This window comes from Citrobacter sp. Cf136 (genome assembly GCF_030333815.1).
Lineage (GTDB): Bacteria > Pseudomonadota > Gammaproteobacteria > Enterobacterales > Enterobacteriaceae > Citrobacter > Citrobacter freundii.
In genome coordinates, this window is the sequence record NZ_JAOWFE010000041.1 from 225,008 (window position 1) to 281,417 (window position 56,410).

56 protein-coding genes and 1 other annotated feature (2 of these 57 cut by a window edge) are annotated in these 56,410 nt (G+C 51.9%); of the genes, 38 read left to right on the top strand and 18 right to left on the bottom strand.

From position 1 onward, the window contains the following. A protein-coding gene (yidA, locus tag OGV98_RS22800; RefSeq protein ID WP_003023871.1) for a sugar-phosphatase crosses the window boundary here: on the top strand, positions 1-574 show its 3' portion. Its footprint begins 239 nt before the window's first position; 574 of the gene's 813 nt are visible here — the last part of the coding sequence; its start codon lies beyond the left edge, outside the window; the stop codon is at positions 572-574. Positions 575-596: 22 nt separating this feature from the next. Here the strand turns inward: yidA and cbrA are convergent, their stop codons facing one another. Then, entirely contained in the window at positions 597-1,697 is a 1,101-nt protein-coding gene (gene cbrA / locus OGV98_RS22805; protein WP_202580901.1) for a colicin M resistance lipid reductase CbrA, read from the bottom strand. A 99-nt stretch (positions 1,698-1,796) separates the two neighbouring features. Here cbrA and OGV98_RS22810 point away from each other — a divergent pair, with 99 nt between their 5' ends. Next, positions 1,797-3,023, top strand: a complete 1,227-nt coding sequence (locus OGV98_RS22810) for a YidR family protein (RefSeq protein WP_202580902.1) — start codon at positions 1,797-1,799, stop codon at positions 3,021-3,023. A 1-nt stretch (position 3,024) separates the two neighbouring features. Here OGV98_RS22810 and OGV98_RS22815 read toward each other — a convergent pair whose 3' ends face one another. Further along, entirely contained in the window at positions 3,025-3,357 is a 333-nt protein-coding gene (locus OGV98_RS22815; RefSeq protein ID WP_003840607.1) for a YceK/YidQ family lipoprotein, read from the bottom strand. A gap of 238 nt (positions 3,358-3,595) precedes the next feature. After that, positions 3,596-3,668 (top strand) — a sequence feature (ROSE (Repression Of Heat Shock gene Expression) occurs in the 5'-region of heat shock genes and acts as an RNA thermometer to modulate expression.). On the opposite strand from OGV98_RS22815, the gene ibpA reads away from it, so the two are divergent. The 3 genes from ibpA (at position 3,662) to OGV98_RS22830 (ending at position 6,382) form a co-directional block, all read left to right on the top strand. Further along, positions 3,662-4,075, top strand: coding sequence for a small heat shock chaperone IbpA (ibpA, locus tag OGV98_RS22820; RefSeq protein WP_003023882.1), 414 nt, complete (start codon positions 3,662-3,664; stop codon positions 4,073-4,075). (Overlaps the previous feature by 7 nt.) A 92-nt stretch (positions 4,076-4,167) precedes the next feature. Next, a complete protein-coding gene (gene ibpB, locus OGV98_RS22825) occupies positions 4,168-4,596 on the top strand; it encodes a small heat shock chaperone IbpB (protein ID WP_003840609.1) in 429 nt (142 codons plus the stop codon). Between the two features lie 124 nt (positions 4,597-4,720). After that, complete coding sequence (locus OGV98_RS22830) at positions 4,721-6,382, top strand: putative transporter (RefSeq protein ID WP_003844438.1); 1,662 nt, start codon at positions 4,721-4,723, stop codon at positions 6,380-6,382. A 2-nt stretch (positions 6,383-6,384) separates the two neighbouring features. Here the strand turns inward: OGV98_RS22830 and OGV98_RS22835 are convergent, their stop codons facing one another. Further along, a complete protein-coding gene (locus tag OGV98_RS22835; protein WP_049000657.1) occupies positions 6,385-7,101 on the bottom strand; it encodes a GntR family transcriptional regulator in 717 nt (238 codons plus the stop codon). 224 nt (positions 7,102-7,325) lie between these two features. Between OGV98_RS22835 and OGV98_RS22840 the strand changes: the two genes are divergently transcribed. Both OGV98_RS22840 and OGV98_RS22845 read left to right on the top strand, forming a co-directional pair. Then, a complete protein-coding gene (locus OGV98_RS22840; RefSeq protein ID WP_210943649.1) occupies positions 7,326-8,945 on the top strand; it encodes an alpha-glucoside-specific PTS transporter subunit IIBC in 1,620 nt (539 codons plus the stop codon). After that, positions 8,942-10,264, top strand: coding sequence for a 6-phospho-alpha-glucosidase (locus OGV98_RS22845; protein WP_003840616.1), 1,323 nt, complete (start codon positions 8,942-8,944; stop codon positions 10,262-10,264). The genes OGV98_RS22840 and OGV98_RS22845 overlap by 4 nt, the downstream gene beginning before the upstream one ends. Here the strand turns inward: OGV98_RS22845 and OGV98_RS22850 are convergent. Further along, positions 10,261-11,154 (bottom strand): AraC family transcriptional regulator, encoded by an 894-nt coding sequence (locus tag OGV98_RS22850; RefSeq protein WP_032941110.1) that lies wholly within the window; start codon positions 11,152-11,154, stop codon positions 10,261-10,263. The genes OGV98_RS22845 and OGV98_RS22850 overlap by 4 nt on opposite strands. A gap of 168 nt (positions 11,155-11,322) precedes the next feature. On the opposite strand from OGV98_RS22850, the gene OGV98_RS22855 reads away from it, so the two are divergent. The 5 genes from OGV98_RS22855 to OGV98_RS22875 all read left to right on the top strand — a co-directional run bounded on the left by OGV98_RS22855 (position 11,323) and on the right by OGV98_RS22875 (position 16,435). Beyond that, positions 11,323-13,038 (top strand): solute:sodium symporter family transporter, encoded by a 1,716-nt coding sequence (locus tag OGV98_RS22855; protein ID WP_032937290.1) that lies wholly within the window; start codon positions 11,323-11,325, stop codon positions 13,036-13,038. Beyond that, positions 13,035-14,528 carry a sulfatase-like hydrolase/transferase gene (locus OGV98_RS22860; protein WP_210943650.1) on the top strand — a complete coding sequence of 498 codons (1,494 nt, stop codon included), beginning with the start codon at positions 13,035-13,037 and terminating at the stop codon, positions 14,526-14,528. Before OGV98_RS22855 ends, OGV98_RS22860 begins: the two co-directional genes overlap by 4 nt. Before the next feature lie 98 nt (positions 14,529-14,626). Next, positions 14,627-14,974 carry a YidH family protein gene (locus tag OGV98_RS22865; protein WP_003840625.1) on the top strand — a complete coding sequence of 116 codons (348 nt, stop codon included), beginning with the start codon at positions 14,627-14,629 and terminating at the stop codon, positions 14,972-14,974. Beyond that, on the top strand, positions 14,964-15,326 hold the full coding sequence (locus OGV98_RS22870; RefSeq protein ID WP_003840628.1) for a DUF202 domain-containing protein: 363 nt from the start codon (positions 14,964-14,966) through the stop codon (positions 15,324-15,326). The genes OGV98_RS22865 and OGV98_RS22870 overlap by 11 nt, the downstream gene beginning before the upstream one ends. 14 nt (positions 15,327-15,340) lie before the next feature. Beyond that, the gene (locus tag OGV98_RS22875; RefSeq protein ID WP_312036993.1) at positions 15,341-16,435 is read left to right on the top strand and encodes an anaerobic sulfatase maturase; all 1,095 of its coding nucleotides are present in this window, start codon (positions 15,341-15,343) and stop codon (positions 16,433-16,435) included. A 2-nt stretch (positions 16,436-16,437) separates the two neighbouring features. Here OGV98_RS22875 and dsdA read toward each other — a convergent pair whose 3' ends face one another. Beyond that, positions 16,438-17,760, bottom strand: a complete 1,323-nt coding sequence (gene dsdA, locus OGV98_RS22880) for a D-serine ammonia-lyase (RefSeq protein ID WP_106902619.1) — start codon at positions 17,758-17,760, stop codon at positions 16,438-16,440. 17 nt (positions 17,761-17,777) lie between these two features. Beyond that, on the bottom strand, positions 17,778-19,115 hold the full coding sequence (gene dsdX / locus OGV98_RS22885; RefSeq protein WP_202580905.1) for a D-serine transporter DsdX: 1,338 nt from the start codon (positions 19,113-19,115) through the stop codon (positions 17,778-17,780). A 229-nt stretch (positions 19,116-19,344) separates the two neighbouring features. Here dsdX and dsdC point away from each other — a divergent pair, with 229 nt between their 5' ends. Continuing rightward, on the top strand, positions 19,345-20,271 hold the full coding sequence (dsdC, locus tag OGV98_RS22890) for a DNA-binding transcriptional regulator DsdC (protein WP_286552231.1): 927 nt from the start codon (positions 19,345-19,347) through the stop codon (positions 20,269-20,271). Between the two features lie 78 nt (positions 20,272-20,349). Next, positions 20,350-21,432 (top strand): cellulase family glycosylhydrolase, encoded by a 1,083-nt coding sequence (locus OGV98_RS22895; RefSeq protein ID WP_202580906.1) that lies wholly within the window; start codon positions 20,350-20,352, stop codon positions 21,430-21,432. Here OGV98_RS22895 and emrD read toward each other — a convergent pair. From emrD to tisB, 3 genes are all read right to left on the bottom strand, one after another. Beyond that, positions 21,359-22,543, bottom strand: coding sequence for a multidrug efflux MFS transporter EmrD (gene emrD, locus OGV98_RS22900; protein ID WP_202580907.1), 1,185 nt, complete (start codon positions 22,541-22,543; stop codon positions 21,359-21,361). The two genes, OGV98_RS22895 and emrD, sit on opposite strands and share 74 nt — an antisense overlap. Positions 22,544-22,736: 193 nt before the next feature. Further along, positions 22,737-23,570 carry an EamA family transporter gene (locus OGV98_RS22905; RefSeq protein ID WP_032937131.1) on the bottom strand — a complete coding sequence of 278 codons (834 nt, stop codon included), beginning with the start codon at positions 23,568-23,570 and terminating at the stop codon, positions 22,737-22,739. Positions 23,571-23,693: 123 nt separating this feature from the next. Continuing rightward, on the bottom strand, positions 23,694-23,783 hold the full coding sequence (gene tisB, locus OGV98_RS22910; protein ID WP_003840643.1) for a type I toxin-antitoxin system toxin TisB: 90 nt from the start codon (positions 23,781-23,783) through the stop codon (positions 23,694-23,696). Between the two features lie 521 nt (positions 23,784-24,304). On the opposite strand from tisB, the gene ivbL reads away from it, so the two are divergent. The 11 genes from ivbL to nepI all read left to right on the top strand — a co-directional run bounded on the left by ivbL (position 24,305) and on the right by nepI (position 34,251). After that, entirely contained in the window at positions 24,305-24,403 is a 99-nt protein-coding gene (gene ivbL, locus OGV98_RS22915; protein WP_003827118.1) for an ilvB operon leader peptide IvbL, read from the top strand. A gap of 107 nt (positions 24,404-24,510) precedes the next feature. Then, positions 24,511-26,199 (top strand): acetolactate synthase large subunit, encoded by a 1,689-nt coding sequence (ilvB, locus tag OGV98_RS22920; RefSeq protein ID WP_279279129.1) that lies wholly within the window; start codon positions 24,511-24,513, stop codon positions 26,197-26,199. A gap of 3 nt (positions 26,200-26,202) precedes the next feature. Further along, a complete protein-coding gene (ilvN, locus tag OGV98_RS22925; protein ID WP_003023914.1) occupies positions 26,203-26,493 on the top strand; it encodes an acetolactate synthase small subunit in 291 nt (96 codons plus the stop codon). 154 nt (positions 26,494-26,647) lie between these two features. After that, the gene (gene uhpA / locus OGV98_RS22930) at positions 26,648-27,241 is read left to right on the top strand and encodes a response regulator transcription factor UhpA (protein WP_286552197.1); all 594 of its coding nucleotides are present in this window, start codon (positions 26,648-26,650) and stop codon (positions 27,239-27,241) included. Next, positions 27,238-28,740 carry a signal transduction histidine-protein kinase/phosphatase UhpB gene (gene uhpB / locus OGV98_RS22935; RefSeq protein WP_057101855.1) on the top strand — a complete coding sequence of 501 codons (1,503 nt, stop codon included), beginning with the start codon at positions 27,238-27,240 and terminating at the stop codon, positions 28,738-28,740. The genes uhpA and uhpB overlap by 4 nt, the downstream gene beginning before the upstream one ends. Before the next feature lie 9 nt (positions 28,741-28,749). Continuing rightward, positions 28,750-30,078: an MFS transporter gene (locus OGV98_RS22940; protein WP_003023927.1), complete on the top strand. Its 1,329-nt coding sequence runs from the start codon at positions 28,750-28,752 to the stop codon at positions 30,076-30,078. Positions 30,079-30,220: 142 nt separating this feature from the next. Further along, on the top strand, positions 30,221-31,612 hold the full coding sequence (gene uhpT, locus OGV98_RS22945) for a hexose-6-phosphate:phosphate antiporter UhpT (RefSeq protein ID WP_003023929.1): 1,392 nt from the start codon (positions 30,221-30,223) through the stop codon (positions 31,610-31,612). A 125-nt stretch (positions 31,613-31,737) separates the two neighbouring features. After that, positions 31,738-32,190 (top strand): DUF1198 family protein, encoded by a 453-nt coding sequence (locus tag OGV98_RS22950; RefSeq protein ID WP_003023933.1) that lies wholly within the window; start codon positions 31,738-31,740, stop codon positions 32,188-32,190. Positions 32,191-32,290: 100 nt separating this feature from the next. Next, the gene (locus OGV98_RS22955) at positions 32,291-32,653 is read left to right on the top strand and encodes a type II toxin-antitoxin system RelE/ParE family toxin (RefSeq protein WP_049000674.1); all 363 of its coding nucleotides are present in this window, start codon (positions 32,291-32,293) and stop codon (positions 32,651-32,653) included. Then, complete coding sequence (locus OGV98_RS22960) at positions 32,640-32,939, top strand: helix-turn-helix domain-containing protein (RefSeq protein ID WP_049000676.1); 300 nt, start codon at positions 32,640-32,642, stop codon at positions 32,937-32,939. Before OGV98_RS22955 ends, OGV98_RS22960 begins: the two co-directional genes overlap by 14 nt. A gap of 118 nt (positions 32,940-33,057) precedes the next feature. Then, complete coding sequence (gene nepI / locus OGV98_RS22965; protein ID WP_003840662.1) at positions 33,058-34,251, top strand: purine ribonucleoside efflux pump NepI; 1,194 nt, start codon at positions 33,058-33,060, stop codon at positions 34,249-34,251. Between the two features lie 49 nt (positions 34,252-34,300). Here the strand turns inward: nepI and gmuD are convergent, their stop codons facing one another. Beyond that, positions 34,301-35,683, bottom strand: a complete 1,383-nt coding sequence (gmuD, locus tag OGV98_RS22970) for a 6-phospho-beta-glucosidase GmuD (RefSeq protein WP_139935879.1) — start codon at positions 35,681-35,683, stop codon at positions 34,301-34,303. A 94-nt stretch (positions 35,684-35,777) separates the two neighbouring features. Further along, complete coding sequence (locus OGV98_RS22975) at positions 35,778-36,071, bottom strand: YicS family protein (RefSeq protein ID WP_003840665.1); 294 nt, start codon at positions 36,069-36,071, stop codon at positions 35,778-35,780. A 130-nt stretch (positions 36,072-36,201) separates the two neighbouring features. On the opposite strand from OGV98_RS22975, the gene OGV98_RS22980 reads away from it, so the two are divergent. From OGV98_RS22980 to nlpA, 10 genes are all read left to right on the top strand, one after another. After that, positions 36,202-36,618: a GNAT family N-acetyltransferase gene (locus tag OGV98_RS22980; protein ID WP_003023951.1), complete on the top strand. Its 417-nt coding sequence runs from the start codon at positions 36,202-36,204 to the stop codon at positions 36,616-36,618. Positions 36,619-36,708: 90 nt separating this feature from the next. Continuing rightward, positions 36,709-39,507, top strand: coding sequence for a transcriptional regulator DagR (dagR, locus tag OGV98_RS22985; protein WP_003840669.1), 2,799 nt, complete (start codon positions 36,709-36,711; stop codon positions 39,505-39,507). A 120-nt stretch (positions 39,508-39,627) separates the two neighbouring features. Continuing rightward, a complete protein-coding gene (locus tag OGV98_RS22990; protein ID WP_003840671.1) occupies positions 39,628-40,053 on the top strand; it encodes a PTS sugar transporter subunit IIA in 426 nt (141 codons plus the stop codon). Positions 40,054-40,065: 12 nt separating this feature from the next. Further along, a complete protein-coding gene (locus OGV98_RS22995; RefSeq protein WP_003023959.1) occupies positions 40,066-40,551 on the top strand; it encodes a PTS sugar transporter subunit IIB in 486 nt (161 codons plus the stop codon). Between the two features lie 25 nt (positions 40,552-40,576). Next, complete coding sequence (locus OGV98_RS23000) at positions 40,577-41,326, top strand: PTS mannose/fructose/sorbose/N-acetylgalactosamine transporter subunit IIC (RefSeq protein WP_003023960.1); 750 nt, start codon at positions 40,577-40,579, stop codon at positions 41,324-41,326. Then, complete coding sequence (locus OGV98_RS23005; protein ID WP_005121522.1) at positions 41,323-42,183, top strand: PTS system mannose/fructose/sorbose family transporter subunit IID; 861 nt, start codon at positions 41,323-41,325, stop codon at positions 42,181-42,183. Before OGV98_RS23000 ends, OGV98_RS23005 begins: the two co-directional genes overlap by 4 nt. Before the next feature lie 3 nt (positions 42,184-42,186). Then, positions 42,187-43,296, top strand: coding sequence for a D-glucosaminate-6-phosphate ammonia lyase (gene dgaE, locus OGV98_RS23010; RefSeq protein ID WP_202580909.1), 1,110 nt, complete (start codon positions 42,187-42,189; stop codon positions 43,294-43,296). Beyond that, complete coding sequence (dagF, locus tag OGV98_RS23015; RefSeq protein WP_103848862.1) at positions 43,283-44,026, top strand: 2-dehydro-3-deoxy-phosphogluconate aldolase; 744 nt, start codon at positions 43,283-43,285, stop codon at positions 44,024-44,026. Before dgaE ends, dagF begins: the two co-directional genes overlap by 14 nt. Positions 44,027-44,236: 210 nt before the next feature. Continuing rightward, positions 44,237-45,151: an Rpn family recombination-promoting nuclease/putative transposase gene (locus OGV98_RS23020; RefSeq protein WP_196615083.1), complete on the top strand. Its 915-nt coding sequence runs from the start codon at positions 44,237-44,239 to the stop codon at positions 45,149-45,151. Positions 45,152-45,275: 124 nt separating this feature from the next. After that, positions 45,276-46,094, top strand: coding sequence for a lipoprotein NlpA (gene nlpA, locus OGV98_RS23025; RefSeq protein ID WP_044714225.1), 819 nt, complete (start codon positions 45,276-45,278; stop codon positions 46,092-46,094). 28 nt (positions 46,095-46,122) lie between these two features. Here nlpA and OGV98_RS23030 read toward each other — a convergent pair whose 3' ends face one another. The 3 genes from OGV98_RS23030 to OGV98_RS23040 form a co-directional block, all read right to left on the bottom strand. Then, positions 46,123-47,025, bottom strand: coding sequence for a carboxylate/amino acid/amine transporter (locus OGV98_RS23030; RefSeq protein ID WP_003023973.1), 903 nt, complete (start codon positions 47,023-47,025; stop codon positions 46,123-46,125). Between the two features lie 118 nt (positions 47,026-47,143). Then, entirely contained in the window at positions 47,144-47,449 is a 306-nt protein-coding gene (locus tag OGV98_RS23035; protein WP_044714222.1) for a putative quinol monooxygenase, read from the bottom strand. Between the two features lies 1 nt (position 47,450). Continuing rightward, positions 47,451-48,458 (bottom strand): zinc-binding alcohol dehydrogenase family protein, encoded by a 1,008-nt coding sequence (locus tag OGV98_RS23040; RefSeq protein ID WP_032937145.1) that lies wholly within the window; start codon positions 48,456-48,458, stop codon positions 47,451-47,453. Positions 48,459-48,562: 104 nt separating this feature from the next. Between OGV98_RS23040 and OGV98_RS23045 the strand changes: the two genes are divergently transcribed. Together OGV98_RS23045 and OGV98_RS23050 are read left to right on the top strand one after the other, a co-directional pair. Then, positions 48,563-49,477, top strand: a complete 915-nt coding sequence (locus OGV98_RS23045; RefSeq protein WP_061549938.1) for a LysR family transcriptional regulator — start codon at positions 48,563-48,565, stop codon at positions 49,475-49,477. A gap of 349 nt (positions 49,478-49,826) precedes the next feature. After that, positions 49,827-50,663, top strand: a complete 837-nt coding sequence (locus OGV98_RS23050) for a helix-turn-helix domain-containing protein (protein WP_049000698.1) — start codon at positions 49,827-49,829, stop codon at positions 50,661-50,663. Positions 50,664-50,723: 60 nt separating this feature from the next. Here the strand turns inward: OGV98_RS23050 and OGV98_RS23055 are convergent, their stop codons facing one another. The 4 genes from OGV98_RS23055 to OGV98_RS23070 are packed head-to-tail and all read right to left on the bottom strand — an operon-like array spanning position 50,724 to position 55,482. Beyond that, positions 50,724-51,671, bottom strand: coding sequence for a fimbrial protein (locus OGV98_RS23055; RefSeq protein ID WP_049000702.1), 948 nt, complete (start codon positions 51,669-51,671; stop codon positions 50,724-50,726). Then, positions 51,662-54,124: a fimbria/pilus outer membrane usher protein gene (locus tag OGV98_RS23060; RefSeq protein WP_049000704.1), complete on the bottom strand. Its 2,463-nt coding sequence runs from the start codon at positions 54,122-54,124 to the stop codon at positions 51,662-51,664. The genes OGV98_RS23055 and OGV98_RS23060 overlap by 10 nt, the downstream gene beginning before the upstream one ends. A gap of 18 nt (positions 54,125-54,142) precedes the next feature. Further along, positions 54,143-54,850, bottom strand: a complete 708-nt coding sequence (locus OGV98_RS23065) for a fimbrial biogenesis chaperone (protein ID WP_049000705.1) — start codon at positions 54,848-54,850, stop codon at positions 54,143-54,145. A 53-nt stretch (positions 54,851-54,903) separates the two neighbouring features. Continuing rightward, a complete protein-coding gene (locus tag OGV98_RS23070; RefSeq protein WP_196615079.1) occupies positions 54,904-55,482 on the bottom strand; it encodes a fimbrial protein in 579 nt (192 codons plus the stop codon). Between the two features lie 482 nt (positions 55,483-55,964). On the opposite strand from OGV98_RS23070, the gene OGV98_RS23075 reads away from it, so the two are divergent. After that, a protein-coding gene (locus tag OGV98_RS23075; RefSeq protein ID WP_044714207.1) for a LuxR C-terminal-related transcriptional regulator crosses the window boundary here: on the top strand, positions 55,965-56,410 show its 5' portion. It continues 205 nt past the right edge of the window; the window shows 446 of its 651 coding nt (coding positions 1-446); the start codon lies at positions 55,965-55,967; the stop codon falls past the right edge of the window.

The following is a 56,410-nucleotide window of genomic DNA, read 5'->3' on the forward strand; positions in this document are numbered from 1 at the left end:
CAGTACCGTAGCGCAAACTGCGTTAAGCTATGACGATTATCGCTACCTGGAGCAGCTTTCCCGGGAAGTTGGCTCACATTTCCACGCCCTCGATCGCAACACGTTGTATACCGCGAACCGTGATATCAGCTACTACACGGTGCACGAATCGTTTGTCGCGACCATCCCGCTGGTGTTCTGTGAAGCCGAGAAAATGGATCCAGCAACCCAGTTCCTGAAAGTGATGATGATTGATGAACCGGAGATCCTCGATAAAGCCATCTCGCGCATCCCAGCAGAAGTAAAAGAGAAGTACACCGTATTGAAAAGTGCGCCGTATTTCCTCGAAATCCTCGATAAACGCGTCAATAAAGGGACGGGCGTAAAATCGCTGGCCGATGCGTTAGGTATTAAAGCCGAAGAGGTGATGGCGATAGGCGATCAGGAAAACGACATCGCGATGATTGAATACGCAGGCGTGGGCGTTGCCATGGACAACGCTATTCCATCAGTCAAAGAAATCGCCAACTTCGTGACCAAATCCAACCTCGAAGATGGCGTCGCGTATGCCATTGAGAAATTTGCGCTGAATTAAGAAATTATGGGCAAGTGCCTTGTTACATTTGCCCTGTTTCAGCCATGATTTGTGGTGCTGAATGGTCTCCCTGGGGAATATGCGCCACGCCGCTGCGCATTATCCATTTCCGCGAAAATGCTGATGTGAGTGCCCGGCTTTTAAGGATTTTGCCATACAGTTTGAGACGTAACCTGTGGGTGGCTTTACGGTAAGCGTGATTCATATCTGGCGTATCCCGCAGCAGTACCGATTTGAGGATCTCCGCGCTGTCCAGCGCATAGCTAATCCCTTCCAGCGAGCTGGCGCTAATAAAACCGGCCGCTTCGCCAATCAAAAACGCATTGTCTTCACCGCAGACGAAATCCTTCCAGCGTGAGGGGAACAGCACCGTACATTTTTCACTTTTCACCGGTTTGCCGAACTGGAAATGGAACGCTTTCAGCTTCTCCTTCAGCGCGTCAAAGCGTGCCTGTCCGTCCTTCATGGGGTAGGCGCCACCAAAGATAAAATAGCCATCTTTGCTGATACTCCATGAATAACAGTCAGTTGCATCATTATCAAAAATACAGGAATAGAACGGCACAGGATGTTTCTCCGCAAACCATTGTTGAATAGCGACATATTTACGGATTTGGTGCTGGGGATAGAGATGACGGCGCACCAGTGAATTCGCACCGTCTGCCCCCACCAGATAACGCGTGGTGATCTGCTGCTCCCAACCGTCGGCGCGGAAAATAACATGCCATTTATCGCCCTCGCGCCAGATTTTCCGACACAGGCTGTCGTGGTACACCTGCACATCATCAGGGATGAGAGATTTAAGCCATAAATCAAAAGCATGGCGGTTGATATTAATGTAGCTGCGCTGGTAGTTACGCGTCAAAGAAGCGGCAACATCAACCGTTTTAACGCTAAAAATCTGCGGGTTGGCGATGACATCAACGGGTAAGGTTATACCATCGCGGATAAACGAACGCTGGGCGTCCGGGGCCAGCAGACCGCCGCAGGGTTTAGTGAAACCTTCGTTGCCGCACTGGCGTTTTTTATCCAACGCAATCACGCGCATTTTTCCGCTCAACTGCCGCGCCAGCGCTGCGCCTGCCGGACCTAATCCGATAATCGCCACGTCAAAATGTTCCATCTTTCTGTCCGCAAAAATGAAGATGGCGATACGCTAAAGCCTGAAAGTGAAGTGCTTGTGAAGTATGATTGCTTTAATCGTCTTGTATCAGGGCATCCCATGAAGCAAATCACCTTTACGCCGCGTAATCATCAGCTTACCAATATTAACACCTGGACACCGGACAGCCAGTGGCTGGTCTTTGATGTGCGTCCTTCTGGCGCCGCCTTTACCGGTGAAACAATTGAGCGCGTCAATATCCATACTGGCGAACTGGAGGTGATTTACCGGGCTACTCAGGGAGCGCACGTTGGCGTGGTGACCGTTCATCCAAAGTCGGAAAAATATGTATTCATTCATGGGCCTGAAAATCCTGATGAAACATGGCATTACGACTTCCATCATCGTCGTGGGGTGATTGTTACGCAGGCTGGGGTGGAGAATCTGGATGCGATGGATATTACCGCGCCGTACACGCCAGGCGCGCTGCGTGGCGGGAGTCATGTGCATGTCTTTAGCCCAAACGGTGAGTTTGTCAGTTTCACCTATAACGACCATGTTTTGCATGAGCGCTCGGCGGCGCTGGATTTACGCAACGTCGGCGTAGCTGCACCGTATGGGCCGGTGAAGGTCTCCGCGCAGCATCCGCGTGAATACAGTGGCAGCCATTGGTGCGTACTGGTGAGCCAGACGACACCAACGCCAAAACCGGGTAGCGATGAGATTAACCGTGCCTATGAAGAGGGCTGGGTAGGAGAAAACAGGCTGGCGTTTATCGGCGATACGTTGTCAGTGAATGGCGAAAAAGTACCGGAATTGTTTATTGTCGATTTGCCACTGGATGAAAGTGGCTGGAAACAGCCGGGGGACGCGCCTCTGGAGGGGACTGACATGACCATGCCTGCGCCGCCATCCGGTATTTGCCAACGTCGCCTGACGTTTACCCATGAGCGCGCCTTCCCGGGGCTGGTGAATCAACCTCGCCATTGGGTACGCAGTAATCCAAAGGCGTCTGAGATTGCGTTTTTAATGCGTGATGACAGCGGTATTGTGCAGCTATGGCTGATTTCCCCACAGGGGGGTGCACCGCGTCAGCTTACCCAATGCACTACGAATATTCAGTCAGCCTTTAACTGGCACCCATCGGGGAAATGGCTGGGATTTGTACTGGAGAACAGAATTGCTTGTTGTGATGTTCAAACGGGCAAGATTGATTTTTTAACGGAACGTCATGGTAACCCGCCGTCGGCCGATGCGATCGTCTTCTCCCCTGATGGTCGACAGGTTGCGTGGATGGAAGACGTCGAGGGTTTCCGCCAGCTGTGGGTGACTGAAACCGGGCGTTAACTTATGGAGCGGACATTTCTGCCGGGGGAATAACGGCGTTCGTGGCCTGGGTTCTCTCCTCGCTCTTTTCTACGCGGGATCTCACCGAGTTGTCTTTGCGAAAGAGATCCCACGGTAGCAATACCGTATCGAGCACCGCGGTGAAAGGCATATCCAGAATTGCCAGCGACTTGGTTCCCCAGTTCGTATCACTTTCGCTAATCATTGTGGCACTGGCTCGCGTGCCAGGATATGTCCCTTCTTTGCCACCGGTATGCGACATGATGCTAGAACAGCCGCTTACAAACGCTATCCCACTACACATCGTCAGTGTTACCAACATTTTTTTAATCATCATTTATTCATCTGTATTTATCGTGTTTGCATGGTGAGTTAAAGCGATCCGTTGCGAAAATAACATCACCATTTCGTCGCACTGTGGCGGCCATCGCGATTTAACGAGAACAACTGCTCCCCCCAGTGTATGCAATAGACAACAAACTGCAAAAAAAGTCAGATGAATACGCTTGAAAAGTTTGTATTAAGACCCATTTTTAGAGTGTAGACAAATGAAGGGCATGCCTGATGGGTGTCCTGGCTACCTGACCTGTCCATGATGGAAGGTCAATTATTCTCGCTGATTTCAGGAGCTATTAATTATGCGTAACTTTGATTTATCCCCGCTGTACCGTTCTGCTATTGGTTTTGACCGTCTGTTTAACCTGCTGGAAAACAATCAGGGCCAAAGCAATGGCGGCTACCCTCCGTACAACGTTGAGCTGGTAGACGAAAACCATTACCGCATTGCGATAGCCGTTGCTGGTTTTGCTGAAAGCGAATTGGAAATTACTGCCCAGGATAATCTGCTGGTGGTGAAAGGCGCCCATGCGGACGATCAAAAAGAACGTACTTACCTGTATCAGGGTATTGCCGAGCGCAACTTCGAACGTAAGTTCCAGTTAGCGGAGAACATTCATGTTCGCGGCGCAAACCTGGTAAATGGTCTGCTGTATATCGATCTTGAGCGCGTGATTCCTGAAGCGAATAAGCCGCGCCGCATCGAAATCAACTAATTCTATAGGCCGCTTCAGGCGGCCTTGCTAAGTCATCGGCTTGCCGTCAGGGAGCCGAAAGGTACCTACTCGCTTCTTAGAAGGAGATTATTATGCGTAACTACGATTTATCCCCACTGCTGCGTCAATGGATCGGTTTTGACAAACTGGCCAATGCTTTGCAAAACACCGGTGAAAGCCAGAGCTTCCCGCCTTATAACATCGAAAAGAGCGATGATAACCACTACCGCATTACCCTTGCGTTAGCCGGTTTCCGCCAGGAAGATTTGGATATTCAACTGGAAGGTACGCGCCTGACCGTGAAAGGTACGCCGCAGCAGCCGGAAAAAGAGACCAAATGGTTGCACCAGGGGCTGGTCATTCAGCCGTTCAGCCTGAGCTTTACGCTGGCTGAAAATATGGAGGTCTCCGGCGCAAGCTTCACTAACGGCTTGCTGCATATCGATTTGACCCGGAATGAACCTGAAGCCATTGCTCCACAACGTATCGCTATCAGCGAACGTCCCGCATTAAATAGTTAAATAGCTCCATGCCTTTGCCCCGCCAGAAATGACGGGGCTTTTTTGTGCTTTACCACCCATACATTGCGACTGTACTCTGCGAGAATCCATTTACTTAATGATGTTATTCACAGGGAACAAGATAATGAGTGATATAGCATTGACGGTCAGCGTTCTGGCATTAGTGGCAGTTGTCGGATTATGGATCGGCAACATAAAAATACGTGGTGTTGGTTTTGGCATCGGAGGCGTGCTGTTCGGCGGTATTATTGTCGGGCATTTTGTCGATCAGGCAGGGATGACCCTGAGCGGCGACATGCTGCATTTCATTCAGGAATTTGGCCTGATCCTGTTCGTCTACACCATCGGTATCCAGGTCGGACCGGGCTTTTTTGCGTCATTGCGCGTTTCGGGCCTGCGGCTGAATCTGTTTGCCGTGCTGATTGTCATCATGGGTGGCCTGGTCACCGCGATTCTGCATAAACTTTTTGCCATTCCTCTTCCCGTGGTACTGGGTATATTCTCCGGGGCGGTCACCAATACCCCAGCGTTGGGAGCCGGGCAGCAAATTCTGCGTGATCTGGGTACCCCTGGCGATGTGGTTGACCAGATGGGGATGAGCTATGCCATGGCTTATCCTTTCGGCATTTGCGGAATTTTACTCACCATGTGGCTGATGCGCCTTATTTTCCGCGTTAACGTCGATGCTGAAGCCCAGCAGCATGAATCCACGCTAACCAACGGGCACGCACTGATTCAGACGATGAACATCCGTGTGGAAAACCCAAACATCAACAATATGGCAATTCAGGATGTCCCGATTCTGAACAGCGACAAAATCATCTGCTCACGTCTGAAACGTGACGAGACATTGATGGTGCCGTCGCCAGGGACAGTTATCCAGATGGGCGACCTGCTACACCTGGTCGGGCAGCCAGCCGATCTGCACAACGCGCAGGTGGTGATTGGTCAGGAGGTGGACACATCGTTGTCGACGCGCGGGACTGATTTACGCGTTGAGCGCGTGGTGGTGACCAACGAACAAGTGCTGGGTAAACGTATCCGCGATCTGCACTTTAAAGAACGTTACGACGTGGTGATCTCCCGCCTGAACCGTGCGGGGGTTGAACTTGTAGCCAGCAGCGACGCTAGCCTGCAATTCGGGGACATCCTCAATCTGGTTGGGCGCCCTTCGTCGATTGACGCCGTTGCCAATGTTGTTGGTAACGCGCAGCAAAAACTGCAGCAGGTGCAGATGCTGCCGGTATTTATCGGTATCGGACTGGGTGTTCTGCTGGGGTCAATCCCGCTGTTTATCCCGGGTTTCCCGGTGGCGTTAAAGCTGGGGCTGGCCGGTGGGCCGCTGATTATGGCTTTGATTCTTGGACGTATTGGCAGCATCGGTAAGCTGTACTGGTTTATGCCTCCCAGCGCTAACCTGGCGCTGCGAGAGTTGGGTATCGTACTGTTTCTCGCGGTGGTTGGTCTGAAGTCAGGCGGTGATTTTGTTCATACCCTGACGCAGGGCGATGGTCTGAGCTGGGTGGGCTACGGTATTTTCATTACCGCGATTCCGCTCATTACCGTGGGCTTGCTGGCGCGGATATTCGCCAAAATGAACTATCTGACGCTGTGCGGCATGCTGGCCGGCTCAATGACCGATCCTCCTGCGCTGGCGTTTGCTAACAACCTGCATGCCACCAGCGGGGCGGCAGCGCTCTCCTACGCCACCGTTTATCCGCTGGTCATGTTCCTGAGGATTATCACCCCGCAATTGCTGGCGGTGCTCTTCTGGGGAATGGGTTAGCGTCAGGACGGGTCCGGGTGGACACGCCGTAAGTGGTAGTCCACCTGGTATTCGCTGGCGTTTCTGAACATGACTGAATAATTTAGAAATTCCCCGCTATCACTGTATGACAACGAGGTAATGCGTAATAACGGCGTCTGTTCAGGTACGTTCATCTGTGCGGAGAGCTGCTTATCGGCAAGAACGGGGGTCAGACTTTCATAGTTGCCGCTGATTGTTATCCCGCACTCTTTCTCAATGTAATCGAATTTTGACCCTTCCAGATGTGCCAGTGACAGATTACGGAATAATTTTACCGGCATGTAGCTGTCTTCAAGCATCAGCGGTTTGCCATCCACATAGCGAACACGGCGTGAGAAGTGGATACGTTCATTAATCTGGATACGCAGCTGACTGGCAATTGCCGGTGGTGCGGGCATTACTTCAAAAACCAGTACCTCACTGGTGACTTCTTTTCCCTGTCTCTTCAGCACTTCCGCCAGTCCGGTTAGATTGGTGGTTTCATGATGGACATCTTTGCGTGCTACATAAGTTCCACTCCCATGACGGCGTACGACCAATCCCCAGCCAATTAACATATCAATTGCTTTACGGATCGTCATTCGTGACACCGCAAACTCTTCGGCAAGCTTTTTTTCGCCAGGTAGCGGGCTACCGATGTTGTAATCAGAAGAATTCAGGCGAATTCGTAGTCGTTCCGCAATTGATTTGTAGATCACTACCAGACCTCTTTTTTCTTTTAATCACCGCACCATAGACCTTTTGATGTCTAACTTTTACGTGAAAAGTAGACCTCATTGTCGAAATTAAAACCATGAAAGCGATCACGAATCGTAGCGGCATACCATGTCCGGAGGATCGCAACTTTCTATTCTCGTATCAGGCCAGCAATGACGAAAAAAAAGGCCTCTCTCCCTACTGGTTGTTCTATGAGGATGTGAAAATGCTCAGTCAAATACAACGCTTTGGCGGCGCGATGTTCACCCCGGTGCTGCTGTTTCCCTTTGCTGGTATCGTCGTGGGTATCGCTATTATGTTGCGCAATCCGCTCTTTGTGGGCGAAGCGCTTACCGATCCCAACAGTTTGTTCGCCCAAATCGTTCATATCATCGAAGAAGGTGGCTGGACGGTATTTCGTAATATGCCGCTGATTTTCGCCGTTGGCCTGCCTATTGGTCTGGCAAAACAGGCTCAGGGCCGCGCTTGTCTGGCGGTATTGGTCAGTTTCCTGACGTGGAATTACTTCATCAATGCCATGGGTATGACATGGGGACATTTCTTCGGCGTGGATTTTAGCGCAGACCCGACTGCTGGTAGTGGTTTAACGATGATGGCTGGAATTAAAACGCTTGATACCAGCATCATCGGCGCAATTGTCATTTCCGGTATTGTTACTGCTCTACATAACCGTTATTTCGATAAACCCTTGCCAGTATTTCTCGGTATTTTTCAGGGGACATCGTTTGTGGTGATCATTGCCTTCCTGGTGATGATTCCCTGCGCCTGGCTGACGCTGCTGGGTTGGCCAAAGGTGCAAATGGGGATTGAATCTCTGCAAGCTTTTCTGCGTTCTGCAGGTGCGCTGGGGGTATGGGTGTATACCTTCCTGGAGCGTATTTTAATTCCGACCGGGCTGCATCACTTCGTCTATGGGCCATTTATTTTCGGCCCTGCCGCGGTGGAAGGCGGCATCCAGGTCTATTGGGCGCAACATTTGCAGGAATTCAGCCAAAGTACTGAGTCGTTGAAAACGCTGTTCCCTGAAGGTGGGTTTGCCCTGCACGGCAACTCGAAAATCTTTGGTTCATTGGGCATTGCTCTGGCGCTCTACTTCACCGCCTCCCCGGAAAACCGGGTGAAGGTGGCGGGACTATTGATCCCCGCTACGCTAACGGCTGTGCTGGTTGGGATTACCGAACCGCTGGAGTTTACCTTCCTGTTTATCTCTCCCTTATTGTTTGCTGTACATGCCGTGCTGGCGGCTTCCATGGCGACGGTAATGTATCTCTGCGGCGTGGTAGGCAACATGGGCGGCGGTCTGCTTGATCAGTTCTTACCGCAAAACTGGATCCCAATGTTCCACAACCATGCCGGAATGATGTTCACCCAGATAGCGATTGGTCTGGCCTTTACCGTGCTCTATTTCGCCATCTTCCGCGCCCTGATCCTGCGCTTCAACCTGAAAACGCCAGGGCGAGAAGACAGCGAAATCAAACTCTATACCAAAGCTGATTACAAAACTGCTCGTGGGAAAACCACCGCCGCATCGCCGGAGACCAAACTGGGTCAGGCTGCGGGTTTTCTACAGGCGTTAGGCGGCGCAAGCAATATCGAGAGTATTAATAACTGCGCTACTCGCCTGCGTATTGCGCTTCACGACATGGCGAAAACTCAAAGCGATGACGTCTTCAAAGCGTTGGGCGCGCACGGTGTTGTGCGCCGCGGCAACGGTATTCAGGTCATTGTTGGTTTGCACGTTCCTCAGGTACGCGAGCAGCTCGAAACGCTAATGAAATCTTCTTTATCAAACGAACAGATCCCCATGACGGAGGCAGTATCATGAAAAAATTCTCAGTGGTTATCGCAGGTGGCGGTAGTACCTTTACGCCGGGTATCGTGCTGATGTTGCTGGCAAATCAGGACCGTTTCCCGCTTCGTGCGCTGAAATTTTATGACAACGATGGCGCTCGCCAGGAAGTGATTGCTGAGGCATGTAAAATCATCCTCAAAGAACAGGCACCGGAAATTGAGTTTAGTTACACCACCGATCCTAAAGCAGCATTTACCGATGTCGATTTCGTGATGGCGCATATCCGAGTGGGTAAATACCCAATGCGCGAACAAGATGAAAAAATCCCATTACGTCACGGGGTGTTAGGTCAGGAAACTTGCGGGCCGGGTGGGATTGCCTACGGAATGCGTTCTATTGGCGGCGTGCTGGAACTGGTGGATTATATGGAAAAATATTCACCAAACGCCTGGATGCTTAACTATTCCAATCCGGCGGCAATTGTTGCTGAAGCCACGCGTCGGCTGCGTCCAAATGCGAAAATCCTCAATATTTGCGATATGCCTATCGGTATTGAAGGGCGGATGGCACAGATCGTTGGCCTTAAAGACCGCAAACAGATGCGTGTGCGTTACTATGGACTGAACCACTTCGGCTGGTGGACATCGATTGAAGATCTGCAGGGTAACGATCTGATGCCGAAGCTGCGCGAATATGTGGCGCAGTATGGTTATGTTCCTCCGTCAAACGACCCGCACACAGAAGCAAGCTGGAACGATACCTTTGCGAAGGCAAAAGATGTACAGGCGCTGGATCCAGATACCATGCCGAATACATATCTGAAATACTATTTATTCCCGGATTACGTGGTGCAGCACTCTGATCCGCAGCGCACGCGCGCCAATGAGGTGATGGACCACCGTGAAAAACAGGTGTTCGGTTCCTGCCGCGCAATCATTGAGGCGGGCAATTCTGCCGCTGGTGAGCTGGAGATTGACGAACATGCTTCTTACATTGTCGATCTGGCGGCGGCTATTGCCTTTAATACTCAGGAAAGAATGTTGCTGATTGTGCCGAACAACGGGGCCATTCATAACTTTGATGATGAAGCGATGGTCGAGATCCCATGCCTGGTAGGGCATAACGGCCCGGAACCGTTGACGGTGGGTGATATACCTCAGTTCCAGAAAGGGCTGATGAGCCAGCAGGTAGCGGTTGAGAAGTTGGTGGTTGATGCCTGGGAGCACAGTTCTTATCAGCGTTTGTGGCAGGCTATCACCTTGTCGAAAACCGTACCGAGCGCATCTGTGGCAAAAGCGATTCTTGATGATTTGATCGAGGCCAACAAAGCGTACTGGCCAGAATTGCACTAATCCTGTTGACCGGCATCCTTTGGGTGCCGGTCCGCATGTTTCAATACCGCCGACGGTGCATAGCCAAATTTGTGTTTAAAAGCTTTGCTGAAATGAAACGAGTCAAAAAAGTTAAGCATATCTGCCACCTGTCCGACCGTATTTCCCTCCTGTTTTAGCAGTGACAGCGCCAGTTCCAGCCGGGCATCGAGATAGTATTCTTTTGGCGTTTTTCCGGTATAACGTAAAAACAGACGGCGTAGCCAGGCTTCGCTACAGGGAATGGTGGCTGCCATATCCGCTACGCTCCAGCGTTTTTGCAGGCTGGCATGCAGAGTGGCAATCAGTTTTTCAATTTGCATCCGTTGTGGGTCTTTTTTACCTTCAGCGTAAATAAGACAAATCCATTGATAAATTATTTTTGTGAGAAAGGCGACGGCCAGATTATTTATCATTGAGTCTGAGGAAGTAATTAATTGTGAAACTTCAGCCAGCTCCTGATTATAAATATCACCATTATAAATAATGCTTTGTTGGCGTAGCGGAATATCCATTACGCTGGTTGGCGTGAACTCCATCCAGTATTGTTCCCATACCAACCCTTCGCAATGATAAGACTGTATATCGGTTGGTTTTAAAAAGATTATACAGTTTCCGGTGAGAGTAATGTGTTCGCCACCTTTTAGCAGGATTTTTCCACAACCCTGGACGGTATAGACAGCAACCCATGAATTAGCTATCAGTGGCTTTTTCTTATCGCGCGGCCAAATAACCCGGTAATGTTCGTCGGCATAGGTATGCCACAGCGAGATCAATGAAATTCCGCTTGAGATCACATTTTCGTTAATCAACAGGGGAATATTGTACGTAGTTTCGTTTTTTACATGCGAACTTTGCATCTTTCCATTCATTTTAATTTCCCGCCGGAGAATTATGCCCACAACCTGAACTTAACAGAAAAAATCCGTTCAGGGATATGACGTTTTTATTTTAAGAAATCTGACTGCCTGACCCGGTGCGCAATACCTCCTGTTACACCCTACAGCTACCGGGACATAATGAAAAAAAAGGGCTATGAGATGAATACGCTACAAATTTTAAGCTTTGTGGGCTTTACGCTGCTGGTGGCGGTAATCACCTGGTGGAAGTTACGCAAAGCGGATACCGGTTCGCAGCAGGGATATTTTCTGGCGGGACGTTCGTTAAAAGCGCCGGTGATTGCCGCATCGCTGATGCTAACCAATCTCTCCACGGAACAACTGGTAGGACTTACCGGCCAGGCTTACCGCAGCGGAATGTCGGTAATGGCCTGGGAAGTGATTTCAGCGATCCCACTTATTTTTCTGGCGCTGATTTTTTTACCGCGTTATCTGCAACGCGGCATCGCTACCATCCCGGATTTTATTGAAGAGCGCTATGACAAAACCACCCGCATCATCATCGACTGCTGTTTTTTGATCGCCACAGGGATTTGTTTCCTGCCGATCATTTTGTACTCCGGCGCACTCGCCTTTAACAGTATGTTTCATGTCACTGAAACTTTTGGTATTTCCCAGCATACCGCAATTTGGCTGATGGCGGTGGTTCTGGGGATAAGTGGTATTTTGTACGCCGTGGTCGGCGGAATGCGGGCGATTGCCATTGCGGATGTCATCAACGGTATTGGTTTGGTGATTGGCGGTCTGATGGTACCGCTGTTCGGTTTAATGGCAATGGGTAAAGGCAGTCTGAGCGAAGGCATTACGCGTTTAACCCAGGATCACAGCCAGATGCTGAACTCGATTGGCGGAAGTCACGACCCGGTACCTATCGGCGCGGCGCTGACCGGGCTTATTCTGGTGAATACTTTCTACTGGTGTACCAATCAGGGGATTGTTCAACGTACTTTGGCGTCAAAAAGTCTGTCGGAAGGACAAAAAGGAGCATTATTAACGGCAGTGCTGAAGATGCTGGATCCGTTGATTCTGGTATTGCCGGGCGTTATCGCCTTTCACCTTTTCCAGGATCTGCCAAAAGCAGATATGGCTTACCCAGCGCTGGTAAACAAAGTGATGCCGTTGCCGCTGATCGGTTTTTTCAGCGCGGTGCTGTTCGGTGCGATCATCAGCGCATTTTGCGGTTTCCTCAACAGCGCTTCGACGCTGTTCAGTCTCGGCATTTATCGTCGGTTGATTAACGAGCAGGCCAGTCCCGACAAGTTGGTCAGCATTGGCCGCCGCTTTGGGTTTATCGTCGCGGTGATCTCTGTGCTGGTCGCGCCGTGGATTGCTTATGCGCCGCAGGGGCTTTACAGCTGGATGAAGCAGCTCAACGGGATCTACAACGTTCCGCTGGTAACCATCGTGATCATGGGATTTTTCTTTCCGCGCATCCCCGCGCTGGCTGCGAAGGTGGCGATGGGGCTGGGTATCGTCAGCTATATCACCATCAACTATTTGGTGAAATTCGACTTTCACTTCCTCTACGTACTGGCCTGCACTTTCTGCATCAATGTGGCGGTCATGCTGGTTATCGGTGCCATCAAGCCGCGTGCCACGCCGTTTAAATTCCATGACGCCTTCGCGGTAGACATGAAACCGTGGAAAAACGTGAAAATCGCCTCTGTTGGCGTCCTGTTTGCGATGATTGGCGTTTATTCCGGTCTGGCGCAGTTTGGTGGCTACAACTCTCGCTGGCTGACGATCCTCAGCTACGCCATTACGGTGGCAGTCGCAATTTATTTGATTTACAGCAGTTGGCAGACGCGGCGTAACGCGACTGCACAATGTGTCCATGACGCTAAGGATGAAGCATGACCCGGCCCAATTTTCTGTTCATTATGACCGATACCCAGGCGACCAATATGGTCGGCTGCTACAGCGGTAAGCCGCTGAACACCAATAATATTGATAGTCTGGCAGCGGAAGGTATTCGCTTTAACTCTGCCTATACCTGTTCACCGGTCTGTACCCCAGCCCGCGCGGGGCTGTTTACCGGGATTTATGCCAACCAGTCCGGGCCGTGGACCAATAATGTCGCGCCGGGGAAAAATATCTCCACCATGGGGCGCTATTTTAAAGATGCGGGCTATCACACGTGCTACATCGGCAAGTGGCATCTCGACGGACATGACTACTTTGGGACCGGCGAATGTCCGCCCGAGTGGGATGTTGATTACTGGTATGACGGAGCCAATTACCTCGCGGAACTGACTGACGCAGAGATCGGTTTGTGGCGTAACGGGCTCAATAGCGTGGAGGATCTGTTAGCCAACAATATCGATGAAACCTTTACCTGGGCGCACCGCATCAGTAACCGGGCGGTCGATTTCCTCCATCAGCCTGCGCGTGCCGAGGAACCGTTCCTGATGGTTGTTTCCTATGATGAGCCGCACCATCCGTTTACCTGTCCGGTCGAGTATTTGCAGAAATATCAGGATTTTTATTACGATCTCGGTGCGAAAGCCCACGATGCTTTGCATGATAAGCCCGAGCACCATCGTCTATGGTCGCAAGCCATGCCATCCCCGGTTGGCGATGACGGGCACTATCACCATCCGCTCTATTTTGCCTGCAACGACTTTGTTGATGATCAGATAGGTAGGGTGATCAATGCCTTAACGCCGCAACAGCGAGAGAATACCTGGGTCATTTATACCTCCGATCATGGTGAGATGATGGGGGCGCATAAGCTCATCAGTAAAGGGGCCGCGATGTATGACGATATCACACGAATTCCACTGATTATGCGCCCGCCGCAGGGAGAGTCTATGCAGGTAGACACGCCGGTCAGCCATATCGATCTGCTGCCGACGATGATGGCGCTGGCGGGTATTGAGAAGCCGCAAATCCTGCCGGGTGAAAACATTCTTGCCGTTGAAAAGCCGCGCGGTGTGATGGTGGAGTTCAACCGTTATGAGATTGAACATGACAGTTTTGGCGGATTTATTCCGGTACGCTGCTGGGTGACGGACGACTGGAAACTGGTATTAAATCTGTTTACCAGCGATGAGCTTTACGACAGGCGTAACGATCCTGATGAGCTACACAATCTGATTGATTCGCCACAATTGGCCGACGTTCGTTGCCAGATGCACGACGCGCTGCTGGACTACATGGATAAAATCCGCGATCCGTTCCGCACTTATCAATGGAGTTTGCGTCCGTGGCGACCTGATGCCGCACCGCGCTGGATGGGCGCTTTTCGCCCGCGCCCTGAAGACGGCTATTCTCCGGTAGTACGCGATTACGACACCGGTTTACCGACCCGGGGCGTAAAAGTGGAAGAGAAAAAGCAGAAGTTCTGACTACAATGCCAGTTGGCGCAAATATCCTTATTTGCACTTACTTGTAGGCCGGATAAGGCGCGAGCCACCATCCGGCAATGACAACCAGAGGAGTTTGGATGAAGATTTCCCGCCTTGGTGAAGCGCCGGATTACCGCTTCTCGTTGGCAAATGAACGTACTTTTCTGGCGTGGATCCGCACCTCGCTGGGGTTTCTGGCGGCGGGTGTGGGTCTTGACCAACTGGCCCCGGATTTTGCCACGCCGGTAATCCGTGAGTTGCTGGCGCTGTTGTTGTGCCTGTTTGCCGGTGGCCTGGCGATTTATGGTTACCTGCGCTGGCTGCGCAATGAAAAGGCAATGCGTCTGAAAGAGGACTTGCCGTACACCCATAGCCTGTTAATCATCAGCCTGATTTTGATGATCGTCGCGGTGATTGTCATGGGACTGGTACTGTATGCCGGATAGCCGTAAATCGCGACGGATCGCCGATCCAGGGTTACAACCGGAACGTACCTCGCTGGCCTGGTTTCGCACGTTGTTGGGCTATGGCGCGTTAATGGCGCTGGCGCTAAAGCACAACTGGCATCAGACGGGGTTCCTGTTTTGGGTTTCAATTGTAGTGCTGGCGCTGGTGGCAATCGTTCTCTGGCGTTATACCCGTAGCCGCAACCTGATGGATGTCAGTCATAGCGATTTTTCTGAATCTCATGCGGTGCGTGACAAATTTATGATCTCCCTCGCGGTGTTATCCCTCGCAATACTGTTTGCTGTAGCGCATGTCCGCCAACTTATGGCATTTATCGGGAATTTAGCATGACAGGATGTCAGGTCATGGCCAAGCCGGCCAGCTCTCGTTGTAATCTCGATTGTCGCTACTGTTTTTACATTGAGAAACCCACTCAACCCGCAATGGATGACGCTACCTTAGAGACGTTTATTCGCCAACATATCGTTGCGCAGCCGGGGCCAGAAGTGATGTTCGCTTGGCAGGGCGGTGAGCCGACTCTTTGTGGCATAGACTTTTTTCGCCGCGTGGTGGCGTTGCAAAAACAGTACGGAGAAGGGAAGCAAATCCATAACGCTTTCCAGACCAACGGAATTTTGCTCAATGACGAATGGTGTCAGTTTTTACGCGATAACGGCTGGCTGGTTGGGATTTCCCTGGATGGCCCGGCCGAGTTGCATGATGCTTATCGCGTTAACCGCAGCGGAAAACCGACGCACCATAAGGTGGTGGAGGCCATTGCCAGACTTCGTGAGTATCAGGTGGAGTTCAATCTGTTGGTGGTGATTAACCGCCTGAACAGCCAGCAGCCCGGACAAATGTATCGTTACCTTCGCCAGTGCGGCACGCCGTTTTTGCAGTTCATTCCGCTGGTTGAATATGATGAAAAAGGCGAGCTTACCGCCGACTCGGTCCCGCCGCAGGCATGGGGAACCTTTCTGAATTCCGTCTTTGATATCTGGGTCAGAGAAGATATTGGCCGTGTATTCGTCCAGTTATTCGATTCAACCCTCGGGGTATGGTGCGGGCATCCGGCGCAGATGTGTTCGCTAAGCTCCACCTGCGGGCATGCTTTTGCCCTGGAAGCGAATGGCGATTTGTATCAGTGCGATCACTATGTCTACCCTGATTATCGCCTGGGTAATATTCATCACACCTCGCTGAGTGAGCTCAATGCCAGCTCTCGAGCTGCGGAGTTTGGTCAGGCCAAGAGAACCACGCTGAGTGCGGAATGTCAGGCGTGTTCACTGCTGCGTTTTTGCCACGGCGACTGCCCTAAGCACCGTGGCAGAAATGGAAAGAGTGCGATTTGCGGTGGATACAGCGCTTTTTTCAATCATACCGCGCCGCATATGCGAGTTATGCGCGATCTCATTAAGCAGCATCGCTCACCGATGGAGCTGATGGCGATGCTGCGCTGAGATTAGCGCCCTTTCGCCAGGTATTGCGCCATCTCGGTTTCCGGCACCATGCCGCCGCCGGTTGCCCACACCAGATGGGTGGCGTTATTGAGCTGATCCGCGCTGAAGCCATGCATCTGCTGGTAATCCGTGGAGGCGCAAACGTGCTGAGGGCCAGCCATGCCTGCCAGCGCCGACGGCTCAAGACGAATGCCTTCTTCCTGCGCCAGCCAGCCCAGCATATCGTACATTGTCTGATCGTCCAGGGTGTACAGACCGTCGAGCAGACGCTCCATCGCCCGGCCAACAAAGCCCGAGGCGCGACCCACCGCCAGCCCATCCGCCGCCGTCAGGTTGTCGATACCGATGTCCTGTACGGAAATGGTATCGTGCAGCCCGGTGTAAATCCCCAGCAGCATGCACGGTGAATGAGTCGGTTCAGCGAAGAAGCAGTGCACGTTATCGCCGAATGCCAGCTTCAGGCCAAATGCCACGCCGCCAGGGCCGCCACCGACGCCGCAAGGCAGGTAAACAAACAGTGGATGGTCTGAATCCACCGTGCGTCCCTGCTGCGCAAACTGCGCTTTCAGACGCTGACCGGCGACCGCATAGCCTAAAAATAGCGTGCGGGAATTTTCATCATCGATAAAGAAGCAGTTCGGATCGGACTGCGCCGCCTTACGACCTTGTTCAACCGCCACGCCGTAATCTTCTTCGTACTCCACCACCGTCACGCCGTGGCTGCGTAGCCTGGCTTTTTTCCACGCGCGGGCGTCGGCAGACATATGCACCGTGACGTTAAAGCCGATGCGGGCGCTCATGATGCCAATCGACATGCCGAGGTTGCCGGTGGAGCCAACCGCGATGCTGTACTGGCTGAAAAACTGTTTGAACTCCGGCGAAAGCAGAACGCGGTAATCGTCTTTGGTGGTCAGCAGACCGGCTTCCAACGCCAGTTTTTCCGCATGGGTCAGTACTTCATAAATGCCGCCACGCGCTTTAATCGAACCTGAAATCGGCAAATGGCTGTCTTTCTTCAGCAGGACTTCGCCGTTAATGTGCTGCCCGAACTCTTTTTCCAACCGTTTTTGCATGGCAGGGATTGCGGCCAGCTCAGATTCGATAATGCCCCCAGTGGCGGCAGTTTCCGGGAAGGCCAGCGCCAGATACGGTGCGAAGCGCGTCAGACGCGCGTGGGCATCCTCAACATCGTGTGCTGTCAGGCCAACATACGGTAAACCTTCCGCAAGAGAGGTGGTGCCAGGGTTAAACCAGGTTGTCTCTTTCAGAGCCACCAGATCTTCCACTAAAGGATGCTGGGCGATAAGTGTTTGAATGTTTTCCATAGTCAGTCTCTTCGCGCTTAGATAATAAAGGAAAGCAGGAATGTGCAAGCCAGTGCAATAACGGACGCGATAAATGTCGCGGTCGTATAGTATTTGAACGTTTCATTCAGGGTGGCGCCGCAATACTGCTTCACCAGCCAGAACAGGGAATCGGTGACGATCGTGCAGCCAATAGCGCCGGAACCGATGGCAATGGCGATGATCTCCGGGCTTACGTTAGGGTAGAGTGGCAGCATCGGTGCCACGATTGCCGTTGCGCCCATCATCGCCACCGTGGCAGAGCCTACCGCCGCATGCAGAATAAGAGCGACCAGCCACGCCAGTAGAATCGGGTGCATATGCATGTTTGAGAGGATCAGCGCCAGAGTATCCGCCAGCCCGCTGCTCTTGAGAATAGCGTTGAATGCGCCGCCTGCGCCGATAATCAGCAAAATGTTAGCAATCGAGCCAAAACCGTTTTCGGTGTGGGTCAGCAGCGCACCCATGCCAATGTGCTGACGCAGGCCGAGAATGTAATAGGCTACGAAAACGGCGATAAACATCGCGGTGATCGGGTTACCAATAAACTCCAACAGCGTATACAGCGTACTGCCTTTCGCCATGTTCAGCTCAGCGACGGTTTTGACCAGCATCAGGCCAATCGGCAGCAGTACGGTAAACAGCGTCGCGCCCAGCGATGGCAGCGTGCTTTCATCACGCACTTTCAGGTCGGAAAACTCAGCCGGTACTGGTTTAAATGGCAGACGGTTACCGAGGAATTTCAGGTACAGCGGCCCACCGACAAGCGAGGCCATTAAACCCACCAGTAAGCCGTAGACAATTACGGTGCCAATGTCCGCGCCCAGCTTATTCGCCACGAACAGGGCGGCCGGATGCGGAGGTACGACGCAGTGTACCGCCATCAGCGCCGTACACAGAGGAATCGCCAGCTTCAGTAATGAGGTATTGGTTTTTTTAGCAATCGAAAAGGCCAGTGGAATCAACAGCACCACGCCGACCTCAACGAACAGCGTGATCCCGCAAATCAGCCCGACCAGCACCATAATGACATCCGCTGAAATCCAGCGGCAGCGCTGCAGCGTCAGACCGATGCGTTCGGCCGCGCCGGACACTTCCATCATTTTGCCCAGAATGGTCCCAAGGCCGATAACCGCCGCGAGGAAGCCCAGCGTACCGCCGATGCCGCTCTCAATGGCATTGACCATATCCAGCGGCCCCATCCCCATCATCGTACCCACGAAGAAACTGGCTAACAGCAGCGCCAGAAACGGGTGGAATTTGAACTTCACGATGGTCAAAACGATTAACACGATGCTTATCAGCAGCGTGCTCACAACCCAGATTTGAGAGTGCATAGCTCACCTTGCCCTGTGATTAATATAAGGTTATTGGACAAAAATAAGGCACCGTCTGACAAACGATATAAATCTCCTTTCACATGAGCCAGATTGCATCAAGTGAGTGATTTACGTCTAATTACGCTATGTTTATGCGATATGGTTCACCTTGATTCATCTTTATGCTGATTTTTGCAGCGAAGTTTTTTACACTCCGGCGAATGAATCAGGAGGACAGGAGGTGAGTTTGGATCCCCTACGCGAGGTCAGAAACCGGCTGCTCAATGGCTGGCAGTTGTCAAAGCTGTATACTTTTGAAGTGGCGGCCCGGCATCAGTCGTTTGCGCTGGCGGCAGATGAGCTGTCGTTAAGCCCCAGCGCCGTCAGCCATCGCATTAATCAACTGGAAGATGAGCTGGGCATTCAGCTGTTTGTCCGTTCGCACCGTAAAGTGGAACTTACCCACGAGGGTAAGCGGGTGTTCTGGGCGCTGAAATCGTCGCTGGATACGCTGAATCAGGAAATCCTCGATATTAAAAATCAGGAGTTGTCCGGGACGCTCACCGTCTACTCTCGACCTTCTATCGCCCAGTGCTGGCTGGTTCCGGCGCTCGGTGACTTTACCCGTCGCTACCCGTCAATTTCACTGACCATCCTGACCGGCAACGACAACGTCAATCTGCAGCGTGCCGGGGTCGATCTGGCTATCTATTTTGACGATGCGCCCTCCGCGCAGCTTACGCACCACTTCCTGATGGATGAAGAGATCCTACCGGTATGCAGCCCGGACTACACTCGCCGCCATGACCTTACCGGTTCGTTAGTGAATTTGCCGCACTGCACCTTGCTGCACGACAGACAGGCATGGAGTAACGACTCAGGAACCGATGAATGGCACAGCTGGGCGCAGCATTTTACGGCGAATTTGCCGACATCATCGGGGATTGGTTTCGATCGTTCTGATTTAGCGGTAATTGCCGCCATGAACCATATCGGCGTGGCGATGGGCCGAAAGCGTCTGGTGCAAAAACGTCTCGACAGTGGAGAACTGGTCGCGCCTTTTGGCGATATGGCGCTGAAATGCCATCAGCATTACTACATCACCACGCTGCCCGGCAGGCAGTGGCCGAAAATCGAGGCGTTTATTAGCTGGCTTCAGGAGCAGGTAAAATAAGCGGACCGCGAATATTTTTTACGCTTTCTCTCTACACGGAAAGTGAAAAAGCGTGCTAAATACGTGATATCACTCCTGATGATTTGCGTAAGGACGACCGTGTTAAAGCCGATTGTTTCCCTTTTACTGTTGGCCAGCGCCACCGTGTGTGCCGCGCAACCTGCGCTGACGGCGGCGCAGTATGCACAGCAGCTTGGCGTTGGGATGGACGTAGATTGGGCGCGCACCGATCGGGGTATCCGTGAATTCGATCCGCTGGTAGTGCGGGACTACAAGGCGAAAGGGTTGGCCCACGTACGCATTCGCGTAGCGGGCGAGCCTACGGAGGCGCGGCTGATTCATCTGCGCAAGCTGGTGGAAGCCTGTGAGCAGTTTGGCGTGATCCCGATCATTGCCTATCAGGCAGACGAATATAAAAAAGACCCCAGCGCCGGGAACGAAAAAGAGGTGGTTAACTGGTGGGTGGCGGTGGCGCATTACTTTGGTCAACGCTCGCCGTTGCTGGGTTTTGACCTGATCTACGACCCCTCTGATAAACTCAACCATAATCAGGCGTCGCTCAATCGCGTGTATGACAAAACCATTCGAACCATCCATGCCATCGATTCACAGCGAATGATTTTTATCGCGCCGAAACTGCATGCCGCTCCGGAAGATTTGGCCAACCTAAAGCTGCCGCCGCAAAGTCAGAATACGGTGCTGGCCCAATGGCATATTTTTCCGTGGGGACCGCTGAAAAATAACGGCAAATATCCGTGGACCTCAGGGACTGCGGCAGAAAAGGCCGCCATTCGCGCCCGTATCAATACCGCCATTCATTGGCAGCAGAAAACCGGGCATGTCAGTTGGGTAGGGGGCTGGTCGCCGGGAGAAACCATCAGAAACGCGCCTTCTGCCTCGCAAATGGCGTTTGCCCGCTTTATGGCGTGCGAGCTGAAAAAAGCGAAAATTCCCTATGCTATCAATGCGGATACGCAGTTCTATGATGGTGAGGAGGGGGCCTGGCGTCCGGCGCTGGAGCCGTTGCTGACGACGATGATCGCGCCAGAATGCGAAAAGCCCGGCGATATGCCGGGCCATCATACGCTTAAACCGCCTGTCCCTGATGCGATACGCGTGACGCCAGCGGAAGCCAGCAAACAAAAATCAACAGCCCCATAAGGGTCATCAGCAGACCCAGACTGGCTTGCCCGGTTTGCGGCAGCATGGCAGAGAACCATGCCAGCACGCCGGAACCAATGTTCTGTAATCCTCCAACCAGCGCGCCAGCCGTGCCTGCCAGGAACGGGAAAGGCTCCATAGCACCGCTGGTTGCCAGCGGAAACAACATTCCGGCGCCGAAGAAAAATAGTGCGGCAGGAACCAGCAGCGTCCAGACGTTCATCACGTCAAACAGCCCTGGGATCCACATCATTAAACCCGCTACCAGACAGCAGGTCACCGACTGCCACATTAGCGTCGAGAAACGCTTATTCGGGCGACCGGCGAACCATGCGCCGAAAAACGCCGCCGGGATGGGCAGAATAAACAGGATACTGACAACCATGCTGCTTAGACCGAGCCGTGCGCCCAATAATACTCCGGAGCAGGCTTCGAAGACCGCAACGCCCGCCAGACCGCCGATCAACATCAGCACGTAACAGGTGAAAGCGCTATTACCAAACAGGGTTTTGTAGCTGGCGATCAGCCGTGGACGCGGCGCACCTGCAGGGCGCGTTTCCGGCATCCAGCGTGCCATGCTAAACGTCACGCCCGCACACAGAATCAACAGAAAAATATAGCAGGCGCGCCAGTTCCACACTGTATCCAGCACACCGCCAATCAGCGGAGCTAACAGCGGACTGACCAGAATCCCCATATTTAACAGACTATTGGCGTGGCGCAGTTGCGTGCCTTCGTACAGATCGCGCGGTAACGTTCGCGCCATCACACCGCCGACGCCCGTTCCCATCCCCTGGATGGCACTGGCGATAATCAGTACCGTCAGGCTATGCGTGGTAATCGCGACCAGCGTGGCCAGCATAAAAATAGACATCCCGGCGAGGATAACCGGGCGGCGGCCAACGCGGTCTGAAAGGGGACCGTAAATCAGTTGTGATAGACCATAGGTCAACAGATAGGCGGCCATTACGCTTTGCACCGCCCCTTCGCGAACGTTCAGTTCACGCGCCATATCAGCAATCGCGGGGATATAAATGGTTTGCGCCATCTGACCTACCGCCACCAGTAATACCAACATCAACAACAAATTGACGCTTCTATGCCTTTTCATTTCGCTGATTACTTTTAAAAAAGAGAAAAAAGAAGAATAAGGTGCTGCACTTTCCCGTAAATGCGCGTGGAATCTACCACAACAGAAAAAGAAGGCCAGATAGTGGGCTGGAATGTTTATGTGATGGACGGCAGGAAATGTAAACAAAAAGCGGCAACAAATGTTGCCGGATTGCATCGGGTTTACAACGCGATCATGATAAGCGTAGTAAAACTGCGCCTACGGCAATACCTGCAGCCGCGACAAGACGTATTCCGGCAACCTTCTCTTTCAGTAGCAGCCACGCGAGCAGCGCGCCAAACAGGATAGAGGTTTCACGCAGTGCCGCGACTACCGCCAACGGAGCCTGGGTCATGGCCCACAGCGCCAGGCCGTAAGAACCCATTGTGCCAATGCCACCAAGAATACCTTTTTTCCACTGCTGTACCAGATAACGTGACGCTTCCCGGCGTCTGGCGATCATCGCCCAGCCCAGCAGGCAGGAGCCGTTCAGAAAGAAGGTCCACAGCGTGTAGCCCAGCGTGGTTTCTGATAAACGTACGCCGGTGCCATCAACCAGCGTATAACCGGCGATAAAGCAGGCGTTAATGAGCGCCAGGATAATCCCGCGTTGCGAACCGCTGCGTCCGTTAAATGCCATCCCGAGAATAGCCAGACAGATGGTGGCAATCCCCACCCAGGCGAGTAGCGAAAGGCTATCGCCAAGAAACAGGACGCTGATAATCGCGACCAGCAGTGGCGCTGTGCCGCGCATCAGAGGATAGGTCTGGCTCATATCCGAAACCTGATAGGTTTTAGCGACCAGGACGGTATAGACCACCTGTAATGCGGTTGAGACAGCCAAAAACGGCAGGCTGGCGGCAGAGGGTTGCGGCGCAAAGGGTAAACAAATCAGCGCCATAATCGCAGCGGTTCCGCTGACGCTGATCGCCGAGTACAGCTTGTCGTTTCCCGCTTTTACGATGGCATTCCAGCTGGCATGCAGCAGTGCGGCGAACAGCAAAATGCAGAAAACAGAAAGCGTCATGGCGGAATTCTTCCCTGAGGATGTCATAAAAACGTAACATATTGACGCGATACAAGCACCAGGGAGAAGGTGAAAGGGGAGCGGAGTGTTATCCGCCCCCCTTAGGTGCGACTTGAATCTGAATTACTTAATGTATTTCAGAACGGCATCAAGGAGTTGCAGTGCTGCAACAATGAGTTTGAGGATAAGAATAGCGATATCCACGAGGCTCATACGCTCTCCTTTTGGTACAAGGAGCACGGTGCTGACGTACCTCGCCGCTGCCTGTTGCCAGCACCTTTGTTGACATAACACAGTGTGCTCACGCGGGGGTTAAGGCGCTGACGGCACCACCCGTTTCAGCCAGGACTTTGATGCGCCGGTTTACGATGCGGCCCCCGCATAACACATTGCGTACCGAGACATTATAGATAAATACTGTATAAATTAACAGTATTTTATGGACGTTACGCTATTCATGTTCCATACTCAAAAACATCAAAATTCGTGCCGAAATTGCGTGTTCTTCGTAGAACGCGTATACTTTTTTCGTTGACATAACACAGTGTGTTCGGCGGCTACCAACCGCACAACGCTGAAAAAACCTCGCTCCGGCGGGGTTTTTTGTTTTTGCACGACATACAATTAAATGTGATCGTTGAAGCATTTTTGTGCAGATGAAAATTTTTCCATTGTCACGCTGAAAAACCTGTGTTTGTATAAATCCAGTTAATCAACAAACAGACAGGTCCCTAATGAACCCTTCCATGCTGACTGCGACCCTACTAAAAACTGCGCCATCTCGCGCAGCGGTCGTCGTGCGTGTGGTGGTGGTCGTCGGCAATGCGCCGTAGGGTCCGAATCAACACACGATTCCAAAACCCCGCCGGCGCAAACCGGGCGGGGTTTTTCGTTTCAGAGACCTGCCCGGAGCAAAGGCCCAGAATAAAAGGACTGGAGCATGGCAAGTTCGGGCATAACATCCAAGCGTACGCGTTTTACGGGCGCAGAATTCATCGTTCATTTCCTGGAATGTCAGGGGATTCAGGTCGTCACCGGTATTCCAGGCGGCTCGATTCTTCCCGTCTATGACGCCTTAAGCCAAAGCACACAAATCCGTCATATCCTGGCGCGCCACGAGCAGGGCGCGGGGTTTATCGCGCAGGGAATGGCGAGAACCGATGGCAAACCCGCTGTGTGTATGGCCTGTAGCGGACCGGGCGCAACCAACCTGGTAACCGCCATTGCCGATGCGCGTCTGGATTCCATCCCGCTGGTGTGTATCACCGGGCAGGTTCCGGCCTCAATGATCGGCACCGACGCTTTCCAGGAAGTCGACACCTACGGCATCTCTATCCCCATCACTAAGCACAACTATCTGGTCCGCCATATCAGTGAATTACCGCAGGTCATGAGCGATGCGTTCCGCATTGCGCAGTCCGGACGTCCAGGCCCGGTGTGGATAGACATTCCTAAGGATATTCAAACCGCCGTTTTTGAAATTGAAGAGATGCCGGAACCCGCGCAGAAAATGGCGGCACCAGCGTTCAGCCAGGACAGCATTCGCGATGCTGCAGCTATGATTAACGCCGCTAAACGCCCGGTGCTGTATCTCGGCGGCGGCGTAATTAATGCGCCTGAGAGGGTGCGTGAACTGGCCGAAAAAGCAAAACTGCCTACCACCATGACGTTGATGGCGCTCGGCATGCTGCCAAAAGCGCATCCGCTGTCGTTAGGCATGCTGGGCATGCATGGCGCACGCAGCACCAACTTTATTCTGCAAGAAGCGGATTTACTGATTGTTCTGGGCGCACGTTTTGATGACCGGGCGATTGGTAAAACCGAACAGTTCTGCCCGAATGCCAAAATCATCCACGTGGATATTGACCGCGCGGAGCTGGGTAAAATCAAACAGCCGCATGTGGCGATCCAGGCAGATGTCGATGAGGTTCTGGCACAATTGCTCCCGCAGATTGAAGCGCAGCCGCGTGAAGAGTGGCATCAACTGGTGTCTGACCTGCAGCAAGAATTTCCGTGCACGATCCCACAGGAAAAAAATCCGCTCAGCCACTATGGATTGATCAACGCCGTGGCTGCCTGCGTAGACGACAGCGCCATTATCACCACCGACGTAGGCCAGCATCAGATGTGGGCGGCACAGGCTTACCCGCTGAATCGTCCGCGCCAGTGGCTGACCTCCGGCGGTCTGGGAACCATGGGCTTTGGCCTGCCTGCGGCGATTGGTGCGGCCCTGGCTAACCCAGACAAAAAAGTGCTGTGCTTCTCCGGCGATGGCAGCCTGATGATGAATATTCAGGAAATGGCGACCGCCAGCGAAAATCAGCTGGATATTAAAATCATTCTGATGAATAACGAAGCGTTAGGTCTTGTATATCAACAGCAGAGTCTGTTCTATAAGCAGGGTGTTTTTGCCGCGACCTATCCGGGGATGATTAACTTTATGCAGATAGCTGCCGGGTTTGGTCTCGAAACCTGCGATCTGAATAACGAAGCGGACCCACAGGCAGCGTTGCAGGAGATTATTAATCGCCCTGGACCTGCGCTGATCCACGTGCGCATCGATGCCGAAGAAAAAGTGTACCCGATGGTGCCGCCGGGTGCGGCAAACACAGAAATGGTGGGGGAATAAGCCATGCAACAGCAGACTCATGACAACGTAATCCTGGAACTCACCGTACGTAACCATCCGGGCGTAATGACTCACGTTTGCGGCCTGTTCGCCCGTCGTGCGTTCAACGTAGAAGGCATCCTCTGTCTACCGATTCAGGACAGCGATAAGAGCCGCATCTGGCTACTGGTCAACGACGATCAACGTCTTGAGCAGATGATAAGCCAGATCGACAAGCTTGAAGATGTGGTGAAAGTGGCCCGCAATCAGTCCGATCCGTCGATGTTTAACAAAATCACCGTGTTCTTTGAGTGATTCGCTCAAGGCTTGAACAGCAAAGCACTTATCGTTAAGGTAAGCGCTTTTGCCGGTTGGCGGTATTAATGCCTTATCCGGCCTACAACGGCACCTGCCCGTAGGCCTGATAAGCGCAGCGCCATCAGGCATGTCTTAGCGCCAGGATGAACCCATGATTACCGTTGCCCTTATTGACGACCACCTTATCGTCCGCTCCGGCTTTGCCCAACTGCTGGGGCTGGAACCTGATTTGCAGGTGGTGGCTGAGTTTGGCTCAGGCAGTGAGGCGCTGGCGGGATTACCGGGACGCGGCGTGCAGGTCTGTATCTGTGATATCTCGATGCCAGATATCTCCGGTCTTGAACTGTTAAGCCAGTTACCAAAAGGAATGGCGATTATCATGCTCTCCGTCCACGACAGCCCGGCGCTGGTGGAGCAGGCGCTCAACGCGGGCGCGCGTGGTTTCCTTTCTAAACGCTGTAGCCCGGATGAGCTGATCGCAGCGGTGCATACCGTTGCGACCGGCGGCTGTTACCTGACGCCGGACATCGCCGTCAAACTGGCGGCTGGTCGTCAGGATCCGCTCACCAAACGCGAACGTCAGGTAGCGGAAAAACTGGCACAAGGTATGGCGGTCACAGAGATTGCTGCTGAACTGGGTCTGTCGCCGAAAACGGTGCACGTGCATCGCGCCAACCTGATGGAAAAGCTGGGCGTCAGTAACGACGTCGAACTGGCCCGCCGGATGTTTGACGGCTGGCAATGAACACGCTCTGTTCCCGGTTAATCACCGTTGTTGCCTGCTTCTTTATCTTCTCTGCCGCGTGGTTTTGCCTGTGGAGCATCAGCCTGCATCTGGTTGAGCGCCCGGAGCTGGCGGTACTGTTGTTTCCGTTTGGCCTGCGTCTGGGGCTGATGCTGCAATGTCCACGTGACTACTGGCCGGTGCTGTTGGGCGCGGAATGGCTGCTTCTTTTCTGGTTGGCACAGGAAGTGGTGCTGGCCCATTTGCCACTTTTGATGATCGGCAGCTTCCTCACGTTACTCCCGGTGATGCTGATATCGCGATACCGCCACCAGCGTGACTGGCGTACGCTGCTGTTGCAGGGCGCGGCGCTTACGGCGGCGGCATTGCTGCAATCGCTGCCCTGGCTTGGGCAGGGTGAAGAGGCATGGAACGCGTTGCTGCTGACGCTCACCGGCGGATTAACGCTGGCGCCGATCTGCCTGGTGTTCTGGCACTATCTGACCAGCACCACCTGGCTGCCGCTGGGCCCTGCGGTGGTGTCGCAGCCGGTGAACTGGCGCGGGCGGCATCTGGTCTGGTACCTGCTGCTGTTTAGCGTCAGCCTGTGGCTACAGCTCGGTTTACCCGCCGAGCTTTCGCGCTTCACACCGTTTTGCCTCGCGTTGCCGATCATTGCGCTGGCCTGGCACTACGGCTGGCAGGGGGCGCTGATTGCGACGCTGATGAACGCCATCGCGCTGATTGCCAGCCAGACCTGGCACGATCATCCCGTCGACCTGTTGCTCTCGCTGCTGGTGCAAAGCCTGACCGGGCTGCTGCTCGGCGCGGGCATTCAGCGTCTGCGTGAGCTTAACCAGTCGCTGCAAAACGAATTAGCGCGCAACCATCGTCTGGCTGAACGCCTGCTGGAGACCGAAGAGAGCGTGCGTCGGGACGTGGCGCGCGAACTACATGATGATATCGGCCAAACCATCACCGCCATTCGTACCCAGGCGGGTATTGTCCAGCGCCTGGCGCCGGAAAACGCAGGGGTGAAGCGTAGCGGGGCACACATCGAACAACTTTCTCTCGGCGTGTACGATTCGGTGCGTCGCCTGTTAGGCCGCCTGCGACCACGCCAGTTGGACGATCTCACGCTGGAACAGGCCATCCGCTCATTGATGCGCGAAATGGAACTGGAAAGCCGCGGCATCGTCAGCCATCTGGACTGGCGAATTGACGAATCTGCACTCAGCGAAAGCCAGCGGGTGACGTTGTTTCGCGTCTGTCAGGAAGGACTGAACAACATCGTTAAGCACGCCGACGCCAGCGCGGTGACGCTTCAGGGCTGGCAACAGGATGAACGGCTGATGCTGGTGATTGAGGACGACGGCAGCGGTCTGCCGCCGGGGTCGAGTCAGCATGGATTTGGCCTCACCGGGATGCGTGAACGGATTAGCGCCCTCGGAGGATCGCTGTCGATTTCCTGTACGCACGGCACGCGGGTCAGTGTGTCACTGCCTCAACGTTATGTGTAAGGAGCGGCCATGTTTGCGTTTTTAAAAGCCCCGGCCAATGCGCCGCTCATCACCGACAAGCAGGAAGTGGATGCCCGCTATCGCTATTGGCGGCGGCATATCCTGACCACTATCTGGCTCGGCTACGCGCTGTTCTATTTCACACGCAAAAGCTTCAATGCCGCCGTACCGGATATCCTCACCAGCGGCGTGCTGACCCGCAGCGATATTGGGCTACTGGCGACGCTGTTTTACATCACCTACGGCCTGTCGAAGTTTGTTTCCGGTATCGTCAGCGACCGCTCCAACGCCCGCTATTTTATGGGCATCGGGCTGATCGCCACCGGCGTGGTGAACATTTTGTTTGGATTCTCTACCTCACTGTGGGCCTTTGCGGTGCTGTGGGCGCTGAACGCCTTTTTCCAGGGCTGGGGGTCGCCGGTCTGCGCGCGTTTATTGACCGCGTGGTATTCGCGTACCGAGCGCGGCGGCTGGTGGGCGCTGTGGAATACCGCGCACAACGTCGGCGGGGCGCTGATCCCTATCGTGATGGCGGCGACAGCACTGCACTACGGCTGGCGTGCCGGGATGATGATCGCTGGGCTGCTGGCGATTGTGGTTGGGGTTTTCCTCTGCTGGCGGCTGCGCGACAGACCGCAGGCGATTGGTCTGCCGCCGATTGGCGACTGGCGGCATGATGAGCTAGAAATTGCTCAGCAGCAGGAAGGTGCAGGGCTGAGCCGCAAAGAGATCCTCACCCGTTATGTACTGCTGAATCCTTATATCTGGCTGCTGTCACTGTGTTATGTGCTGGTGTACGTGGTCCGTGCAGCGATTAATGACTGGGGCAATCTGTACATGTCTGAGACGCTCGGCGTGGATCTGGTGACTGCCAATACCGCCGTGACCATGTTCGAACTGGGTGGATTTGTCGGTGCGCTGGTGGCGGGGTGGGGCTCGGACAAGCTGTTTAACGGCAACCGCGGTCCAATGAACCTGATTTTTGCCGCCGGAATTTTGCTCTCCGTTGGTTCGCTGTGGCTGATGCCGTTCGCCAGCTACGTGATGCAGGCAGCGTGCTTCTTCACGACCGGATTCTTCGTCTTCGGCCCGCAGATGCTGATCGGCATGGCGGCAGCGGAGTGTTCGCACAAAGAGGCGGCAGGTGCAGCAACCGGTTTTGTTGGTCTGTTTGCCTATCTGGGGGCATCGCTCTCCGGCTGGCCGCTGGCGAAGGTGATGGAGGTCTGGCACTGGACCGGGTTTTTTGTGGTGATCGCCATTGCGGCGGGGATTTCCGCGCTGCTGCTCCTGCCGTTTTTAAACGCCCAGGCTCCGCGCGATCTCAACGAAGCGTGATGCACCTCACCTTTTTGCCCTGAGTGGGGCAAAACTAAGAAATTTTCCCGGTTTCACCTGGACGCTGTCTCAGGCACGTCTCCCGGCTGATTTTTACAATGCCTGCTATTCGCAGGTATAAAAATTAGCTCGGGAGTGTCAAATGCTGGCCTTTCTCAACCAGGTGCGCAAGCCGACCCTGGATCTGCCGCTCGATGTGCGGCGCAAAATGTGGTTCAAACCGTTCATGCAGTCCTATCTGGTGGTCTTTATCGGCTACCTGACCATGTACCTGATCCGCAAAAACTTCAACATCGCGCAGAACGACATGATCTCCACCTACGGGCTGAGCATGACGCAATTGGGGATGATTGGTCTGGGCTTCTCCATCACCTACGGCGTGGGAAAAACGCTGGTTTCCTACTACGCGGACGGCAAAAACACCAAGCAGTTCCTGCCGTTTATGCTGATCCTCTCTGCCATCTGTATGCTCGGCTTCAGCGCCAGCATGGGCGCGGGTTCAACCAGCCTGTTCCTGATGATTGCCTTCTATGCGCTGAGTGGTTTCTTCCAGAGCACCGGCGGCTCGTGTAGCTATTCCACCATCACCAAATGGACGCCGCGTCGCAAGCGGGGCTCTTACCTCGGTATGTGGAACATCTCCCACAACCTCGGCGGTGCGGGTGCGGCAGGCGTGGCGCTGTTTGGCGCTAACTATCTGTTCGACGGTCACGTCATCGGGATGTTTATCTTCCCGTCGATTATCGCGCTGATTGTTGGTTTTATCGGCCTGCGCTACGGCAGTGACTCCCCGGAATCTTATGGTCTTGGTAAAGCTGAAGAGTTGTTTGGCGAGGAGATCAGCGAAGAAGACAAAGAGACCGAAGAAAACGAGATGACGAAATGGCAGATCTTTGTTGAGTACGTGCTGAAAAACAAAGTGATCTGGTTGTTATGTTTCTCGAACATCTTCCTGTACGTAGTGCGTATCGGTATTGACCAGTGGTCCACCGTCTACGCTTTCCAGGAGCTAAAGCTCTCCAAAGAAGTGGCGATTCAGGGCTTTACCCTGTTTGAAGTGGGCGCGCTGGTCGGCACGCTGCTGTGGGGCTGGCTCTCTGACCTGGCGAATGGCCGCCGTGCGCTGGTGGCCTGCGTGGCGCTGGCGTTGATTATCGCCACCCTGGGCGTTTATCAGCACGCCAGCAACCAGTACGTTTATTTGGCTTCGCTGTTTGCGCTGGGCTTCCTGGTGTTTGGTCCGCAGCTGTTAATCGGCGTTGCGGCAGTCGGATTTGTACCGAAAAAAGCGATCGGTGCAGCCGATGGGATTAAAGGGACTTTTGCTTATCTGATTGGTGATAGCTTCGCCAAGCTTGGTCTGGGGATGATTGCCGACGGCACGCCGATTTTCGGCCTCACCGGCTGGGCAGGAACCTTCGCCGCGCTGGACACCGCCGCCATCGGTTGTATCTGTCTGATGGCCATCGTGGCCGTGTTTGAAGAACGTAAAATTCGCCGCGAGAAAAAGATTCAACAATTGAAAGTCGCTTAAGTTAAGTGTGCATTGGTAACTTTTGCCCGCCTTAATGGCGGGCTTTTTTATGCCGTGGCGTTCATCCATCGACAGCGATAAATTTGCCGCTATGATGGGCATCCTGTCTGGTAATGGATGTGCGCATGATTTGGATAATGTTGGCCACCCTGGTGGTTGTTTTTGTGGTGGGATTTCGGGTGCTGACGTCCGGTTCACGGCGGGCAATTCGCCGTCTGAGCGAGCGACTGAACATTGATGTCGTGCCAGTAGAATCGATGATCGATCAGATGGGAAAAGTACAGGGTGAGGCTTTTTTACAGTACCTCCACCGCCCTGATGAATCACATCTGCAAAATGCGGCCCAGGTGCTGTTGATCTGGCAAATCGTGATTGTCGACGGCAGTGAGCCGAATCTGCTGCAGTGGCACCGTTGGCTGCAAAAAGCTCGGCTGGCAGCGCCGATTACCGACGCGCAGGTGCGTCTGGCGCTCGGTTTTTTGCGCGAAATGGAGCCGGACATGCAGGAGCTTAATGCGTTTCAAATGCGCTATAACGCCTTTTTCCAGCCCGAAGATGGTGTGCATTGGTTGCATTGAGAATCAGGTCTGATGGCGAATAAATTATGCAAATAACGATTGATTCAATAGCTAATAAGCTATAATTTCTCTATAGCTTATTAGCTATGAGGGATCGTTGATGTGGGAAGTGGAAACAACGGATGCTTTCGATAAATGGTTTGACGTACAGACCGAAGCGCTCAAGGAAGATATGCTCGCAGCAATGATGATTTTATCCGAGTATGGTCCTCAGTTAGGTAGGCCGTTTGCTGATACGGTAAATGCTTCTGCTTTTTCAAATATGAAAGGGTTGCGAGTACAGCATCAGGGTAGTCCGATTCGGGCGTTCTTCGCGTTTGATCCTTCTCGCCATGGCATCGTGCTATGCGCTGGAGATAAAACAGGGTTAAACGAAAAGAAATTCTATAAAGAGATGATCAGGCTTGCGGATGCTGAGTACCGAAATCACCTAATAAGTAAGGAAAATTATGGCTACCCTTAAAGAATTGATGGCGAAACAAAGCGCGGAAAGCCAGGAGCGTATTACCGAAAAAGTAGAAATACTACGTCAGGCGGTTGCGTTAAATATGTTAAGGGAAGAACTGAATCTCTCTCAGGCTGAACTTGCCTCGGCAATGGGTGTTAAGCAGCCAACAATCGCAAAAATGGAGCAGGCAGATAACGATCCTCGTCTGTCGACGCTCAAGCGTTATGTCACGGCACTGGGTGGTGAACTTAGCATTGATGTTAAGCTACCTACAGGTAAAAGAGTCGCGTTCTATCTTTAAAAATCCGAGTAACCGATATTCTTTGTTAAATGAAACTAGTTGCTGAAACGTTAAATACGTCACAAATTTAATGTTACACTGCGTAACTTTTCTACAATAACCCCACGCAGGTAACAAAATGAGTGAAGCTGTTGAACAAAAATCCCGCGCTGAGGCAAATTCCCGACCTAACTGGTCGGCGGTATTTGCCGTGGCGTTCTGCGTTGCCTGCCTGATAACCGTTGAGTTTCTGCCCGTTAGCCTGTTAACGCCGATGGCGCAGGATCTGGGGATTTCTGAAGGTGTGGCGGGGCAATCGGTGACCGTGACGGCATTTGTCGCCATGTTCGCCAGCCTGTTTGTGACGCAAATTATTCAGGCGACCGATCGTCGCTATGTGGTGATCCTGTTTTCGGTGCTGCTGACGCTTTCCTGTCTGCTGGTTTCCTTTGCCAATTCTTTTTCGCTGCTGCTCGTTGGCCGCGCCTGCCTCGGTCTGGCACTTGGCGGTTTCTGGGCGATGTCGGCGTCGCTGACCATGCGTCTGGTTCCTGCACGTACGGTGCCGAAGGCGCTGTCGGTTATTTTTGGCGCAGTCTCCATCGCGCTGGTGATTGCCGCGCCGTTGGGGAGCTTTTTAGGCGGCATTATCGGCTGGCGTAATGTGTTTAATGCGGCGGCGGTGATGGGCGTGCTGTGCACAATTTGGGTGGTGAGAGCGTTGCCTTCGCTGCCTGGCGAGCCTTCGCATCAGAAACAAAACATGTTCAGCCTGTTGCAGAGACCGGGGGTGATGGCCGGGATGATTGCCATCTTCATGTCCTTTGCCGGGCAGTTCGCCTTCTTTACCTATATTCGCCCGATCTATATGAATCTGGCGGGCTTTGACGTTGATGGCCTGACGCTGGTGCTGCTGAGCTTCGGTATTGCCAGCTTTGTTGGTACGTCGCTTTCGTCGATGATTTTGAAGCGTTCGGTCAAACTGGCGTTAGCCGGTGCGCCACTGGTGCTGGCGCTCAGTGCACTGGTCCTGATTCTGTGGGGCAGTGACAAAGTGGTGGCGGCGGGGATTGCGATTATCTGGGGACTGTTGTTTGCGCTGGTACCGGTCGGCTGGTCGACGTGGATCACGCGCTCGCTTGCCGATCAGGCAGAAAAAGCCGGATCGGTGCAGGTCGCAGTGATCCAGCTTGCCAATACCTGTGGGGCTGCGGTGGGAGGCTATGCGCTCGATACTCTCGGACTGCTGTCGCCCCTGATGCTTTCCGGCAGCCTGATGCTGCTGACAGCGCTTCTGGTGGCAGCAAAAGTTCGCATAAAGGGTATGCAATAAACTAAAGCTCGGTATGCCGGATCGCTATCCGGCATCCTGGTTATTTTTTTTAATTAAAACCATTGTTTTCGGCAGTATGGGCAAACCATTCGCCGCTCTTTTTCACCGTACGTTTTTGCGTTTCTAAATCTAACTGGACAAAACCGTAGCGGTTTTTATATCCGTTGAGCCAGGACCAGTTATCAATAAAAGTCCACATATGGTAGCCAAGACAATTACAACCTTCGCTGATGCCTTTATGTAGCCATTTAAGATGCTCAGAAACAAATTCAATGCGGTAGCTGTCGTTGATCTGGTCATGCTCAACGAAACGCTGCTCATTTTCCACACCCATACCGTTTTCAGAAATAAAGCAGCGCGGGTTGCCGTAATTATCACGAAGATTAGTAATAATATCGTAAATACCAGGCTCATAAATTTCCCAGCCACGGTAAGGGTTCATTTTACGCCCCGGCATTTCGTAATAATCAAACAGCCACTCCGGCATAAACGGCGCGTTTGGATTGACCGCAGTATCACGACATTTCACGCGACGCGGCTGATAATAATTGATACCGAGCAGGTCGATTTTCCCCTCGGCGATGAGCTGACTGTCGCCTGGCTGACAGGTTGGTAGCTGATCGTACTCTTTCAGCAATTCGACCAGATCCGCCGGATATTCCCCTTTTAGTACCGGGTCAAGGAAGCAGCGGTTAAACAGCAGATCCGCATGGTGCGCGGCTTTCACATCCGCCGGGTGCTGAGAGCGTGGATAAGAGGGCGTCAGATTTAGGATCACACCGATCTCACCGCCGTAGTTTCCGGCGCGATACGCCCGTACCGCCGTGGAATGCGCCAGTACAGTGTGATACGCCACGGTGGCCGCGCGTTTGAAATCCACCACGTTTGGGTAATGGAAGTCATACAGATAGCCGCCTTCCACCGGGACAATAGGCTCGTTAAAGGTGAACCAGTGCTTCACCCGGTTGCCGAACAATGTAAAACACGTCTGCGCGTAGCGGCCAAACGCCTCAACCACCTCACGGTTTTCCCAGCCGCCTTTCTCCTGCATCACCATTGGCATATCGAAGTGGAACAGGGTGAAAAATGGCGTAATGCCTTGCGCCAGCAGCTCGTCGATGACGTTGTTATAGAATTCGACGGCTTCCGGATTCACCTCGCCGGTACCGTCCGGGATCAGGCGTGACCAGCTCAGAGACGTACGGAAGCTGTTGTGCTTCAGCTGCTTGAGCAGTGCGATGTCCTGTTTCCAGTGCTGATAAAAGGTTGAGGTGTTTGCCGGACCAACCCCCTGGTGGAAACGACCTGGCTGACGGTCGAACCACACGTCCCACGTGGTCTGGCTTTTGCCGCCGTTCAGACTATCCCCTTCGGTTTGCAGTGCCGAGCAGGCACTGCCCCACCAGAAGTTTTCTGGAAAACGGTATCGCATTGTTATTGCTCCATTGCTATTTATACGTTCTGGCAACAATACGTGTTTTTGCGACACAGAAACCGGTTACAGTGCTCATTTTACAACAAGATGCTTATAAATCCGGGCATTCAACTTTGCCAAGTGCTTCCCAGTAGTTGTTCTGGTTATTTCTTTGTATTGCCAGAATAGCCTCGCGGATATGCTGCTGATTACGTGTATCAGACATAATCGTTTTTTCCCACACGTCATCGGATGGCGACCCCTGCGGGGTGCAAATCTTGCGTAAGTCCTTCAATACAGTATTTTTTTCATGAACGGACTGTAGAGAGCCGTAAGCCGAATCGGCCTGCGCTAAACCCGGCAGCGTGAAAAGAATGGCAATAAGCGGTAAAGCGGCTCGTTTCATGATAATAATCCTTGTTGTCGATGCGCATCATCTCAAGAGTAAGTGTAGACGGCATGCGTCTCACTCATCAGCCTGTGTTAATTTCTAAACAAATAATCAGCCAGAAGTTGTAGTTTTTCAGGAGGATAGGATGCAAATACAGATTACAGATACCATTACCGAAGACGATCAAAATGCCCTGCTTGCCGGATTGCGCGCCTACAACCGCCAGTTCCTGAGAACCACCAATTTTGGCGACCTGGCGGTGTACTGGCGCGATGAAAGCAATGAAATTCTGGGCGGGCTGATTGGCAAAATCAAAGGCGAATGGCTGTGTATTGATTTCCTGTGGATGCATGATTCGCTGCGCAAAGGCGGTTACGGCACAAAATTGATGCAGGCTGCCGAGCAGACAGCGCGTGAGAGAGGATGCCTGCATGCATTGGTGGATACCATGAGTTTCCAGGCGCTGCCGTTTTATCAGAAAAACGGCTATCAGCTGCAAATGACCCTCGATAACTTTCCGGAAACCGGCTCCGCGCGGCATTATTTGTCGAAAACGTTTTGATGACCGTAAGGTCTGGACGCCGCCTCACTTTCTTGCGCAGCAGAATAGTGTATGTTCTGAACAATCATTTATTTCTTAAGCGGTAAAGAGATGAGACGGATTGAGATAATACTGGGGGAGCTGGAACGGCTGACGCGAGGACTGAATCTTGCCCATCTGGCGCAGGAAACGGCGTTCACAGCGGAAGCTATCGGCTTTAACCTCGGACTGGCGCGCAACTCGGTCAGTAAAGATCTCAATCAGCTCTGGAACGACGGCCTGGCGATTAAAAGCCGCGGACGCCCTGTCTTCTTTCTGCATCGTCAGGCGATTGAAACGCTGCTGGGACGCAAACTGGATGAGTCCGAGCGCGAAGTGCAAACCGTTGCCGACCTGTTACCTGTTCAGGAAAACCAGGCGACAGACGATCCCTTTTCTGGCCTGATTGGTTACGATCGCAGCCTGCGCGACGCGGTGGAAAAAGGCCGCGCGGCGGTGCTGTATCCCCACGGGCTGCACGTTCTGCTGACCGGTCCCTCCGGCGTCGGCAAAACCTTTTTTGCCGAACTGATGCACCGTTTTGCCTGCGAACGCGCAGTGGGAGCGTCGCCGCCGCTGGTTTACTTTAACTGCGCGGAATACGCCCATAACCCGGAGCTGCTTTCTTCGCACCTGTTTGGTCATCGACAGGGGGCATTTACCGGCGCAAATGAAAATAAACCCGGTCTGGTCGAGCAAGCCGACGGTGGCTATCTGCTGCTCGACGAAGTGCATCGTCTGCCGTATGAAGGTCAGGAAAAGCTATTTTCTATTCTCGACAAAGGCGAATACCGGCCGCTGGGTTCCAGCGCCGTGGCGCGGTCTATTTCGGTGCGTCTGATTTGCGCCACCACCGAACCGGTAAGTTCGGCGTTGCTGCGTACCTTCCAGCGACGTATTCAGGTGTGTATCGATTTGCCCGGCATCCGCCAGCGTTCAGTGGAAGAGCAGGTTGAACTGATCGTTGGCTTCTTACAGCGTGAGAGCCGCAAAATCGAGCGTACGATAAGCATCGACCGTACTCTGCTGCTCTGGCTGCTGAACAAGCCGCTGGAAGGCAACATTGGTCAGCTTAAGAGCGACATTCAGTTTCTCTGCGCCCAGGCCTGGGCCTCGGGGATGACCGAGCACAGCGACACGCTACAGCTGGATAAACGTCTGACCGAGATCCCCTTTAACGCCACGCCGGAACAACGTCTGTTGGTTGGAGCGCTGTTCGAAGGCAAAGAACACCTGAGCATCGATGCCCGCACGCTGCCCGCGCTGAAAAATTCGCTGGCCACCGGAGCCGAAATTGAAGAGAGCGATCTTTTCTACAGCTTCCTGACCCGCGAATATATCAACCTGCGTAACAGCAACGTGCCGCCAGCCGAAACGCTGGCAATCCTCAAAAACAAGCTCAGTTCGATATTTGAATATGGTCTCTACAGCCGCGACAGCGTGGCGCATCCTCCGCGCTATGGCGATCAGATTGAAGAGCGAGTCACGCTGTTGATCGGCTGTGTTGAGCAGGTGCTTGGTTTTACGCTGCCGGAAAATCTGGTTAACCCGCTGCGCAAACACTTCCTGGCGCTGATTGGCTATGTGCAGCGCGGCCTTATTCCGCAACTTTATTCTTCCAGCCTGATCCTCGATCGCTGCAAAGATGAATACGAAAACGCTACGCTGTTATGCCGAAAAATCAATGAACTGCTGCATATTCAGTGTCCGGCGACGGAGGTGGTCTGGCTGTGCCTGTTCCTCAAAGAGTGTCGCCATTACCGCCAACGGATTGACGCCAGTCCAGACTGCGGGGTGATTTTGATTGCCCACGGTGCGACGACCGCCACAAGTCAGGCGCAGTACGTGAATCGCGTGCTGGAGCGCGAGGTGTTCAGCGCTATCGATATGCCTTTCGAGCAGTCGGTGCATGACACGCTGGAAGCCCTGACGCAGATGATCCAGACCCGGCAATATCGCCGATTGATCCTGATGGTGGATATTGGCTCACTGGTCCATTTTGGCAGCACGATCAGTAAGTTATTCCAGATAGATGTACTGCTAATGCCCAATATCACGCTCACCAGCCTGCTGGAGATTGGGCTGGATTTAAGCTACGAAACCAGCGACTTGCCGCAGCTGGCGGCGTTGATGCAGAGCAAAAATATTCCCTGTCAGCTCTGTACTCCGCAGCAGGAAAACAGCGGTAAAGTGCTGGTTATCTCCTGCATCACCGGGATGGGAACGGCAGAGAAAATCAAAAAGGTGTTGGAGGAGAGCTTCGGTGAGTTGATGTCGCAGGATACGCGGATGGTGATCCTCGATTACAACGAAGTTCGCAGCCTGGAGCGTGTTCAGCAGGCGATTAACGCCAGTGAACGCCTGGCGGGAATAGTGGGCACTTTCCAGCCAGGACTGCCGGATATTCCGTTTATCTCGCTCGAGGAGCTGTTCTCTGAGCAAGGCCCCGAGCTGGTACTCAGCCTGCTGACGCCAGATCTCTCCAGCAGCGAACGCCGTCTGGAGATGGAGCGCAGCGCGATGCGCTTTATCAGCGCGTTGACTATGGAGAGCATCATTAACCATATTTCGGTGCTCAACCCGCAGCGTATTCTCAAAGAGATGGAAGGCGTGCTGAATCATCTGACCACCGCGCTTTCGCTCAAACCGAGCCGTCAGGTGACACTGCGCTTCCTGATCCACTGCTGCTGTATGGTCGAGCGTATCGTGATTAACCGCAAACCGTTACAGATGGCGCTGGAGAACAAGCCGGATCTGGATAATCGCGCGTTTAGTGTCATTAAATCCGCTTTCCTGCCGATCGAAGAGGCCTATGCCATTCGGTTATCGGACGCGGAATATTTTTATATCTACGAACTGCTGTATAGCTAATCCCTTTGCTGGCGCGGCTTTACGCCCCGCCAGCATCCACCACTCCCCCGCGTGACACAAATTCTGGCACAGCCTTTGCTCTGTTTACCTATGTCTATGTAATTGAGCCAGGAGGCCATTTTGACTACCACTGAATCCTTGCCCCAGATCCTGCTGCTGACCCATGGCGGCTGGGGGCAACAGCTTTGCAACAGCCTGCGCATGGTGATGGGTGAAATCAAAGGCGTGACGGAAATTGCGCTGATGCCCGTTGATACGCTCGGCGAGTTTTATCAGCGCGTTGAAGCCGTAGTGAAAACCATGCCGGAAGGCTCATTGATCCTGACTGATTTTATTGGCGGCACCACCTCCAACGTGGCGGCGCGGCTGAGCGCCGATTACCCGGTGGCTGTTATTTCCGGGCTCAACGCCTCTTTGCTGCTGGAGGCGCTCGACAAACGCGAGCATGGCCGGTTGACCACCTGCGTGGCTGAACTGGTCGACGCCGGGCGTAGCAGTTGCCTGGACGTTGTCGCCCACGTGCGTCAATTACAACAATCACAATAAGGAATAAACATCATGGCAAACATCGTCTTATGTCGTATCGATAGCCGTCTGATTCATGGACAAGTGGTGACCAAATGGGTTGGGCAATCTCAGGCAAATCGGATTGCGGTGGTTAGCGATGAGCTGGATGCCGATCCGTTTATGAAAAACATCTACCTGATGGCCGCGCCGCCAAACATCAAAGTGGATTGTTTCGGTAACCAAAGTTTTGCGGCCGCCTGGAAAGAAAACCAGCTTGGTGACGGCAAAGTGCTGGTGCTGTTCCCTTCTCTGGCGGCGGTTCAGGAAGCGGTCCAGTTGGGGTTTGACGTCACTACCATTCAGGTCGGTGGGCTGGGCGGTGGGCCAAACCGCAAAGCGGTATTCCAGAACATTACGCTGGATGAAAAAGACGTCGGCATTCTGAGCGACCTGAAAAATCGTGGGATTCAGGTGTTCTTCCAGACTATCCCGGAAGATAAGCCTCAGTCGCTGGACGATATCCTGAAAAAATTCTAATTCTTTGATAACAGGGTACTTAACTATGGATACTTTAGTCTTTGCAAGCCTGATGGGGTTGTATTACTGGTTTGCCCGTTTACGCCTTGGCTACACCTTCTCCGCTATGCTGCTGCAACCGGTCGTGATTGCCGTATTCGTTGGCCTGCTGTTAGGCAACATGGAAACGGCGATGATCATCGGTGCCGGTATGCAGCTGGTTTATCTCGGCGTGACCTCTACGCCAGGCGGTAACGTCCCGTCGGATCCGGCGCTGGCCGCCTGTATTTCAATTCCTATCGCTGTGAAGGCCGGAATGGACCCGAACCTGGCTATCGCGCTGGCGATCCCGTTTGGCGTCATCGGCGTGTTCCTCGACCAGCTGCGCCGCACGTTAAACGCGGCATGGGTGCATATGGCCGACAAACATGCGGAAACGGCCAACATGGCGGGCATCATGCGCTGTGCATTCCTCTACCCGGCGTTGCTTGGCCTTGTACTGCGTTTCCCGGTGGTTTTCGCCGCCAACTATTTTGGTCAGGACGTGGTGGAAAGCTTCCTCAAGCTGATGCCGCACTGGCTGACGCACTCCTTTGAAATTATGGGCGGCATTCTGCCAGCGTTGGGCTTCGCCATCACCATTATGGTGATCGGTAAAAAGAGCCTGCTGCCGTGGTTTATCGGCGGTTTCTTTGCGGTGCTGTACCTGAAGGTAGACATCATGGCGATGGCAATCTTTGGTACCTGCGTGGCTTTCCTGATTAAAGGTCTGGCGAAAAATGAAGGAGCAGCATGATGAGCAGCGACGTAATGCAACATGAACTGGTGGAGCGTGCGCGTGAAAGCGGCACGCTGACCAAAGCAGACATCACCAAAGCCTGGTTTATCTACTGGCTGGGTGCAGAAGTTTCCAGCTCCTATGAGCGTTTGCAGAGCCTGATTTTCTGCGCCTCGATGACGCCGATCATCAAAAAGCTCTACCCGCAAAAAGAGGAACAGGTAGAAGCGCTGAAACGCCATCTGAACTTCTTCAACTCAGAGCAGACGTTCGGGGCGGTGATTCAGGGGATCTCCATTGCGATGGAGGAACAGAAAACCCGCGGCGAGCCGATCAGCGATGCTTCAATTACCGGGATTAAAACCGGGCTAATGGGACCGCTGGCCGGGATGGGGGACTCGATCATCTGGGCCGCCGTGATGCCGCTGTTAATTGCTATTTTTATCCCATTCGCGGCAAATGGCAGCGCGATGGGCGGAATTGTACCGTTAATCCTCTACCCGGCCATTACGTTGGCAATCAGCTACGGTATGGTGCACAAAGGCTATACGCTGGGACGTGACTCGATAATTGGTCTGCTGCAGGGAGGGCGAATAAAGGAACTTATCTACGGCGCGAACGTGCTGGGCCTGATCATGATGGGCGCGCTTTCTGCGAGCTACGTCAAGATCACCACGCCGTTAAAACTCAGCGCCCTGAAAGGCTCTGAAGTGGTGGTTCAGCAAATCCTCGACTCTATTGCCCCCGGTCTGTTGCCGCTGGCGGCGGTGTTCGCCATTTATTTCTATCTGGTGAAGAAAGGGCCGCGTTACACCACGATTTTGCTGTCGATTGTTGCGCTCAGCGTGGTCTGTTCGCTGCTGGGAGTGTTGTAAGCCATGACACAGAATATCTATCAACAATTGGGGCTAAAACAGGTGATTAACGCCTGTGGCAAGATGACGATTCTGGGCGTTTCCAGCGTCGCGCCGGAAGTGATGCAAGCCACCGCGCGGGCAGCTTCGGCCTTTGTTGAAATTGACCGGCTGGTGGACCGTACCGGTCAATTGGTTTCCCGCTACACCGGCGCGGAGGACAGCTATGTTACTTCGTGCGCCTCGGCGGGTATTGCGATTGCCGTTGCCGCCGCCATTACCCGCGGTGACCAGGCTAGTGTCACGCTGATGCCGGACAGCGCGGGTATGGCCAATGAAGTGGTCATGCTGCGCGGGCATAACGTTGACTACGGTGCGCCCATCACCAGCGCGATCCGCTTAGGCGGCGGACGGGTGGTGGAGGTTGGCTCAAGTAATCTGGCGGCCCGCTGGCAGCTGGAGAGCGCGATTACCGATAACACCGCCGCGCTGCTGTACGTGAAATCGCACCACTGCGTGCAGAAAGGCATGTTGAGCATTGCAGACTTCGTACGGGTTGCGCAGGTTCATAACCTGCCGCTGATTGTCGATGCCGCCGCCGAGGAGGATTTACACGCCTGGGTGGCGAGCGGGGCGGATATGGTGGTCTACAGCGGGGCAAAAGCCTTTAACGCGCCGACCTCCGGGTTTATCACCGGGAAGAAACAGTGGATTGCCGCGTGTAAAGCGCAGCACCACGGAATTGCCCGGGCGATGAAGATCGGCAAAGAGAATATGGTCGGGCTGGTGTATGCCCTGGAAAACTATCATCAGGGGCAAACCGTGGTCACCGCCGAAGAGCTTCGCCCCGTGGCGCAGGCGATTTCAGCGATTCGCGGACTGGATGCGGATATTGAGCAGGACGAAGCCGGGCGCGCCATCTGGCGGATTCGTATTCGGGTGAATGCACAAGAGCTGGGGATGGATGCTTACGCCGTAGAAGCGCAGCTGCGAGAGGGTGATATCGCGATTTACGCTCGCCGTTACAACCTTCATCAGGGCGTCTTTAGTCTTGACCCGCGTACGGTTGCAGAAGGGGAAATGGCACTGATCGTGGCCCGACTAAAGGAGATTGCAGACCATGCAGCACATTAATTTTTATCGCAATAAAGTGGCTATTAACGTGCTGGCGAAGGATATCGCCAACGCCCGGGAAATCTATGACGCTGCCGAAGGTCACGCGGTGATCGGCATTCTTTCGGCGCAGTTCTCCTCGGTTGAGGAAGGGGTTAAGGAAGTGAAACGCTGGATGGTCGACGTGCCGTCGATTTCCGTGGGGCTGGGGGCGGGCGACCCGGCGCAGTATTACAAAGCGGCGATGATTGCCTCACAGGTCCATCCGGCACACGTCAACCAGACCTTTACCGGTTGTGGTTTTGCGGCAGGCGCGCTGGCGGCAACAGGCGGTGAACAGACCCATATCAACGCGTTAGTCAGTCCCACGGGCACGCCGGGGGAAGTGTTGATCTCCACTGGCGTCAGCAGCAGCCAGGGCACGCCAGCCCGCGTTTCCTGTGATGCAGCGGTACGTATGATGCTGGACTCTGGCGCGCATGCGGCGAAGTTCTTCCCAATGGGCGGTGAGCAGTCCCTGCCTGAGTTGTACGCACTGGCGACGACAGCGGCGCGCAACGGCATGACGTTGATTGAGCCGACCGGCGGTATCGATCTCGATAACTTCGGCATTATCCTGCAATCCTGTCTGGAAGCAGGAGTACCGCGCGTCATGCCGCATGTTTACAGCTCGATTATCGACCCTCAGACCGGTAATACCCGACCTGAAGATGTCGCCAGGTTAATGGAGATAGCCAAAGCCCTGGTGTGATGCCGCCATCGTTGGAGAGCGAAAAGAGAATGCCCGGAGGTGCTCACGCCTACCGGGCATTTTTGCGAACATCATTCATGGAAAATGAATGCATTGCAGCAGCATCTATTTATCCTCGAAAACGCCTCGCAGAGAGATAATTTCCCTGATGTCGTCTGTGCCACTGGCGAGTAATGTCCCGTCATCTTGTTCTTCCGGTGACGGACCGCCATGCAAAAACCAACAACATCTACACCGCATGATGCGGTGTTTAAAAAATTCTTAGGCCATCCAGATACGGTGCGGGATTTTCTTGATACCTATCTTCCTGCGTCATTACATGAGCTTTGCGATCTGGATACACTGAAACTGGAACCCGGGAGTTTTATTGAGGAGGATCTGCGTGCCAGTTATTCCGATGTTCTGTGGTCGCTAAAAACTAGAACCGGTAAAGGCTATATCTACGCGTTGATTGAACACCAAAGCTCGCCAGATGCTCATATGGCATTCAGGATGATGCGTTATGCCATTGCTACGATGCAGAAGCATCTTGATGCAGGACACAAAACGCTGCCGCTGGTGGTGCCGATACTTTTTTATCATGGCGTTGACAGCCCGTATCCATACTCGCTGTGTTGGCTGGATGAATTTGACGATCCACAAACTGCGCGGCAGCTTTATGGTTCTGCCTTCCCGCTGGTAGACATCACGGTGGTGTCTGGTGATGAGATTATGCAGCATCGGCGGATGGCGCTACTTGAACTTGTCCAGAAGCATATACGTGAACGTGACCTGATGGTGCTGGTGGATAACCTGGTTGCTCTGCTGGTTAAGGGATACGCTAATGACAGCCAGGTAGAAACGCTATTTAATTATCTGATGCAGTCTGGCAGCGCACCGCGTTTCGAGGCGTTTATTCGCGAGGTGGCTTTACGCGTTCCCCAACACAAGGAGAGATTAATGACTATTGCAGAATGCTTACGCGAGTCGGGGCGAAGAAGGGGTTTATTAGAGGGTAAACTCGAAGGTAAACAAGACGAAGCGTTGCGGATAGCCCATGCCATGCTGGAGAAGGGTATTGATCGTGAACTGGTGCTGATTATTACCGGACTTTCGTTGGACGAACTGGCGGCACATTCAGACTAATCCTTCTCTTTCCCTGTTATGCCTTTTTCTTCTTGCTGATGCTTTTTCGTTTTTTAAACCGCAGCGACCTTGCCGCTATAGTCATTTCATTACTCATCAGGCGGTTATTGCAAAAGGATAGAACGTGAAGCTGAAGATACCTTTTTTTGGGGCCGGGGCGGCGGTATTACTGGCGGGGTTATTGCTGGCAGGATGCGATCAACAGAGCAGTGATGCAAAGCATATCAAAGTGGGTGTGATTAACGGTGCCGAGCAGGATGTGGCGGAGGTCGCGAAGAAAGTCGCTAAAGAAAAATATGGCCTTGAGGTGGAGCTGGTGGGTTTTAGCGGTTCTCTGCTGCCCAACGATGCCACTAATCATGGTGAGCTGGATGCCAACGTCTTCCAGCATCGTCCGTTCCTCGAACAAGATAATAAAGCACACGACTATAAGCTGGTTGCGGTGGGCAATACCTTTGTGTTCCCGATGGCAGGGTATTCGAAGAAAATCAAAACCGTCGCTGAACTAAAAGACGGTGCAACGATTGCGATACCTAACGATCCAACCAACCTCGGGCGGGCGCTGTTGCTGCTGCAAAAAGAGAAGTTAATTACGCTGAAAGCGGATACCGGCCTGCTGCCAACAGCGTTGGATATCACTGATAATCCGCGGCATCTGAAAATTATGGAACTGGAAGGCGCGCAGTTGCCGCGCGTATTGGACGATCAGAAAGTGGATGTAGCGATTATCAGTACCACCTACATCCAGCAAACCGGGCTTTCCCCGGTACATGACAGCGTATTTATCGAAGACAAAAACTCACCGTACGTGAACATCCTGGTGGCGCGAGAAGACAACAAAGATGCCGAGAATGTGAAAGAATTCCTGCAATCTTATCAGTCACCGGAAGTGGCAAAGGCGGCAGAAACTATCTTTAACGGCGGCGCGGTTCCGGGTTGGTAATCATGACCCGTTGCCGCGCCGGTTGGGGTTAAACCGCTCTGGCGCGGCGACGTGAGTCCATTGAGATCAGTACTACCGATGAGAGGATTAAAAGCGTGCCCAGCCAGTCTGGCAGGGTAAAGGTAATACCTAACAACAGTAGTGACAGCAACGCGCTGCTCAACGGTTCTGCGCAGCTTAAAATGCTCGCTTTCGGTCCGCCAATCATCTGCGCGCCTTTCAGGTACAGGCTAAACGTCAGCGACGTGCCGATGACCACCAGATAGAAAAATGCCAGAATCAAACTGCCATTCACCACGAAATTAGTGCCCTGTCCGGCATAAAACGGCAGCAGGATCATGCCGCCGATTAACATACTCCAGCCGACAACCGGCAGCGTGCCGTAGCGCGCGATAAGCGTTGAGGGGTAGGTGGTGTAGAACGCGGCGGCAAACGCCGAGGCAATTCCCCAGAACAGCGCGGCAGGTGATATAGACAGCGACGTTGGGTTACCGTGGGTGACCAGTAAGAAGGTGCCGATAAGCGAGGTGAAGATTGCGGTCAGCACTAAAATCCCCGGTCGAGCTTTGCGCACCACGGAAAACCACGCCACGATAATGGTCGGTGACAAAAATTGCAGCACCGTCGCGGTAGCTGCGTTGGATTTTTCAATGGTCAGCAGAAAGGTGAGCTGTACGGTGAGCGCTCCAACTACGGAAAAAATCAGCAGGCTGATGGCGTCTTTGCGGTTTTTGATAATGGAGAACACTTTGTCGCCGTGAACGAAAGAGAGCATCAGCAGAATCAGCCCGGCGAAAATCAGACGTGTCATGGTCAGAAACTGCGACGACATCTGACTTTGCTCCATGATGTACTGCGCGCAAACGCCTGAACTTCCCCACAATACGGCGGCAATCAGGACGTTCATCATCCCTCTTCTGGTGGAACTCATCTTTCCCTCGGCATGTTGTTTTGTTTTATTTGTGTGCAGGCATCATAGCAGAGATAGCGAAGCGAGTGAGACATGACTGGTGTAGCCCCCCGCGCGGCAGGGGGCTTCGGCAGTTATTTTATGGCGCAATCGGCGTCAGATAATCCAGCCGTAGCGGTTCGGCTAGCAGATCGTTCATTTGTAGAATGAACGTCTGGAAATGTGGCAGAGCGATATGCTCGTCCAGACCGGCCTGACCGTGCCAGGATTCGCGCACGTAAAACACATCCGGCGTGTCGCGTAACTGGAACAGGGCATATTCAATATTGCCCGGCTCCCGGCGAGTAGGCAGTAACAGAGCCTGCAGTGCCTGTTTCAGTGCATCGATTTTCCCTGGTTTGGCTTTCAGTACCGCAATAATTGAAATCACTTCTGAATCTGACATGTTAAAACCCCTCCAGCACAATCTTGCCGACCGAACGACCGGTTTCAATTTGCGCGTGGGCTTTTTGCAGATTTGCCGCGGTGATCGCGCCAAAATGTTCGCCCAGCGTGGTGCGGAGGGTGTTGCTGTCGATCAGCTGTGCCACGCGGGTCAGTAACTGATGCTGCGCAATGATGTCGTGGGTGGTAAACATCGAACGGGTAAACATAAACTCCCAGTGCAGCGAAATGCTTTTGGCCTTCAGCGGACGCGCATCGAGAGTGTGCGGATCGTCAATCAACGCCAGTTTGCCCTGCGGTGCCAGGGCGGCAATAATTTGCGAATAGTGCTGCTCGGTATTGTTCAGGCTGGCAACGTGCGTCACCTCTTTAATGCCTATCCGTGCCAGCTCTTCCGTCAACGGCTTGCTGTGGTCAATCACATGATGAGCGCCCGCTTCACGAACCCATTTCTGGCTCTGCGGACGTGATGCCGTACCGATGACGGTCATTTTGGTCAGCTTACTGGCCAGTTGCGTCAGAATAGAACCGACGCCGCCAGCCGCGCCAACGATCAATAACACATCATCTTCATTGCTATTTTCCTCAACGCCCAGACGGTCGAACAGCATTTCCCAGGCGGTGATGGCGGTCAGCGGCAGCGCCGCAGCAGAAGCATTATCCAGTGTTTTTGGCTTCAGCGCGGTAATACGTTCATCAACCAGCTGAAATTCACTGTTACTGCCAGCGCGGCCCAGCGCTCCGGCATACCAGACTTCATCGCCAGGTGTGAACAGGGTGACGGCTTCACCCACGGACTTCACCACGCCAACGGCGTCCCAGCCCAGAACGCGCGGCACATCGGCGTTAAAACCTTCGCGAACCTTGGTATCAACGGGATTGACGGAAATGGCTTTCACTTCAACCAGCAGATCGTGCCCGGTAGCGACTGGCATGGGCAGGTCAATCTCTTGTAAAAATTCAATGTTATTGCCGTCGGTCGCGGCGCGGGTAATAGCGATGGCTTTCATGGTCTCTCCGGTCACAGGAATCAGTTGAATAATTCGATGGTAAACCGGTAGCAGAACGGGAAAAATAGCCCTACGGCGACAGGACTTATACTCGGGGAGTGAAAATGTTCCGGCTTGAAGATCTCACGTTGTTTGTCCGCGCCGCGGCGCTGAATAGTTTTAGCGATGCTGCGCGCGAAGTCGGCGTTCAGCCTGCTCAGGTCAGTTCAGCTATCAAACGCTTGGAGTCTACGTTGGCTATCCGCTTGTTCGCCCGCTCCACGCGCAGCCTACGCCTGACGCCGGAGGGCGAGGTCTGGCTACCCTATGCCCGCCAGATGCTGGACGTGATGCATGCCGGGCTGCAAAAAATTCAGACCCCAGAAGATGAAGTTTCTGGCACGCTGCAAATCGCCGTGCCTTCCGATCTTGGCCGTAACCTGCTGCTGCCGGTCTTTCAGTCGTTTCGACGCCGCTATCCCGCGCTGCGCCTGCGGATTTTTTTCTCTGATCAGGTGACGGATGTCTTTAAAGACCCCGTCGATGTTGCGTTTCGCTATGGCAATACCGAAGACGCGTCTTACATTGCGCTGCCCGTTGCACCGAGTAACCGACGTGTGCTGGTGGCATCACCGGAATGGGTTACACAAAACGGCGCGCCGCAAACCCCGGATGATTTAACACAGCTCAACGCCATGACCTTCGTTTTACGCGGCCGTCTGCACGATCGCTGGACGTTTACGCGCAACGGCGAGGTCAGAAGTGTGCAGGTTAACGGCACCATTATGAGCGACGATGCGGAAGTGATCCGACGGCTGGCAATTGCCGGGGAAGGTGTGGCGTACAAGTCGTGGCTGGATGTCAGCGAAGATGTGCGTGACGGTCGATTACAACTGCTGATGCCGGATTATCAGGGGGAGAAAGTCCCGCTGAATATGATTTGTCCCCATCGGAAGCAGCTTTCAAGAGCAGTCCGTCTGCTGCACGACGCAGTGAAGGCGCGGTGTGAAATGCTGAGCATTTCCCCTGGGCGTGTCTAACTGAAGGAGTATTATTTTTTATCGATACGCATAAATAATAGCTACTCTCTATTTTTAGCATTAAACTGATCGGAACTCCGATCAGTTTATGATAATTATTCTTGATTATAGTAACCTCGATAAATATTATTCTTTTAATTAATGAGGCATTTATAATATGCTGGTTAATAAATTCCCGGTCATTGGTTAAATGAATTGTATATTTATCAAAATATATTTGACGACATGCTGTTGCTACGATATAAGAAATAATCGCCCTGCTATATAACTATTTCTTTACCTAATTGTTAAATGGACTGACGCTTTTTGTTATTGCGTTTTTTATGGTTATTAGGTAGGAGAGGGGCCATTGAAGACAAAGACTATAAATGATGTGTTGTATTATATAGAAGATAATTTTGTTTCGGGCATCGATATTGATGATATTTCACGGTTTTCTGGATATAGTCGAAGGCATATTCAGAGTGTTTTAAAACAGCGAATCAATATGCCCGTTGGATTGTATATTCGTAAGCGACGCGTAACCAAAGCGGCAAACTTGTTACGTCTTACCTATATGGATATTATTGATATTTCATTGCGGGTAGGATTCGATTCCCAGCAATCTTTCTGTCGTGAATTTAAAAAACTAACAGGTTATACTCCCACAGAATACCGGAAAAATTCCAGTTGGGATCTCGCACCATTACTGTCATTTGTACAGCGCTGTGATGTTGTTGTCAGCGAATTACAACTTCGTACCTTGCCTGCTGATATCGTTCACGGATTTCAGTATAACTATGATACACCAATCCCACCCGCCAGTGATTCGCATTTGCATCGATTAAATTTGATATTTGAGCAACTTACCAGTTCAAAACAAAATGTGTGGGCATTAACCGATTTCTCTTCCAATCCAAACTCAATGATGCGATTGAAAGTAAAGAGTATCATTGGCAATAAAACTCATCATTCGCCAAATATCTATAATCGTTATGACTGTCCTTCGGGGGTTTATGCCTGTTTTTCATTCAGGTTTAAGAAAGAGGACTATCCATTCTATTCAAGATATATTTATTTGAAAATGCTGCCAGAGAGTAAATTAAAAAGAAAAACAGGTTATGATATTGAAATATTTAAATATAATCAAGAAGATATTAACAATAAAACAATTACCTGTGAACATTACATTCCCATTGATATGTAATGTAAAAAAGCTCCACTTACGTGGAGCAAAGACTACGCAGTACGCCTAAATTAGGAACGATTATTGGTATTCAGCATTGAAATACAAGACTGAGCGCACAATTCCAGGACTAACTTTGTTAGTTGTTTGATAATATTGTGCATAAAATGGGATAGAGTGGTTTCCTTTATTCTGATGCGCTAAATGGATATACGTGGTATTTTTTAAGTTGATAACTCTTTGTTGTTGATCCAAAACCTGAATACCTATACCAACCGCGCCTTTGGGGTGGATATTCTGTAGTACACCACTATTACTGCTGTGATTATTCTCTATGCCGCTCCAGCTTAGAATAATCTGAGATGGTGTTGTAAAATCACTTTTACAAAAAAGGTCGATAGTAAATGGTTTTCTTCCTGCCGTGCTGCCAGGGCCGCTAAACTGCTCAAGTGCTACACTGGGGAGTTTTACGTTGATTGTACGGTTACCTTTGATCGTGCATGACCGGTTGAGCATAGTAATATATTTTGCCGGCACAATAATATCCACCACGGGCAACGATTGAGTTGCACTTCTGATTTGCAGGTTGATCGCACCCGCAGCAGGCCCGGCCGCAAGCTGATTATCCAGCTTGATTAGCTCAATATTAATTTTGCTGTTTCTGAACTCATCTGCCGTTGCTTTGAAATCGGATGGCCACTGGATCTTTCGTCCGGTTGAGGTTTCCAGGGTGACTTTAATGCCAATACCGCTCACATTGCTACGTATAATACCGGGCTGTTTCATTGCGGACAGATCCCCAATAATCTGGGCAGAAAAAGGCTGGCTGTCATTACAACCTGACGACTGAATATTCTGTAGTGAAAGTGTGCGCGTCTGAATAACCCCTCCGGACTGGATTGACTGTTTATCGTTAACGATTTCCGGTGACAAGATAATCTTTTGTGTGTTCAGGGTACATGCAGCACTAGCTGTCTGATGAATGCCCATTACACACCCCAGAATTAGAACGATACGTATTATCGACATGTGGCCTCCTGATTTTTTAACACGATCGTGCATTTCCCCGTTTCCAGTGAAACGAACACTTCTGGTGAGGTAGTTTCATCAATATAAAGCGCACCACCTTGCCCAACGTAGCCGACATGATTATTAGCTTTGTCGCGGATGATGGCGCCGAATGGCATTTTCTGCTGACCCTGCAGACGAGGATAAATAATATTCTGTTTTCTTAGTATCGTTTCAAAAGTGACTGGAATGACATTACCTTCATACGGCGCAATCTTGGCCTGGGTTTTGGTAAAATTTAGGCCTTCAGTTGAACCTTTTGGATCGATAGTGACGTCGTTTACGCGCCATGGACGAAGCCAGGGCAGAATAGCGTAGCCATTTTTATCGAAGCGGGTTCCAGGCACGCCATCAAGATGCGCGCCATACGCATCAGGCGCATGGACTAATGCGACGGTATCTGAGCGCTCTGGAGAGAACGTTATTCCCCCCGCGTGGCCAACCAGCATTCCACTCATTCCCCCGCTGACCTGATGCCATGAGTTGCTTTGGCTCCACGTTCCGCTCAGAGAGGTATAAGGCGTACGTACCATGCCGTTTGTCCCCCATTCCACATCACCACCACGGGCATAGCCAGTATTTACGCCCCAAACGATATTGTTTTCTTCATCAGACGACGTCGTGAAGCCGAGGCGTGTATTGCTCGCTTTGCCGTTATTGCTGTAGCTATCAGAGGAGATTTGCGTAAAACCGGCGTTATCCCGGGGCAGGAAATAGCTGAATGAGAGCATGATTTGGTCGTCTTTGGTGACGGAGCCCTGTTGGTCCTCATTCCATAAACGCTGGGCGGATATGCTCCAGGTCAGGTTGCCCCTGGCATTGGTGTAACCCATGGCATATTGGCGATAGTTATCCTGTTGATCCCAGAACTTCTTAAGAGAGCCAGATAAATAGAATGAGCCCCAGGTGTCGGATAACGGCTGATTAATACTGGCGCTAAACGACTGCTTTTCGCGTAATGAGAGGTATTGGTTGACGGATGCTTGTGTATCCAGGGCATCCAGCGCATCGCGTTGACCGTAAAAGTGATGTGAACTGTATTTAGCTTCCAGCCAAAACGAGGTTTCTGACCAAGGGAGAGTGCGATTCCATGTCAGACGATATTGTTGTCCTTGTTGGCGATCGTCCTCAAGATTCAGGCGAGATTGGGTGACATCAAGGGCGAATGCGCCAAGCTGGGAATTGAGGCCGCTACCGATGAGGGCTGACTGATAGCGCTCGAATCCGGATGCCCCCGTATACAACGTTAAATAGTTGTTCAGGCCATACTGCCAGTAGGCCTGTGCGGCAAACGGATCTTTATCATAATTATCTTCATTGACGGTCCCAAGGGTGATGCCATAGCGCGAAACGCCGGGTTTTAGTAGTTGTGGTACTGAAGAGTATGGAACGGTAAAACGGCGGATACGTCCGTCTGATTCCTGAATCGTGACCAGCAATTCGCCGCCAGTATTCGCGGGCAACACTGATTCAATCGAGAATGGCCCAGCTGGAACCGAAGACTGATGAATAGTTTGGCCATCTTGGGTAACGGTGATGCGGGCATTGGTCTCTGCTACGCCACGAATGATTGGCGCCCAATTTAGTGTGCTGTCCGGGCGCATTAAATCCTCAGAAGCCAACCCCATCCCGAGAATAGCAATACTGTCGAACATCTGGCTATCAGTATAGAACTTGCCAGCGCTGAACATGGATTTCCAACTAGTGATTGGCCGCTTTAGCGTTGTACGATTATTCGTGTAATGGCTGCCCATTTTGCTGTCCCAATTTTGGCTACCAAAATGTTCAATTAGCCACCCGCCAGCGGAGCTGCGGATATCCATTCCCAGCCAGGCGCTGTCCGTACTTGAGCGATTGCTACCGCGTTGCTGAGTACTGTAATAATCTGCGTTGTAGCCGAAATTAATCGCCGGAACTCCCGGTTGCCATAATTCAGGCTGGATATAATTAGTTTCTATACTGTCGAGATAGGCTTGGGGGACGGTGATGTGCAGTTCAAGTTGGCTGGTATTGAGCCTCTCCGTTGCTTTCCCGCTGGTGTCCCAATCCGCAATGGCGCCGCAGCGTGTAGGGTGAGTTGTCAGCGTTTGACTCATTTTTTCAGGGTTAATTCCCACACTTTTAAGAAATGCTTTTGGATAGCAACTAACCAAATCGCCGTTATTATCTTTTTTGAATAAGAGTTCACGGCGTCCTCGCCAGCTATCATTAATATAAATATCTACGATATATTTTCCTGGTAATAATCCTGCGGCATTGAATGATTGTAAATCGTTAAGTGTGGCATTTCCCATCAGAATAGCATTGTCAAATTCATAACGGTTAGTGCTGTCTGCATGAAGCATGGCTGAAAATAACGAGCCATATAAAACTACGCAGCCATGTAATGCTAAGCTCCGTTTACGTAAACTCATTCTGCATTCCTTTTTCTTCTATTTATTGATGGCCTTTTTAAATTCCACGACGCTGCCGTAATCGCTGACCGCCTGTAAAATAATAGGTTCTCCAGGTTTTATTTTTTGTTTTGAATTGACCTGAATTTTACTTTTAGGTGCAACCATGATGCTTTCTTGCAACAACCCGTTTCCTGAGGTGCTAACAATATCTACAACTGTGATAAAAAAAGGCGTCGGGTTTACCAACGTAATACCGTCAGAAGTAGCTATAAACTCCATCTTGCTTTCGGCATTTTGACGATCTCCTAAACCGATCGGGCGCCAAAAAAATTTAAATCGAGAACGAATGGCCAAATTAAGAATGGCTGCATTTTCCGTAGCGTGGTTTTTATCTATGGAGGGGATGTCCAGAATATTTAACCACCATAATGATTCTCGATCGGTAGCTGCAATGCGTTTATCAATAGCTTTTTTGATTCTTATTGATTGTCCATTATTTGCATCAATGCGAGCAATCGGTGGTGAGATAATAAATGGAGTGGAAATTTCTTCGGGTAATTTCCCAGCGTCCCCTTTATCCAACCATACCTGAGCCAGTGAAGGTGAGTCTCCTGAATTGGACATTTGTATCGTAATTTCAGTAGTCTCTTCAGAGTATATGAATCGGGTACCATTTACGATGATGTTATTTGCATGTGCAAAAGAAATATAAAAAAGAGCAAGCAGAGAAAAGATTATTTTCATATGACCTCTGGCAAAAAAAATGCCATAGCAACAAGTGCTACGGCATTATGTGGTTAGAGATAGGTAATGCTGTAGTTTGCTTGGGCAGTGACCGGCCCTGTAGTAACACGTTCCCACAAATTGCTATCACGCGGTTTGATATAGCCGACACTGAATGTGTATGTTAGTGGGGAATCATTATGACCGATTGATTGATAATTATCTGGCTCAAAACGATTAGCTTTTTCGTTTAAGTTAATCTTGCGTCCATTTTTATCTATTAACACTAATGCAACGTTTTTTGCACCAGCAGTATCAGTGTTTTTTAGATAACCTTCACTCGTCAAATTAATGTTATTAACCCATGCTAATTTAGGGATTAATTTTGCGTGGGTATAACAATCTTTAACCTTAATGGTAAAATTCTGCTCCTGCACTGAAATTATATGCTTAACGTTATTATTTAATACCGGGTTTAATCTAACGTTTTTATTATCATCGCCATTTGTAATTTTGCAAGAACTGGAATAAACATGACCTGTGAAATTCACTTTGCCTTGCGGATCATGGTTATTACTGCCCAAACCTATTGCCATTGCTGAAGGAATTGATACTGCATATGTAATTAACATCACACTTAATAATTTATTCATAATGCATTCCTCATTTAGAGATAAATCGTCCCTATTATCAGTAACATTGTTCGGGCACATTTTGTCTTGCACCCTATAAGGCTGTCGCCCGCTATCAATTATGTTAGATAAATTATTGTTGTACATCGTAGATTGGACGTATTTCACTAATCCTATGATATTAACAATGATCGTTAAATATGAGTCTTAATGAATTGTTATCATCAGTAAGATGATTGTAGCTAAGATACTTCTTAACTCAATGCGTGAAGTTAAAACATATAAAATACAATGTGCTAAGTTGTTGATTTTAAAATTTTCAAATTACTGTAAACAAAAATCGAACTTTGCATTCGGAAAAAGCGAATGATCGTATTGCACAATTAGCTAAATTTCCGTAATTCAATCAGATTATCTTTAATCTTAAGTAATGACTTGTTATTGGTTTTCCATGCAATAACAATAGGGAATATTGTCAATCCTCATTTGAATGAAGGCCACATATGCTTAACATGGATAGTAAGATAATACTGATTAGTAACCAATCAATACAAACGCAGCTGTTGCTGGATTATCTCAATAAGCAAAGCAATATACTGGTTGATTTTGTTAACATTAGCAGACCGGATATGTCGTTTATCGCTGAGGAAAGTATCATCCTCTATGATATTCAGGCATCTAGTCGTAAATTAAAAAATATCTGGTCAAAACTACTTAATGAAAGCGCATGTGGTTTGCGTGTTTATATTATTAATTGCCTGCGATCGCTCCCGCTATATGAGAACATGCTATGGCCAAATTTTGAGTCGATCGTACCAAATAATTGCTCTATTGAACATTTATTAACGCTTCTTAAAGAGGGGCGTAAGACTTCTCGTCCACCACGCTCACTATCACCGCCGCAAAAAAATATAAACCTCATGCCATCCTATAATGACAACGGAGTTTT

What these genes read in the sequence shown, in the direction of transcription:
- OGV98_RS22810 (WP_202580902.1), top strand. Translation starts at nt 1,797, where the DNA reads ATGAAGCAAATCACCTTTACGCCGCGTAATCATCAGCTTACCAATATT.
- ibpB (WP_003840609.1), top strand. Translation starts at nt 4,168, where the DNA reads ATGCGTAACTACGATTTATCCCCACTGCTGCGTCAATGGATCGGTTTT.
- cbrA (WP_202580901.1), bottom strand. Translation starts at nt 1,697, where the DNA reads ATGGAACATTTTGACGTGGCGATTATCGGATTAGGTCCGGCAGGCGCA.
- OGV98_RS22815 (WP_003840607.1), bottom strand. Translation starts at nt 3,357, where the DNA reads ATGATTAAAAAAATGTTGGTAACACTGACGATGTGTAGTGGGATAGCG.
- OGV98_RS22955 (WP_049000674.1), top strand. Translation starts at nt 32,291, where the DNA reads ATGTGGGAAGTGGAAACAACGGATGCTTTCGATAAATGGTTTGACGTA.
- OGV98_RS22960 (WP_049000676.1), top strand. Translation starts at nt 32,640, where the DNA reads ATGGCTACCCTTAAAGAATTGATGGCGAAACAAAGCGCGGAAAGCCAG.
- OGV98_RS23000 (WP_003023960.1), top strand. Translation starts at nt 40,577, where the DNA reads ATGGATACTTTAGTCTTTGCAAGCCTGATGGGGTTGTATTACTGGTTT.
- OGV98_RS22895 (WP_202580906.1), top strand. Translation starts at nt 20,350, where the DNA reads ATGATTTGCGTAAGGACGACCGTGTTAAAGCCGATTGTTTCCCTTTTA.
- dagF (WP_103848862.1), top strand. Translation starts at nt 43,283, where the DNA reads ATGCAGCACATTAATTTTTATCGCAATAAAGTGGCTATTAACGTGCTG.
- OGV98_RS22980 (WP_003023951.1), top strand. Translation starts at nt 36,202, where the DNA reads ATGCAAATACAGATTACAGATACCATTACCGAAGACGATCAAAATGCC.
- uhpA (WP_286552197.1), top strand. Translation starts at nt 26,648, where the DNA reads ATGATTACCGTTGCCCTTATTGACGACCACCTTATCGTCCGCTCCGGC.
- OGV98_RS23055 (WP_049000702.1), bottom strand. Translation starts at nt 51,671, where the DNA reads ATGTCGATAATACGTATCGTTCTAATTCTGGGGTGTGTAATGGGCATT.
- ilvN (WP_003023914.1), top strand. Translation starts at nt 26,203, where the DNA reads ATGCAACAGCAGACTCATGACAACGTAATCCTGGAACTCACCGTACGT.
- nepI (WP_003840662.1), top strand. Translation starts at nt 33,058, where the DNA reads ATGAGTGAAGCTGTTGAACAAAAATCCCGCGCTGAGGCAAATTCCCGA.
- dagR (WP_003840669.1), top strand. Translation starts at nt 36,709, where the DNA reads ATGAGACGGATTGAGATAATACTGGGGGAGCTGGAACGGCTGACGCGA.
- uhpT (WP_003023929.1), top strand. Translation starts at nt 30,221, where the DNA reads ATGCTGGCCTTTCTCAACCAGGTGCGCAAGCCGACCCTGGATCTGCCG.
- OGV98_RS22940 (WP_003023927.1), top strand. Translation starts at nt 28,750, where the DNA reads ATGTTTGCGTTTTTAAAAGCCCCGGCCAATGCGCCGCTCATCACCGAC.
- OGV98_RS23065 (WP_049000705.1), bottom strand. Translation starts at nt 54,850, where the DNA reads ATGAAAATAATCTTTTCTCTGCTTGCTCTTTTTTATATTTCTTTTGCA.
- uhpB (WP_057101855.1), top strand. Translation starts at nt 27,238, where the DNA reads ATGAACACGCTCTGTTCCCGGTTAATCACCGTTGTTGCCTGCTTCTTT.
- tisB (WP_003840643.1), bottom strand. Translation starts at nt 23,783, where the DNA reads ATGAGCCTCGTGGATATCGCTATTCTTATCCTCAAACTCATTGTTGCA.
- OGV98_RS22875 (WP_312036993.1), top strand. Translation starts at nt 15,341, where the DNA reads ATGGCCAAGCCGGCCAGCTCTCGTTGTAATCTCGATTGTCGCTACTGT.
- OGV98_RS22950 (WP_003023933.1), top strand. Translation starts at nt 31,738, where the DNA reads ATGATTTGGATAATGTTGGCCACCCTGGTGGTTGTTTTTGTGGTGGGA.
- ivbL (WP_003827118.1), top strand. Translation starts at nt 24,305, where the DNA reads ATGAACCCTTCCATGCTGACTGCGACCCTACTAAAAACTGCGCCATCT.
- OGV98_RS23040 (WP_032937145.1), bottom strand. Translation starts at nt 48,458, where the DNA reads ATGAAAGCCATCGCTATTACCCGCGCCGCGACCGACGGCAATAACATT.
- OGV98_RS23020 (WP_196615083.1), top strand. Translation starts at nt 44,237, where the DNA reads ATGCAAAAACCAACAACATCTACACCGCATGATGCGGTGTTTAAAAAA.
- ibpA (WP_003023882.1), top strand. Translation starts at nt 3,662, where the DNA reads ATGCGTAACTTTGATTTATCCCCGCTGTACCGTTCTGCTATTGGTTTT.
- OGV98_RS22840 (WP_210943649.1), top strand. Translation starts at nt 7,326, where the DNA reads ATGCTCAGTCAAATACAACGCTTTGGCGGCGCGATGTTCACCCCGGTG.
- OGV98_RS22845 (WP_003840616.1), top strand. Translation starts at nt 8,942, where the DNA reads ATGAAAAAATTCTCAGTGGTTATCGCAGGTGGCGGTAGTACCTTTACG.
- OGV98_RS22975 (WP_003840665.1), bottom strand. Translation starts at nt 36,071, where the DNA reads ATGAAACGAGCCGCTTTACCGCTTATTGCCATTCTTTTCACGCTGCCG.
- OGV98_RS22995 (WP_003023959.1), top strand. Translation starts at nt 40,066, where the DNA reads ATGGCAAACATCGTCTTATGTCGTATCGATAGCCGTCTGATTCATGGA.
- gmuD (WP_139935879.1), bottom strand. Translation starts at nt 35,683, where the DNA reads ATGCGATACCGTTTTCCAGAAAACTTCTGGTGGGGCAGTGCCTGCTCG.
- OGV98_RS22855 (WP_032937290.1), top strand. Translation starts at nt 11,323, where the DNA reads ATGAATACGCTACAAATTTTAAGCTTTGTGGGCTTTACGCTGCTGGTG.
- emrD (WP_202580907.1), bottom strand. Translation starts at nt 22,543, where the DNA reads ATGAAAAGGCATAGAAGCGTCAATTTGTTGTTGATGTTGGTATTACTG.
- OGV98_RS23045 (WP_061549938.1), top strand. Translation starts at nt 48,563, where the DNA reads ATGTTCCGGCTTGAAGATCTCACGTTGTTTGTCCGCGCCGCGGCGCTG.
- dsdX (WP_202580905.1), bottom strand. Translation starts at nt 19,115, where the DNA reads ATGCACTCTCAAATCTGGGTTGTGAGCACGCTGCTGATAAGCATCGTG.
- dsdA (WP_106902619.1), bottom strand. Translation starts at nt 17,760, where the DNA reads ATGGAAAACATTCAAACACTTATCGCCCAGCATCCTTTAGTGGAAGAT.
- OGV98_RS22865 (WP_003840625.1), top strand. Translation starts at nt 14,627, where the DNA reads ATGAAGATTTCCCGCCTTGGTGAAGCGCCGGATTACCGCTTCTCGTTG.
- dgaE (WP_202580909.1), top strand. Translation starts at nt 42,187, where the DNA reads ATGACACAGAATATCTATCAACAATTGGGGCTAAAACAGGTGATTAAC.
- OGV98_RS23035 (WP_044714222.1), bottom strand. Translation starts at nt 47,449, where the DNA reads ATGTCAGATTCAGAAGTGATTTCAATTATTGCGGTACTGAAAGCCAAA.
- OGV98_RS23005 (WP_005121522.1), top strand. Translation starts at nt 41,323, where the DNA reads ATGATGAGCAGCGACGTAATGCAACATGAACTGGTGGAGCGTGCGCGT.
- OGV98_RS22860 (WP_210943650.1), top strand. Translation starts at nt 13,035, where the DNA reads ATGACCCGGCCCAATTTTCTGTTCATTATGACCGATACCCAGGCGACC.
- OGV98_RS22850 (WP_032941110.1), bottom strand. Translation starts at nt 11,154, where the DNA reads ATGAATGGAAAGATGCAAAGTTCGCATGTAAAAAACGAAACTACGTAC.
- OGV98_RS22905 (WP_032937131.1), bottom strand. Translation starts at nt 23,570, where the DNA reads ATGACGCTTTCTGTTTTCTGCATTTTGCTGTTCGCCGCACTGCTGCAT.
- ilvB (WP_279279129.1), top strand. Translation starts at nt 24,511, where the DNA reads ATGGCAAGTTCGGGCATAACATCCAAGCGTACGCGTTTTACGGGCGCA.
- OGV98_RS22830 (WP_003844438.1), top strand. Translation starts at nt 4,721, where the DNA reads ATGAGTGATATAGCATTGACGGTCAGCGTTCTGGCATTAGTGGCAGTT.
- OGV98_RS23030 (WP_003023973.1), bottom strand. Translation starts at nt 47,025, where the DNA reads ATGAGTTCCACCAGAAGAGGGATGATGAACGTCCTGATTGCCGCCGTA.
- OGV98_RS23060 (WP_049000704.1), bottom strand. Translation starts at nt 54,124, where the DNA reads ATGAGTTTACGTAAACGGAGCTTAGCATTACATGGCTGCGTAGTTTTA.
- OGV98_RS22870 (WP_003840628.1), top strand. Translation starts at nt 14,964, where the DNA reads ATGCCGGATAGCCGTAAATCGCGACGGATCGCCGATCCAGGGTTACAA.
- OGV98_RS23070 (WP_196615079.1), bottom strand. Translation starts at nt 55,482, where the DNA reads ATGAATAAATTATTAAGTGTGATGTTAATTACATATGCAGTATCAATT.